Source organism: Micromonospora echinospora (genome assembly GCF_014203425.1).
GTDB classification, from domain to species: Bacteria; Actinomycetota; Actinomycetes; order Mycobacteriales; family Micromonosporaceae; genus Micromonospora; species Micromonospora echinospora_A.
In genome coordinates, this window is sequence record NZ_JACHJC010000001.1 from 4,221,999 (window position 1) to 4,277,038 (window position 55,040).

The 55,040-nt window shown below is 73.3% G+C and carries 60 protein-coding genes, 1 tRNA gene and 2 riboswitches (2 of these 63 cut by a window edge); of the genes, 21 read left to right on the forward strand and 40 right to left on the reverse strand.

Features of this window, described 5'->3' with window-relative positions; genetic code table 11:
• The 4 genes from FHU28_RS19590 to FHU28_RS19605 all read left to right on the forward strand — a co-directional run.
• Positions 1-214: the 3' end of a hypothetical protein gene (locus FHU28_RS19590; RefSeq protein ID WP_184685991.1), read on the forward strand. Its footprint begins 527 nt before the window's first position; the window shows 214 of its 741 coding nt (coding positions 528-741); its start codon lies off the left edge, out of view; the stop codon is at positions 212-214.
• 580 nt (positions 215-794) lie between these two features.
• Positions 795-1,793, forward strand: coding sequence for a tyrosine-type recombinase/integrase (locus tag FHU28_RS19595; RefSeq protein ID WP_184685992.1), 999 nt, complete (start codon positions 795-797; stop codon positions 1,791-1,793).
• A 40-nt stretch (positions 1,794-1,833) separates the two neighbouring features.
• Positions 1,834-2,859 carry a hypothetical protein gene (locus FHU28_RS19600; RefSeq protein ID WP_184685993.1) on the forward strand — a complete coding sequence of 342 codons (1,026 nt, stop codon included), beginning with the start codon at positions 1,834-1,836 and terminating at the stop codon, positions 2,857-2,859.
• Positions 2,858-2,939, forward strand: a riboswitch (ZMP/ZTP riboswitch). Its footprint overlaps the gene before it by 2 nt.
• Positions 2,940-2,952: 13 nt before the next feature.
• Positions 2,953-3,819: a bifunctional 5,10-methylenetetrahydrofolate dehydrogenase/5,10-methenyltetrahydrofolate cyclohydrolase gene (locus tag FHU28_RS19605; protein ID WP_184685994.1), complete on the forward strand. Its 867-nt coding sequence runs from the start codon at positions 2,953-2,955 to the stop codon at positions 3,817-3,819.
• Between the two features lie 3 nt (positions 3,820-3,822).
• Here FHU28_RS19605 and FHU28_RS19610 read toward each other — a convergent pair whose 3' ends face one another.
• Positions 3,823-4,602: an endonuclease/exonuclease/phosphatase family protein gene (locus FHU28_RS19610; protein ID WP_184685995.1), complete on the reverse strand. Its 780-nt coding sequence runs from the start codon at positions 4,600-4,602 to the stop codon at positions 3,823-3,825.
• Between the two features lie 174 nt (positions 4,603-4,776).
• On the opposite strand from FHU28_RS19610, the gene FHU28_RS19615 reads away from it, so the two are divergent.
• Together FHU28_RS19615 and FHU28_RS19620 are read left to right on the forward strand one after the other, a co-directional pair.
• A complete protein-coding gene (locus tag FHU28_RS19615; protein WP_073829466.1) occupies positions 4,777-5,547 on the forward strand; it encodes a sulfite exporter TauE/SafE family protein in 771 nt (256 codons plus the stop codon).
• On the forward strand, positions 5,532-6,335 hold the full coding sequence (locus FHU28_RS19620; protein WP_184685996.1) for a GNAT family N-acetyltransferase: 804 nt from the start codon (positions 5,532-5,534) through the stop codon (positions 6,333-6,335). The genes FHU28_RS19615 and FHU28_RS19620 overlap by 16 nt, the downstream gene beginning before the upstream one ends.
• On the opposite strand, the gene def is transcribed toward FHU28_RS19620, so the two are convergent.
• Positions 6,315-6,824, reverse strand: a complete 510-nt coding sequence (def, locus tag FHU28_RS19625) for a peptide deformylase (protein ID WP_184685997.1) — start codon at positions 6,822-6,824, stop codon at positions 6,315-6,317. The two genes, FHU28_RS19620 and def, sit on opposite strands and share 21 nt — an antisense overlap.
• Before the next feature lie 21 nt (positions 6,825-6,845).
• Complete coding sequence (locus tag FHU28_RS19630; RefSeq protein ID WP_184685998.1) at positions 6,846-7,343, reverse strand: MarR family winged helix-turn-helix transcriptional regulator; 498 nt, start codon at positions 7,341-7,343, stop codon at positions 6,846-6,848.
• 47 nt (positions 7,344-7,390) lie between these two features.
• Between FHU28_RS19630 and pip the strand changes: the two genes are divergently transcribed.
• Positions 7,391-8,353 carry a prolyl aminopeptidase gene (gene pip, locus FHU28_RS19635; protein ID WP_184685999.1) on the forward strand — a complete coding sequence of 321 codons (963 nt, stop codon included), beginning with the start codon at positions 7,391-7,393 and terminating at the stop codon, positions 8,351-8,353.
• Between the two features lie 26 nt (positions 8,354-8,379).
• Here pip and FHU28_RS19640 read toward each other — a convergent pair whose 3' ends face one another.
• The gene (locus FHU28_RS19640) at positions 8,380-9,573 is read right to left on the reverse strand and encodes a chorismate-binding protein (RefSeq protein ID WP_184686000.1); all 1,194 of its coding nucleotides are present in this window, start codon (positions 9,571-9,573) and stop codon (positions 8,380-8,382) included.
• Positions 9,574-9,696: 123 nt separating this feature from the next.
• Between FHU28_RS19640 and FHU28_RS19645 the strand changes: the two genes are divergently transcribed.
• Positions 9,697-9,897, forward strand: coding sequence for a DUF5999 family protein (locus FHU28_RS19645; RefSeq protein WP_013286363.1), 201 nt, complete (start codon positions 9,697-9,699; stop codon positions 9,895-9,897).
• A 94-nt stretch (positions 9,898-9,991) separates the two neighbouring features.
• Here FHU28_RS19645 and gcvP read toward each other — a convergent pair whose 3' ends face one another.
• Together gcvP and FHU28_RS19655 are read right to left on the reverse strand one after the other, a co-directional pair.
• The gene (gene gcvP, locus FHU28_RS19650) at positions 9,992-12,814 is read right to left on the reverse strand and encodes an aminomethyl-transferring glycine dehydrogenase (RefSeq protein WP_184686001.1); all 2,823 of its coding nucleotides are present in this window, start codon (positions 12,812-12,814) and stop codon (positions 9,992-9,994) included.
• A gap of 72 nt (positions 12,815-12,886) precedes the next feature.
• A riboswitch (glycine riboswitch) is annotated at positions 12,887-12,977 on the reverse strand.
• A 59-nt stretch (positions 12,978-13,036) separates the two neighbouring features.
• Entirely contained in the window at positions 13,037-13,879 is an 843-nt protein-coding gene (locus tag FHU28_RS19655) for an NAD-dependent protein deacetylase (protein ID WP_184686002.1), read from the reverse strand.
• An 89-nt stretch (positions 13,880-13,968) separates the two neighbouring features.
• On the opposite strand from FHU28_RS19655, the gene FHU28_RS19660 reads away from it, so the two are divergent.
• Positions 13,969-14,625 (forward strand): NAD(P)H-binding protein, encoded by a 657-nt coding sequence (locus FHU28_RS19660; RefSeq protein ID WP_184686003.1) that lies wholly within the window; start codon positions 13,969-13,971, stop codon positions 14,623-14,625.
• Between the two features lie 53 nt (positions 14,626-14,678).
• On the opposite strand, the gene FHU28_RS19665 is transcribed toward FHU28_RS19660, so the two are convergent.
• From FHU28_RS19665 to FHU28_RS19735, 15 genes are all read right to left on the reverse strand, one after another.
• The gene (locus FHU28_RS19665) at positions 14,679-15,359 is read right to left on the reverse strand and encodes a DivIVA domain-containing protein (RefSeq protein WP_184686004.1); all 681 of its coding nucleotides are present in this window, start codon (positions 15,357-15,359) and stop codon (positions 14,679-14,681) included.
• Between the two features lie 55 nt (positions 15,360-15,414).
• Positions 15,415-16,578, reverse strand: coding sequence for a globin domain-containing protein (locus tag FHU28_RS19670; protein ID WP_184686005.1), 1,164 nt, complete (start codon positions 16,576-16,578; stop codon positions 15,415-15,417).
• 2 nt (positions 16,579-16,580) lie between these two features.
• Entirely contained in the window at positions 16,581-16,970 is a 390-nt protein-coding gene (locus FHU28_RS19675) for a group I truncated hemoglobin (protein WP_184686006.1), read from the reverse strand.
• 435 nt (positions 16,971-17,405) lie between these two features.
• Complete coding sequence (locus tag FHU28_RS19680) at positions 17,406-17,993, reverse strand: MerR family transcriptional regulator (RefSeq protein ID WP_184686007.1); 588 nt, start codon at positions 17,991-17,993, stop codon at positions 17,406-17,408.
• A gap of 215 nt (positions 17,994-18,208) precedes the next feature.
• Entirely contained in the window at positions 18,209-18,673 is a 465-nt protein-coding gene (locus FHU28_RS19685) for a bifunctional nuclease family protein (RefSeq protein WP_043330120.1), read from the reverse strand.
• Between the two features lie 211 nt (positions 18,674-18,884).
• Positions 18,885-19,586: a transcriptional regulator FtsR gene (ftsR, locus tag FHU28_RS19690; RefSeq protein ID WP_184686008.1), complete on the reverse strand. Its 702-nt coding sequence runs from the start codon at positions 19,584-19,586 to the stop codon at positions 18,885-18,887.
• A 50-nt stretch (positions 19,587-19,636) separates the two neighbouring features.
• Positions 19,637-20,089 carry an oxoglutarate dehydrogenase inhibitor Odhl gene (odhI, locus tag FHU28_RS19695; protein WP_030503922.1) on the reverse strand — a complete coding sequence of 151 codons (453 nt, stop codon included), beginning with the start codon at positions 20,087-20,089 and terminating at the stop codon, positions 19,637-19,639.
• 216 nt (positions 20,090-20,305) lie between these two features.
• Positions 20,306-20,686, reverse strand: a complete 381-nt coding sequence (gene gcvH / locus FHU28_RS19700) for a glycine cleavage system protein GcvH (protein WP_043330119.1) — start codon at positions 20,684-20,686, stop codon at positions 20,306-20,308.
• A gap of 54 nt (positions 20,687-20,740) precedes the next feature.
• Positions 20,741-21,670, reverse strand: coding sequence for a DUF881 domain-containing protein (locus FHU28_RS19705; protein ID WP_184686009.1), 930 nt, complete (start codon positions 21,668-21,670; stop codon positions 20,741-20,743).
• Between the two features lie 10 nt (positions 21,671-21,680).
• Positions 21,681-22,013, reverse strand: a complete 333-nt coding sequence (locus tag FHU28_RS19710) for a small basic family protein (protein WP_007071104.1) — start codon at positions 22,011-22,013, stop codon at positions 21,681-21,683.
• On the reverse strand, positions 22,010-22,966 hold the full coding sequence (locus FHU28_RS19715) for a DUF881 domain-containing protein (RefSeq protein ID WP_184686010.1): 957 nt from the start codon (positions 22,964-22,966) through the stop codon (positions 22,010-22,012). The genes FHU28_RS19710 and FHU28_RS19715 overlap by 4 nt, the downstream gene beginning before the upstream one ends.
• Positions 22,963-23,601, reverse strand: a complete 639-nt coding sequence (gene clsA / locus FHU28_RS19720; protein WP_376700819.1) for a cardiolipin synthase ClsA — start codon at positions 23,599-23,601, stop codon at positions 22,963-22,965. Before clsA ends, FHU28_RS19715 begins: the two co-directional genes overlap by 4 nt.
• Before the next feature lie 306 nt (positions 23,602-23,907).
• Positions 23,908-24,378, reverse strand: coding sequence for a MarR family winged helix-turn-helix transcriptional regulator (locus tag FHU28_RS19725; protein ID WP_184686012.1), 471 nt, complete (start codon positions 24,376-24,378; stop codon positions 23,908-23,910).
• 48 nt (positions 24,379-24,426) lie between these two features.
• Positions 24,427-25,614 carry a PP2C family protein-serine/threonine phosphatase gene (locus FHU28_RS19730; RefSeq protein WP_184689722.1) on the reverse strand — a complete coding sequence of 396 codons (1,188 nt, stop codon included), beginning with the start codon at positions 25,612-25,614 and terminating at the stop codon, positions 24,427-24,429.
• 89 nt (positions 25,615-25,703) lie between these two features.
• Positions 25,704-26,450, reverse strand: coding sequence for an SAM-dependent methyltransferase (locus tag FHU28_RS19735; RefSeq protein ID WP_184686013.1), 747 nt, complete (start codon positions 26,448-26,450; stop codon positions 25,704-25,706).
• A gap of 129 nt (positions 26,451-26,579) precedes the next feature.
• Between FHU28_RS19735 and FHU28_RS19740 the strand changes: the two genes are divergently transcribed.
• The 3 genes from FHU28_RS19740 (at position 26,580) to FHU28_RS19750 (ending at position 28,168) form a co-directional block, all read left to right on the forward strand.
• Positions 26,580-27,419 carry a universal stress protein gene (locus FHU28_RS19740; protein ID WP_184686014.1) on the forward strand — a complete coding sequence of 280 codons (840 nt, stop codon included), beginning with the start codon at positions 26,580-26,582 and terminating at the stop codon, positions 27,417-27,419.
• A gap of 69 nt (positions 27,420-27,488) precedes the next feature.
• The gene (locus FHU28_RS19745) at positions 27,489-27,698 is read left to right on the forward strand and encodes a phosphatidylethanolamine-binding protein (protein WP_073829448.1); all 210 of its coding nucleotides are present in this window, start codon (positions 27,489-27,491) and stop codon (positions 27,696-27,698) included.
• Positions 27,695-28,168, forward strand: a complete 474-nt coding sequence (locus FHU28_RS19750) for a hypothetical protein (protein WP_184686015.1) — start codon at positions 27,695-27,697, stop codon at positions 28,166-28,168. The genes FHU28_RS19745 and FHU28_RS19750 overlap by 4 nt, the downstream gene beginning before the upstream one ends.
• On the opposite strand, the gene FHU28_RS19755 is transcribed toward FHU28_RS19750, so the two are convergent.
• Positions 28,165-28,365, reverse strand: a complete 201-nt coding sequence (locus FHU28_RS19755) for a hypothetical protein (RefSeq protein WP_073829446.1) — start codon at positions 28,363-28,365, stop codon at positions 28,165-28,167. The genes FHU28_RS19750 and FHU28_RS19755 overlap by 4 nt on opposite strands.
• 127 nt (positions 28,366-28,492) lie before the next feature.
• Here FHU28_RS19755 and FHU28_RS19760 point away from each other — a divergent pair, with 127 nt between their 5' ends.
• Entirely contained in the window at positions 28,493-29,149 is a 657-nt protein-coding gene (locus FHU28_RS19760; protein WP_184686016.1) for a hypothetical protein, read from the forward strand.
• Positions 29,150-29,154: 5 nt separating this feature from the next.
• Here the strand turns inward: FHU28_RS19760 and FHU28_RS19765 are convergent, their stop codons facing one another.
• The 10 genes from FHU28_RS19765 to FHU28_RS19810 all read right to left on the reverse strand — a co-directional run bounded on the left by FHU28_RS19765 (position 29,155) and on the right by FHU28_RS19810 (position 40,545).
• Complete coding sequence (locus FHU28_RS19765) at positions 29,155-29,334, reverse strand: hypothetical protein (RefSeq protein WP_184690099.1); 180 nt, start codon at positions 29,332-29,334, stop codon at positions 29,155-29,157.
• 66 nt (positions 29,335-29,400) lie between these two features.
• Positions 29,401-30,678, reverse strand: coding sequence for a hemolysin family protein (locus tag FHU28_RS19770; RefSeq protein ID WP_184686017.1), 1,278 nt, complete (start codon positions 30,676-30,678; stop codon positions 29,401-29,403).
• On the reverse strand, positions 30,678-30,875 hold the full coding sequence (locus FHU28_RS19775) for a hypothetical protein (protein WP_030503909.1): 198 nt from the start codon (positions 30,873-30,875) through the stop codon (positions 30,678-30,680). Before FHU28_RS19775 ends, FHU28_RS19770 begins: the two co-directional genes overlap by 1 nt.
• 45 nt (positions 30,876-30,920) lie before the next feature.
• Complete coding sequence (selB, locus tag FHU28_RS19780) at positions 30,921-32,684, reverse strand: selenocysteine-specific translation elongation factor (RefSeq protein WP_184686018.1); 1,764 nt, start codon at positions 32,682-32,684, stop codon at positions 30,921-30,923.
• Between the two features lie 5 nt (positions 32,685-32,689).
• Positions 32,690-33,982, reverse strand: coding sequence for an L-seryl-tRNA(Sec) selenium transferase (gene selA, locus FHU28_RS19785; protein WP_184686019.1), 1,293 nt, complete (start codon positions 33,980-33,982; stop codon positions 32,690-32,692).
• Positions 33,983-34,003: 21 nt separating this feature from the next.
• Positions 34,004-34,099: transfer RNA gene (locus FHU28_RS19790), tRNA-Sec, on the reverse strand.
• Between the two features lie 45 nt (positions 34,100-34,144).
• Positions 34,145-35,296, reverse strand: coding sequence for an NrfD/PsrC family molybdoenzyme membrane anchor subunit (gene nrfD, locus FHU28_RS19795; protein WP_184686020.1), 1,152 nt, complete (start codon positions 35,294-35,296; stop codon positions 34,145-34,147).
• A complete protein-coding gene (locus FHU28_RS19800) occupies positions 35,293-36,336 on the reverse strand; it encodes a 4Fe-4S dicluster domain-containing protein (protein WP_184686021.1) in 1,044 nt (347 codons plus the stop codon). Before FHU28_RS19800 ends, nrfD begins: the two co-directional genes overlap by 4 nt.
• Positions 36,329-39,652: a formate dehydrogenase gene (gene fdh, locus FHU28_RS19805; protein WP_184686022.1), complete on the reverse strand. Its 3,324-nt coding sequence runs from the start codon at positions 39,650-39,652 to the stop codon at positions 36,329-36,331. The genes FHU28_RS19800 and fdh overlap by 8 nt, the downstream gene beginning before the upstream one ends.
• A 302-nt stretch (positions 39,653-39,954) precedes the next feature.
• A complete protein-coding gene (locus tag FHU28_RS19810; protein WP_184686023.1) occupies positions 39,955-40,545 on the reverse strand; it encodes a hypothetical protein in 591 nt (196 codons plus the stop codon).
• Between the two features lie 940 nt (positions 40,546-41,485).
• Between FHU28_RS19810 and FHU28_RS19815 the strand changes: the two genes are divergently transcribed.
• Complete coding sequence (locus FHU28_RS19815; RefSeq protein ID WP_184686024.1) at positions 41,486-41,812, forward strand: hypothetical protein; 327 nt, start codon at positions 41,486-41,488, stop codon at positions 41,810-41,812.
• The gene (locus tag FHU28_RS19820; RefSeq protein WP_184686025.1) at positions 41,809-42,459 is read left to right on the forward strand and encodes a nucleotidyl transferase AbiEii/AbiGii toxin family protein; all 651 of its coding nucleotides are present in this window, start codon (positions 41,809-41,811) and stop codon (positions 42,457-42,459) included. Before FHU28_RS19815 ends, FHU28_RS19820 begins: the two co-directional genes overlap by 4 nt.
• A 97-nt stretch (positions 42,460-42,556) precedes the next feature.
• On the opposite strand, the gene FHU28_RS19825 is transcribed toward FHU28_RS19820, so the two are convergent.
• Positions 42,557-43,459, reverse strand: a complete 903-nt coding sequence (locus tag FHU28_RS19825; RefSeq protein WP_184686026.1) for an SDR family oxidoreductase — start codon at positions 43,457-43,459, stop codon at positions 42,557-42,559.
• A gap of 151 nt (positions 43,460-43,610) precedes the next feature.
• On the opposite strand from FHU28_RS19825, the gene FHU28_RS19830 reads away from it, so the two are divergent.
• On the forward strand, positions 43,611-45,401 hold the full coding sequence (locus FHU28_RS19830) for a bifunctional metallophosphatase/5'-nucleotidase (RefSeq protein ID WP_184686027.1): 1,791 nt from the start codon (positions 43,611-43,613) through the stop codon (positions 45,399-45,401).
• A gap of 35 nt (positions 45,402-45,436) precedes the next feature.
• On the opposite strand, the gene FHU28_RS19835 is transcribed toward FHU28_RS19830, so the two are convergent.
• Positions 45,437-45,622 carry a hypothetical protein gene (locus tag FHU28_RS19835; protein ID WP_241826394.1) on the reverse strand — a complete coding sequence of 62 codons (186 nt, stop codon included), beginning with the start codon at positions 45,620-45,622 and terminating at the stop codon, positions 45,437-45,439.
• A 100-nt stretch (positions 45,623-45,722) separates the two neighbouring features.
• On the opposite strand from FHU28_RS19835, the gene FHU28_RS19840 reads away from it, so the two are divergent.
• Positions 45,723-46,757, forward strand: a complete 1,035-nt coding sequence (locus FHU28_RS19840; RefSeq protein ID WP_184686028.1) for an NAD(P)-dependent alcohol dehydrogenase — start codon at positions 45,723-45,725, stop codon at positions 46,755-46,757.
• 15 nt (positions 46,758-46,772) lie between these two features.
• On the opposite strand, the gene FHU28_RS19845 is transcribed toward FHU28_RS19840, so the two are convergent.
• Positions 46,773-47,564 (reverse strand): DUF2785 domain-containing protein, encoded by a 792-nt coding sequence (locus FHU28_RS19845; RefSeq protein ID WP_184686029.1) that lies wholly within the window; start codon positions 47,562-47,564, stop codon positions 46,773-46,775.
• Between the two features lie 9 nt (positions 47,565-47,573).
• Complete coding sequence (locus FHU28_RS19850; protein WP_184686030.1) at positions 47,574-48,719, reverse strand: geranylgeranyl reductase family protein; 1,146 nt, start codon at positions 48,717-48,719, stop codon at positions 47,574-47,576.
• A gap of 137 nt (positions 48,720-48,856) precedes the next feature.
• On the opposite strand from FHU28_RS19850, the gene FHU28_RS19855 reads away from it, so the two are divergent.
• Together FHU28_RS19855 and FHU28_RS19860 are read left to right on the forward strand one after the other, a co-directional pair.
• Positions 48,857-49,093 carry a hypothetical protein gene (locus tag FHU28_RS19855; RefSeq protein WP_184686031.1) on the forward strand — a complete coding sequence of 79 codons (237 nt, stop codon included), beginning with the start codon at positions 48,857-48,859 and terminating at the stop codon, positions 49,091-49,093.
• 71 nt (positions 49,094-49,164) lie between these two features.
• Positions 49,165-50,619, forward strand: coding sequence for an MFS transporter (locus tag FHU28_RS19860; RefSeq protein ID WP_184686032.1), 1,455 nt, complete (start codon positions 49,165-49,167; stop codon positions 50,617-50,619).
• On the opposite strand, the gene FHU28_RS19865 is transcribed toward FHU28_RS19860, so the two are convergent.
• Positions 50,592-51,149: a helix-turn-helix domain-containing protein gene (locus FHU28_RS19865; RefSeq protein WP_184686033.1), complete on the reverse strand. Its 558-nt coding sequence runs from the start codon at positions 51,147-51,149 to the stop codon at positions 50,592-50,594. The genes FHU28_RS19860 and FHU28_RS19865 overlap by 28 nt on opposite strands.
• 71 nt (positions 51,150-51,220) lie before the next feature.
• Between FHU28_RS19865 and FHU28_RS19870 the strand changes: the two genes are divergently transcribed.
• Positions 51,221-51,562, forward strand: a complete 342-nt coding sequence (locus FHU28_RS19870) for a hypothetical protein (RefSeq protein WP_184686034.1) — start codon at positions 51,221-51,223, stop codon at positions 51,560-51,562.
• Positions 51,559-52,476 carry an alpha/beta hydrolase family protein gene (locus tag FHU28_RS19875; RefSeq protein WP_184686035.1) on the forward strand — a complete coding sequence of 306 codons (918 nt, stop codon included), beginning with the start codon at positions 51,559-51,561 and terminating at the stop codon, positions 52,474-52,476. The genes FHU28_RS19870 and FHU28_RS19875 overlap by 4 nt, the downstream gene beginning before the upstream one ends.
• 346 nt (positions 52,477-52,822) lie before the next feature.
• Here the strand turns inward: FHU28_RS19875 and FHU28_RS19880 are convergent, their stop codons facing one another.
• The 3 genes from FHU28_RS19880 to FHU28_RS19890 form a co-directional block, all read right to left on the reverse strand.
• Positions 52,823-53,563 (reverse strand): hypothetical protein, encoded by a 741-nt coding sequence (locus FHU28_RS19880; protein WP_184686036.1) that lies wholly within the window; start codon positions 53,561-53,563, stop codon positions 52,823-52,825.
• A gap of 211 nt (positions 53,564-53,774) precedes the next feature.
• Complete coding sequence (locus FHU28_RS19885) at positions 53,775-54,875, reverse strand: DUF3626 domain-containing protein (RefSeq protein WP_184686037.1); 1,101 nt, start codon at positions 54,873-54,875, stop codon at positions 53,775-53,777.
• 118 nt (positions 54,876-54,993) lie between these two features.
• On the reverse strand, positions 54,994-55,040 hold the end of the coding sequence (locus tag FHU28_RS19890; RefSeq protein ID WP_184686038.1) for an MBL fold metallo-hydrolase. Its footprint extends 583 nt past the window's final position; the window shows 47 of its 630 coding nt (coding positions 584-630); its start codon lies beyond the right edge, outside the window — the gene reads right to left on this strand; it ends in the stop codon at positions 54,994-54,996.

Genomic DNA, 55,040 nt, shown 5'->3' on the forward strand with positions numbered 1-55,040 from the left:
CCTGAGCTTGTTGTCCAGCCTGACACCGCGAGTCCAGAAGGCGATCGACTCGGGCGACGCGTCGCAGCGGCAGGCGCTCAAGGCAGAGGTGGACGCGGCACTCGCCAAGCTGTCCGAGGCGTCGGCCGGTCGTGACCAGCCACGGCTGGACGGCGTTCTGAAAGCGATGTCGGACGCCCTCGCTACGGAGGACGAAGACACGAAGCCCTCCTGAGCGCTCCCCACCGTGCTCGGTTATACATTCGATAATGTACATTATGTCAAGTCACACTCAGGCGGGGCCTCCCCGGGCATCCACGCGAGGCGACTGACCGACCTTCCGGGGCCTGGAGGTCCAATCGGTCACCCCGTCGCACCGCCGAGCGCGGCATCAAGCTCGTCATCCACCGCGCGGTCCGGCTGGTTCGGACGCACCCAGGCCGCGATGCCGCTGGCGCTTGACCGCGAGCACCGATCGCCCGGGCACCCCCGACCACTAATCCCCGCCGACACCGACCTCCGCGCCGCCCGGATCCCACCATCCGGCGATCATGAGGTTGGCGGGGACAACTTGGGCAGCATTCGCGCTCAACCTCATGATCACCGGAGCAGCGAGGGTGCCAGCCCTTTCGCCTGCCCTCCTGGTATCGACCGAGTGCCGACGGGTGTGACTACCGCCAGTTCGCCGATGTGGCCGCATCGGAGCGCCCGGGATGCCGCCACCCCGGCGAAGTGGAGTTGATCATCGCTTGATCGACTGCACCCCCTGGACTGACCTCCTGGCGGGAACGCGAGAATCATGCATAATATCCCTTATGCATGACAAACCGGACGAAACGGTAGCGACTCTGATCGAGGAGTTCCTTACTGCCCGGGCCACCCGTAAGCCCTCCCCCCACACCCTGGCCGCCTACCGGCGGGACCTGACCACAGTGGCCGAACTGGTCGCCGCCGACGGTGACACCACTCCCCTCCCCCTGGACCGGCTGGCGATCGGCACCCTCTCCCCCAGGGTGATGCGCGCGGCGTTCGCGCGGTTCGCCGCTCCCCGCGCCGCCGCGTCGGTCCATCGTGCCTGGTCGACGTGGAACAGCTTCTTCACTTTCCTGGTGGCGGAGGGCGTCGTACCGGGCAATCCGATGCCGGCGGTGGGGCGACCGCGTACGCCGCTCCCCCGGCCCAAGCCGCTCCGGGGAGAGGACACCCCGGAGGAGCTGCTGGCGGCGGTGGCGCGCGCGGAGGGCCGGCAGCGTGATCCGTGGCCGGAGCGGGACCTGGCGGTGCTGGCGCTGGCGTTGTGCGCGGGGTTGCGGCTGTCGGAGCTGCTGGCGCTGCGGGTGTCGTCGGTGACGGGGCGCGACGGCGAGCGGCGGGTGGACGTGGCGGGCAAGGGCGGGCGGCCGCGTACGGTCCCGATCGAGGACGCCGTGGACCGGGTGCTGACGGGCTATCTGGACAGCCGGCGGTACCGGTTCGGGTCGCGCAATGTGCGCCCGGACTCGCCGTTTCTGGTGGACCGTCAGGGTGAGGCGTTGCGGCGGGGCGGCCTCCAGTACCTCGTGGAGTCGTGTTACCGGCGTGCGGGCATCGGTGACCGGGTGCCGCGGGGCGCGCGGTTGCACGCGTTGCGGCACACGTTCGCGACGCGGTTGGCGGAGGACGGGGCGAGCGCGGCGGAGATCATGCGGTTGCTGGGGCATGCGTCGTTGGCGTCGTCGCAGACGTACATCGAGGTGACGGCGGGTCAGCAGCGGGCGGCGGTGGCGGCGAACCGCACCAACCGGGCGTTGTCGGGGTTGACGCCGCCGCGGTGAGGGCCGTGCGGCGGTCTGCCGTGCTGGCAGGATCGGGCGGATGCGGGTGGGTGCGGCGCGGGCGGTGGCGGTCGGGTGGGTGCGGGAGCGGATGCGCGTCGATCCGTCGATCGAGGGGGCGTTCTTCAGCGGGTCGACTGTGGGGTTGCCGGACGACGCGGTGCTGCCGGCGTGGTCGGACGTGGACGTGTTACTGGTGCGCTGGAACCCCGGCGTAAAGGTGGGCAAGTTCGTGCACCGGGGGGTGCTGCTGGAGGTCAGCACTGTCACCTGGGAGGAGTTGGGTGGCCCGGAGGACGTGCTGGGGTCGTGGGTGTTCGCGCCGATGTTCCGTACCGATGGGGTGATCGCGGATCCGTCGGGCCGGCTGGCCGCGGTGCGGGAGCGGGTGGCGGCGGGGTTCGCGGATCCGGTGTGGGTGCGGGCGCGGTGCGCGGGCGTGCGGCGGCGGATCGAGGCCGGGTTGCGGGCGGTGGCGGTCGGCGGTTCGGCGCCGGTGGCGGAGCAGGTGCTGGCGTGGGTGTTTCCGACGTCGTTGCTGGCGGTGTGGCCGGCGGTGGCGGGGTTGGCGGATCCGACGGTGCGGCGGCGGTACGTGCGGGCGGAGCGGGTGTTGTCGCGGTTCGGGTTGGCCGATCGGTATCCGGAGTTGCTGGACACGTTCGACGGCGGTGGGGTGGGCGTGGACGCGGCGCGGGTGCGGGAGCATCTGGCCGGGTTGGCGGTGGTGTTCGACGAGGTGGCGCGGTTGCCGCGGGAGGGGTTCGCGTTCGGGGCGGATCTGGGCGCGGCGGGTCGGCCGGTGGTGTTCGACGGTGCGGCTGAGCTGATTGCGGCGGGCCGGCATCGGGAGGCGATGTTCTGGGTGCTGGTGACGTACGCGCGGTGTCATGTGGTGTCGGGCGCGGTGGCGCCGGAGCGGGAGCGGGCGTTCGGGGCGGTGCTGGCGGATCTGGGGGTGGCGTCGGCGGCGGATCGGCGGCGGCGGGCGGACGCGTTGCTGGCGGCGTTGCCGGGGTGGCAGGCGGTGGTGGATGCGGTGGCGGCGGAGGCTGTGGCAGGCTGAGGGGGAACGCGACTGGCGGCACGGGGATGGGTGAACCATCGGGGAGCTCGTCGTGGGGGTCGACCGCCTGGGCCTCTGCGGGCGAGGTGTCGTATGTCTTCTGCGCGGTTGTTGCCGGGTGGCCCGGTGGCGGAGCGGGTGTTGTCGGAGGTCGCCGCGTCGGTGGTGGAGCTGCGCGCGGCGGGGGTGACGCCGGCGCTGGCGACGGTGCTGGTGGGTGACGACGACGCGAGCGCGGGCTATATCCGGATCAAGCAACGGCAGGCGGCGGAGCTGGGTTTCGTGTCGCCGCACGTGCATCTGCCGGCGTCGGCGTCGCAGGCGGATCTGCACGCGGTGCTGGCGGATTTCAACGCGGACAAGACGGTGCACGGGGTGCTGGTGCAGTACCCGATCCCGGGGCATCTGGACTACGACCGGGCGTTGGCGGAGCTGGATCCGGACAAGGACGTGGACGGGATGCATCCGGTGAACATGGGCCGGCTGGCGTTGGGGTTGCCGGGTCCGTTGCCGTGTACGCCGGCGGGGATCGAGGCGTTGCTGGCGTTTCACGGTGTGCCGGTGGCGGGCCGGGAGGTGGTGATCCTGGGCCGGGGTGCGACGTTGGGTCGGCCGTTGGCGATGTTGCTGGCGCAGAAGCGGCCGACGGCGAACGCGGCGGTGACCGTGGTGCACACGGGGGTGGCGGACTGGCCGCGGTACACGCTGCGGGCGGAGATTTTGGTGGCGGCGGCGGGGGTGCCGGGGATCGTGCGGCCGGAGCATGTGCGTCCGGGTGCGGTGGTAGTCGGTGGTGGGGTGCGGTACGAGGGGCGGCGGTTGCTGCCGGACGTGGACGAGTCGTGTGCCGAGGTGGCGGGCGCGATCACGCCGCGTGTGGGCGGGGTGGGTCCGACGACTGTGGCGATGTTGTTCCGTAACGCGGTGGAGGCGGCTCGGCGGCAGAGCGGTCTGGGTTGAGCGTCAGCCGAGGTCGACGACGAGGGGCCGGTGGTCGGAGATGGTGGCCAGCGGGGTGTGCACGGCGGTGACGGGTGGGAGCCGGTCGAGGGCGTGCCGGTCGGCGAGGATGTGGTCGAGTTGGACGCGGGGTTGCCCGGCCGGGTAGGTGGGGCGGCGGGCCAGGGGTCGCCAGCGGGTGAGCGCGGCGGCGGGTCCGGCGGGCAGGTTGAGGTCGCCGAGCAGGATCCGGGGCGCGGGCAGGGTGCGCAGGGCGCGGACGACGCGGCGTAGCTGCCAGGCGTTCCAGCCGGGGACGAAGGACAGGTGGGTGGCGGCGACGGTGAGAGGGCCGTGGGGGGTGTCGAGGACGGCGGCGAGCACGACGCGGGGTTCGTCGCGGAGCAGGATGAGGCCGCCGCCGGGGCCGGGCGCGTAGATGGGTGAGCGGACGGGGGCGGCGCGTAGCCGGGTGACCTGCCAGGAGCGGACGGGGTGGCGGCTGATCAGGCCGATGCCGTAGAGGGGTTCGCCGTGGCCGTCGTCGTCGTGGGTGAGGGGGCGGAACTGTTCGCCGGGGGTGCCGACGACGGCGGCGGCGAAGCGGTGGTGGTCGGCGTGCAGGGCGCGGGCGGCCAGGGCGGTGAGGTCGAGTTTGCCGCTGCGGCTCTGGTCGCGGTCGACTTCCTGGAGGGCGAGGACGTCGGCGTCGAGGGCGGTGACGGCGGCGGTGAGCCGGTCGGGGTCGACGAGTCCGTCGGTGAGTGATCGGCCGTGCAGCAGGTTGAAGGTGGCCAGGCGCACCTGGACACCCTACGTCGTCGTGGCAGTCTTGCCGGGTGCTGAGACTGTTGTGCTGTTCGATGCTGGTGTTCGTGGCGGTGGCTTCGGTGGGTGTGTGGTTGCGGCGTCGCCGGGGCCGGTGAGGCTGGCCACAGGTGGCCTTGTCGCTGGTGGCGGGGTGGGCAGAATGCGGCGGTGGATGCCCTGTCGTTGACGACGTTGCTGACCGCTGCCCTTGTCGCCGGGTGGGTGGACGCGGTGGTGGGTGGCGGTGGCCTGTTGTTGTTGCCGGCGTTGCTGGTGGCGGCGCCGGGTGTGCCGGTGGCGACGGCGTTGGGCACGAACAAGCTGGCGGCGATCTTCGGTACGTCGACGGCGGCGGTGACGTATGCGCGGCGGACGAAGCTGGACTGGGCGGTGGCGGGTCCGGCGGCGGGGTTGGCGGTGGTGACGGCGGGGTTGGGTGCGGCGTTGGCGGGTGCGGTGCCGGGCAGCGCGTACCGGCCGGTGGTGCTTGTGGTGCTGGTGGCGGTGGCGGTGTTCGTGCTGGCGCGGCCGTCGCTGGGTGTGGTGTCGTCGCCGCGGCGGACGCCGAGGCGGGTGGTGGTGGCGGTGGCGGTGGCCGGGTTGGGCATCGCTCTGTACGACGGGTTGATCGGGCCGGGTACGGGGACGTTCCTGGTGTTGGCGTTCACGGCGATTCTGGGTTCGGATTTCGTGCACGCGTCGGCGATGGCGAAGGTGGTCAACGCGGGGACGAATCTGGGTGCGCTTGTGGTGTTCGGGTTGACCGGGCACGTGTGGTGGGCGCTGGGTGCGGCGATGGCGGTGTGCAACGTGGTGGGGGCGGCGGTGGGCGCGCGGATGGCGTTGCGGCGGGGTGCCGGGTTCGTGCGGGTGGTGCTGCTGGTGGTGGTGCTGGCGTTGGTGGTCCGGTTGGGTTACGACCAGTGGGTGGCGGGCTGATCGCGGTGGCGGTGCGGGCGGAGCACGATCGGGCGGTTCTGGCGGGTCTGCTGGGCCGGGATCCGGTGTTGCACGCGTACCAGTTGGGTGATCTGGACGATTTCTTCTGGCCGTACACGTCGTGGTTCCGGCGTGGCGACCAGGTGGTGTTGCTGTATCACGGGGTGGAGTTGCCGACGTTGCTGGCGTTCGCGGCGCCGGATCGGGTGGCGGGGCTGGCTGGGTTGCTGGCGGAGGCGGCGCCGGTGTTGCCGGCGCGGATGTGGGCGCACCTGTCCCCCGGTCTGGAGGCGACGCTGGGCCGCTGGTTCGTGGTGTCGGAGGCGGCGGCGCATCACCGGATGGCGTTGACCGATCCGGGCCGGTTGGCGGCGGTGCCGGCGGTGGGTGAGCCGTTGGGGCCGGCGGACGCGGCGGAGCTGGCCGGGTTGTACGCGGTGGCGTATCCGGGGAACTGGTTCGACGCGCGGATGCTGGAGACGGGCCAGTACGTGGGGGTGCGCGAGCGTGGCCGGCTGGTGGCGGTGGCGGGGGTGCACGTGTTCTCGCCGCGGTGGCGGGTGGCGGCGCTGGGGAACGTGACGACGCATCCGGACGTGCGGGGTCGTGGTCTGGGCGCGGGGGTGGTGGCTGCGTTGTGTGCCCGGCTGCGCGCGTCGGTGGATCATGTGACGTTGAACGTGCGGGCGGACAACGCGGCGGCGGTGCGCCTGTACGAGCGGTTGGGGTTTTCCCGGGTGGCCGGGTTCACCGAGTGCGCGTTGACGTCAGCGGCCGCGGCTGGGTGAGTCGAACCGGCCGGCGCGGATCTCGCGCAGGGCCCGTCGGCGGGTGTCGCCGCGCAGGGTGTCGACGTAGAGGCGGCCGCGCAGGTGGTCGGTCTCGTGTTGCAGGGCACGGGCGAGGAAGCCGCTGCCGGTGATGGTGAGCGGCTCGCCGTGCTGGTCGTAGCCGTGGGCGGTGGCGTGCAGCGCGCGGGGGGTCGGGAAGTACAGGCCGGGGATGGACAGGCAGCCCTCGTCGTCGTCCTGGAGTTCGTCGGACACCTCCAGGGTTGGGTTGATCATGTGACCGCGGTGGCCGTCGGCGTCGTAGACGAACACCTGGGCGTTGACGCCGATCTGGGGTGCGGCGACGCCGGCGCGGCCGGGCGCGCCGAGCAGCGTGTCCATCAGGTCTTCGACGAGGGCGCGTAGTTCGGCGTCGAAGCTGGTGACGGGTTCGCTGGGGGTGCGCAGGACGGGGTCGCCGATGATCCGGATCGGGCGCATAGTCATGTCCGGAAGGCTATCCGTTGCTTACCGGTTTCCGGTGTCCGGTGGGGTGTCGAGCAGGCCGGTGTCGGCGATGCGGTCGCGCAGGGGGCGGCGGCGTAGCGCGTCGAGGACGGCGTACAGCTCGTCGGCGAGTGGCACCGGTAGTTCGGTGTCGAGGTGGCGCATGGCGGCGGTGGTGGCGGCCCATTCGGCTTCGACGGCGGGCAGCAGGGCGCGGGCGCGGTCGGTGAGGGTGACGATGCGGTGGCGGGCGTCGGCGCCGGGACTGAGGTCGACGAGGCCGGCGCGGCGCATCTGGGCGACGGTCTGGCTGGCGGCGGAGTGGGTGACGCCGACGCGGGTGGCGAGGTCGCGGATGGGCAGCGGCCCGTCGGCGACGAGCGCGCGCACGACTGGTGAGTAGCGGGGCCGGTAGTCGGTGAGGCCGAGCCGGTGGTGGACGGCGGCGACGTCGCCGTCGAGGACGTCCAGGACGTGGCGCAGCAGGGTGCCGAGGGCGTCGCGGTCGGGGGCGGTCACGTCCACTAATATAACAGCGCTGTTGTATCTGTCTGGGGAGGCCGCTGATGTATCCGCCGATCGAACCGTACGCGCAGGGCATGCTGGAAGCCGGCGACGGGCAGCACGTGTACTGGGAGACGTGCGGCAATCCGGACGGCCGTCCGGCGCTGGTGGTGCACGGCGGCCCCGGCTCCGGGGCGGGCGCGTCGTGGCGGCGGCTTTTCGACCCGGCCGCCTACCGGATCGTGCTGTTCGACCAGCGCGGCTGCGGGCGCAGCACTCCCCCGGCGTCGGACCCGGCCACCGACCTGTCGGTGAACACCACTGCTCATCTACTGGCCGACATGGAGCTGCTGCGCGTACACCTGGGGATCGACAGGTGGCTGCTGTGCGGCGCGTCGTGGGGGTCGTCGCTGGCGCTGGCGTACGCGCAGCACCACCCGGGTCGGGTGAGCGCGCTGGTGCTGTTCAGCGTGGTCGCCAACACCAGCCGGGAGATCGAGTGGGTGACCCGGGACATCGGGCGGGTGTTCCCGCAGGAGTGGGCGCGCTTCCGCGACGGCGTGCCCGAGGCCGACCGCGACGGTGACCTGTCCGCCGCGTACGCCCGGCTGGTCGACGACCCGGACCCGGCGGTGCGGGAGCGGGCCGCGCGCGACTGGTGCGACTGGGAGGACGTGCACGTGTCCCTGGCCGGCGGGTACGCGCCGGCTCCCCGGTTCGCCGACCCGGTGTTCCGGTACGGGTTCACCCGGCTGGTGACCCACTACTTCGCCAACCGGGGTTTCCTGCCCGACGGGCAACTGCTGCGCGACGCCGGCCGGCTCGCCGGCATCCCCGGGGTGCTGGTGCAGGGGCGGCTGGACGTCAGCGGCCCGCCGGACATCGCGTGGCTGCTGACCCGGGACTGGCCGGACGCGCGGCTGGAGATCGTGGAGTCCGGCGGTCACGGCGGCGGACACGGCATCAGCGAGCGGGTGGTGGCGGCCTTGGACGCGTTCGCCGCCACGCCCGGCCCCGCCGCCTGAGCCGCCATGGGCGGCCGGGCCGACGGTCAGGCGGCGAGCAGGGCGCGGATCGGGGCGGCCTTGGCGGCGGCCTCGGCGACCTCGGCGGCCGGGTCGCTGTCCCAGGTGATGCCGCCGCCGGCCCACAGGTGCAGCCGTCGCCCGTCCGCGGCGGCGGTGCGGATGGTCAGGCCCAGGTCGAGCCGGTCCGGCCCGACCCAGCCGAGCGCGCCCATGCCCGCGCCGCGTCCGACCGGCTCCAGCGCGGCGATGCGCGCCAGCGCGGCGCGTTTCGGGGCGCCGGTGACCGAGCCGCCGGGGCACAGCGCGCGCAGCAGGTCGGCCAGGCCGAGGCCGTCGGCGGGCGCCGCGGACACCGTGGACTCCGCCTGCCACAGGTCACACCAGCGGCGTACGGCGAACAGCTCGTCGACGCGCACCGAGCCGGTACGGGCCACCTGGGCGAGGTCGTTGCGTTCCAGGTCGACGATCATGACGTGTTCGGCGCGTTCCTTGGCCGAGGCGAGCAGGTCGCGGCGCCCGGCGGGGGTGGCCGGGCGGGTGCCCTTGATCGGGCGGGTGACCAGCCGGCCGCGCTCGACCGCGACGAGGGTCTCCGGGGAGGCGCAGCCGAGCGCCCAGCCGGGGCCGTGCAGGGTGCCGCCGTAGCGGGCGCCGGGCAGCGCGGCGAGGCGGGCCAGCGTCGGCAGCGGGTCGCCGGTGTACGCGGCGGCGGCGTGCCCGACGAGGTTGGTCTGGTAGACGTCGCCGCGGGCGATGGCGGCGCGGACCGCGTCGACGGCGGCGGCGTGCGCGGCCGGGGTCCAGCTGTCCCGCCACGGCCCGAGCCGCCATCGCGCGAGGGCCGGGCGCAAGGGCGGCGCGGGCCGGTCGGTGTGGTGGTAGACGACCACGACCAGGTCGGGCAGCGTCGGCGCGGGGCTCGGCGCGCCGGGCGACACGCCGAGCGCGTACGCGCCGGCGGCGGCGGACAGGTACAGCGCCGCGCCGCACACCGCGGCATCCGGGTCGTGGCGGCCGGGGCGGGACAGGTCGTCACGGGTGATGCCGTGCGCGGCGAGGAAGCGTTGTGCCAGGTCGGCGGGGTCGCCGCCGTCGCCGATCGACCAGTGCAGGCGGGCTGTCTCGATCAGCCGGCGGCGGCATCCGGGCGGCGCGCCGGGAACATCGACCTCCACCTGTGGGAGCGCTTCCACGACGTCCGGGCCCTTACGGGTCATCCGTTCAGCCCATTCTGGGTGAACAAGACACATCCTTGCTCGTTGCCGCTCAGTTTTCCTTGGTACTGTGCGTCACTGGTCATGTGAACCATGACACAGTGCCCCCACAGTCCGGAGAACCCGATGTGTCAGCACCAGCCCACCTGCCCCTCCGCCGACGCGACCGACCGTGAGGCCGCCCGCGTCCTTGCCTGCTTCCCTGAGCAGGGCTGGAGCCTGCTCTGCAACGGCGTCATCGTCTTCGAGGACACCGGTGAGCTGCTCCCCGACGGGCGCACCATCGCCCCGCACCGGGGTCCGGCCCGCCACGCCCTCGTCGCCTGAGCGATCACGCAGCGTCAGTGAGCGTACGCGCCGGCCCTGACCGGCCGGCGCCCCGGCCGGGGCGGCGACAGTCCACCGCCCCGGCGTCAGCCGCTCAGTCCTCGAACGCCTCCGGCGCGGGGCACGAGCAGACCAGGTTCCGGTCGCCGTACGCGCCGTCGACGCGCCGCACCGGAGGCCAGTACCGGCCCGCCCGCTCCACCCCCGCCGGGTAGGCGCCCACCGACCGCGGGTACGGGTGCGGCCACTCGTCGGCGGACACCATCGCCGCAGTGTGCGGCGCGTTGGACAGCGGGTTGTCCCCCGCCGGCCACTCCCCCGAGCCGACCTCGTCGATCTCCGCCCGGATCGCGATCATCGCGTCGCAGAAGCGGTCCAGCTCGGCCAGGTCCTCGCTCTCGGTCGGCTCCACCATCAACGTCCCGGCCACCGGGAACGACATGGTCGGCGCGTGGAAGCCGTAGTCGATCAGCCGCTTCGCCACGTCGTCCACGCTCACACCGGTGGCCTTGGTCAGCGGACGCAGGTCCAGGATGCACTCGTGCGCGACCAGGCCCTTGTTGCCGGCGTACAGCACCGGGAAGTGCGCGCGCAGCCGCGCCGCCACGTAGTTCGCCGCCAGGACCGCCACGCCGGTGGCGCGGGCCAGCCCGTCGGCGCCCATCATCCGCAGGTACGCCCACGGGATCGGCAGGATCCCCGCCGACCCGTGATTCGCCGCCGAGATCGCCGGCCGACCGTCGGCGCGCGCACCGAGCGGGTCACCGGGCAGGAACGGCGCCAGATGCGAACGCACCGCCACCGGCCCGACGCCGGGGCCGCCGCCGCCGTGCGGAATGCAGAACGTCTTGTGCAGGTTCAGGTGCGACACGTCCGCCCCGAACCGGCCCGGCTTGGCGAACCCGACCAGCGCGTTGAGGTTCGCGCCGTCGACGTACACCTGACCGCCGGCGTCGTGGACCTTCGCGCACAACTGGGCGATGCCGGTCTCGTACACGCCGTGCGTCGACGGGTACGTCACCATGATCGCGGCGAGCGCGTCCCGGTGCTTGTCGATCTTCGCGTCGAGGTCGACCAGGTCGACGTTGCCGTCGGCGTCGCAGCCGACCACCACGACCCGCATGCCGGCCATGACCGCCGACGCGGCGTTCGTGCCGTGCGCCGACGACGGAATCAGGCACACGTCGCGGTGGGCCTCGCCGCGCTCGCGGTGGTAGGCGCGGATCGCCAGCAGCCCGGCCAGCTCACCCTGCGACCCGGCGTTGGGCTGCACGCTGACCGCGTCGTAGCCGGTGACCTCGGCCAGCCAGCCCTCCAGCTGCGCGATCAGCTCCCGGTACCCGGCGGTCTGCTCGTCCGGCGCGAACGGGTGCAGGTGCGCGAACTCCGGCCAGGTGATCGGCTCCATCTCGGTGGTGGCGTTGAGCTTCATCGTGCACGACCCCAGCGGGATCATGCCGCGGTCCAGCGCGTAGTCGAAGTCGGCCAGGCGGCGCAGGTAACGCAGCATCGCCGTCTCCGAGTGGTGGCTGTGGAACACCGGGTGGGTGAGGAAGCCCGACGTGCGCGCCAGGCCGTCCGGCAGGCCTGCGTCGACGTCGCCGTCGAACCCGTCGACGCCGAACGCCGCCCACACCGCCCGCAGGTGTGCGCCGGTGGTGGTCTCGTCGCAGGAGATGCCGACCCGGTCGGCGTCGACCAGCCGCAGGTTCACGTTGCGCTCCGCCGCGGCCGCCACCACGTCGGCGGCGCGACCCGGCACGACAGCGGTGACGGTGTCGAAGAACGGCACGTCGGCCACGTCGACGCCGCCGGCGCGCAGCCCGGCCGCGAGCCGCGCCGCCGCCTCGTGGGTACGCCGGGCGATGGCCCGCAGCCCGTCCGGGCCGTGGTAGACGGCGTACATGCCGGCCATCACGGCGAGGAGCACCTGCGCGGTGCAGATGTTGCTGGTCGCCTTCTCCCGGCGGATGTGCTGCTCGCGGGTCTGCAACGCCAGCCGGTACGCCGGGTTGCCGTCGGCGTCGCGGGACACCCCGACGAGGCGGCCGGGCAGCATCCGCTCCAGACCCGAACGCACCGCCAGGTAACCGGCGTGCGGCCCACCGAAGCCCATCGGTACGCCGAACCGCTGCGTGGTGCCGGCGGCGATGTCGGCGCCGATCTCGCCCGGCGGGCGCAGCAGCGTCAACGCCAGCAGGTCCGCCGCGACTGTCACCAGCGCGCCTGCCCCGTGCGCCGCCTCGACCAGCGCCCGGTGGTCGCGGACCGCCCCGGACGCGCCCGGGTACTGCAGGTGCAGCCCGAAGAACTCCGCCGGCAGCTCGTCGCGCTCGACGTCGACCACGCGCACGTCGATGCCGAGCGGCTCGGCGCGGCTGGTGATCACCGCGACGGTCTGCGGCAGCGCGTCGGCGTCCACCACGTACACCGGGCTCTTGCTCTTGGATGCCCGGCGCGCGAGGGTCATGGCCTCGGCCGCGGCGGTGCCCTCGTCGAGCATCGACGCGTTCGCGGTGGCCAGCCCGGTCAGGTCGGTGACCATGGTCTGGAAGTTCAGCAGCGCCTCCAGCCGGCCCTGGCTGATCTCCGGCTGGTACGGCGTGTACGCGGTGTACCAGGCGGGGTTCTCCAGCACGTTGCGGCGGATCACCGCCGGGGTGTGCGTGCCGTGGTAACCCAGGCCGATCATGGACACGGCGACGGTGTTGCGGGCGGCCAGGGCGCGCAGCTCGGCGATCGCCTCCCGCTCACTCGCCGGCGCCGGCAGGTCCAGCGTGCCGTGCCAGCGGATCACCTCGGGGATCGCGGCGTCCATCAGCTCGTCGACGGAGCTGTACCCCACGGCCTCCAGCATCCGGCGCTCGTCGTCGCGGCCGGGGCCGATGTGCCGGTCGGCGAACTGCTCTGCGGTCATGCGCTGCGCTCCTTGTGGGGCGAGGTCGACGGATCGGCCTCCCCCTGAGTCGCGCTGACGCGCTCCACAGCGCCTGCCCACGTGGTCCTTTTGCCTGAGAGGTTCCGGGGAGAATCTGCCCCTTCGGCGCCGTCGGGTCGACGGTCTCTCCCACGTGGGTGGTACCGGCACCCCCAACGCTACCAGCGGCCGCGTTTCCGGCTCATGTCCCAGGGTTGTTGATCACACCGGCGCCGGGGCCGCCGCGCACCGGTCGGCCAGCGCGCTCAGGGTGGCGCCCAGCGGCGCGTCCAGGCGCAGCGTCGCGTACCCGTCGCCGCGGGTGACGCCCTGGTTGACGATCGCCACCGGGATGCCGTGACGGGCCGCGCGCAGCACGAACCGCCGCCCCGACATCACCGTCAACGACGAGCCGAGCACCAGCAACGCCCGGGCCCGCTCCACGAGCGCGAAACAGTCCGCGACCCGCGGCGCGGGCACCGTCTCGCCGAAGAACACCACATCCGGTTTCAGCATGCCGGTGCCGCAGAGGCCGCAGTCGACGATGCGGAACCCGGTCACCGCCTCGTCGGGCAGGTCCACGTCGCCGTCGGGGTTGACGTGCGCCACCTGAGCGTCGAAGCCCGGATTCGCCTCGGACAGGCGCCGGTGCAGCTCCTCGCGGCCGGTGGCGTTGCCGCAGTCCAGGCACGTCACCTCGTCGAGACGCCCGTGCAACTCGATCACCCCGGTCGCGCCGGCCGCGGTGTGCAGCCCGTCGACGTTCTGGGTGATGATCCCGCCGAGCAGTCCGGCGTCCTGCAACCGGGCCACCGCCCGGTGCCCGTCGTTCGGCGCCGCCCGCGCGATCGTCTGCCAGCCCAGATGGCTGCGAGCCCAGTACCGCCGCCGCGCCAACGGATCCCGGGTGAACACCTGGTACGTCATCGGGGTGTGCCGGCGCGCCGCGCCGCTGGGCCCCCGGTAGTCCGGGATGCCCGACTCGGTGGACAGGCCCGCGCCGCTGAGCACCACCACGTCCCCGGCGGCCACCAGCCGCGTCAACGCCTCGAACGCCTCACTCACCCGTCCATGGTCCCTCGCCGACCCCCGTACCTCCCACCCGCTCACCCGGTCGCCCGGCGGGGCGCGCCGGACCGGGCTACGTTGATCGCATGCGCGTCGTCATCGCCGGAGGACACGGAAAGATCGCCAAACTGCTGGAGCGGGAACTGGCCGGACGCGGCGACACCGCGCTCGGACTCATCCGCAACCCCGACCACGCCGCCGCGCTGCGCGCCGCCGGCGCCGAACCGGTCGTCTGCGACCTGGAACACACAGACGTCGACACCCTCGCCGCGCACCTGGCCGGCGCCGACGCCGTCGTGTTCGCCGCCGGCGCCGGACCGGGCAGCGGCGCCGCCCGCAAGGACACCGTCGACCGCGGCGCCGCGGTGCTGCTCGCCGACGCCGCCGTACGCGCCGGAGTCCGCCGCTACCTGCTGGTCTCCTCCATGGGCGTGGACGACGCGCCAACCGAAGGCACCGACGAGGTGTGGGCGGCGTACCTGCGGGCCAAGAAAGCCGCCGAGGACGACGTCACCGGCCGGGACCTCGACGTGACGGTCCTGCGGCCCGGCCGGCTCACCGACGACGAACCCGAAGGCCGCATCACGCTGGCCCGGCACGCCGGCGGCGGCGCGATCAGCCGCGCCGACGTGGCCCGCGTGCTGCTGGCCCTGCTCTACGCCCCCGGCACCGCCGGGCACACCCTCGAACTCGTCGGCGGCGACACCCCCATCGCCGACGCGATCAAAGCCGTCACCGACTGACCCACCGGACCCGCACCGCCCGGCCCGCCCGCGCGGCAGGCCGGGCGGTACGGTCACCGCTGGTGGCGAGGCAACGCCGGCTGCGGCGCGCCGCCACCAGCCGGCGGCAGCTCCCGGGAGATCCGCTCCATCGTGCGCGCCAACTGCTCACTGCCGTCGTCGAGATGCCGGGCCGCCGCCTGCATGTGGGAGATCATCATCTCGCCGAAGATCCGCAGCGCCTCCCGCGTCGCCACCGAGTCGTCGAAGCTGCCACCGGCGGCGCTGCGGTACTCCGCCACCGCCCGCTCGGCCTCCTGCTTCGCCTCCTCCGCCGCCGCCCGCATGTAGCTCTCGTACTGCGTACGGGCGTACTCGGCCACCCGGCGCGCGTAGTCGTGCGCCTGCGCGATGATCTGCTCGGCCTCCCGCTGCGCCGCCGACAGCAGGTTGACCTCCTTCGCCGCCGGCGCCGCCACCTTCTCCGCGCTCGGGATCACCCCGTGCCGGTGCAGCTCCAAATGGTCGTTGAGCCGCTCGTTCTCCGCCCGCAGGTCCCCCGCCTGCGCCGCCAGCAGATCCAGCTCGTCGGCCACCTGCAACCGGAACCGGTCCACGTCGGCCGGGTCGTACCCGCGCCGGGTGAACGCCGCCGACCCGAACTCCCACCGGCGCACCCGGTCCGCGGTCAGCCGCACCTGCACCGGACCCGACACGTGCTGCGCGTCATAGCTGCTGATCGGGCTCGCGCTCACCGGATCACCTCTGTTCGCGACTGCGGGGCTCGCAACACCGGCTCACTCCTCGCGCTCACCGGATCACCTCAGTTCCCTCGGAACCGGCCGTCCGCCAGGACGGGCCGTACCAGTGCTTGCCGAAACCCTCGTGGTGCACCTGGCCCGGCTGGTAACCGGCCGCGACCAGCGCCGCCACCGAGTCACCGACCATCTCGTCGGACCCGCACACGTACACGTGCCTCGACCGCCAGTCCCCGTCGGCCAGCACCCGGTCGGCCAGCCGCACCATCTCCCCCGGCCGCTGCGGATCCGTTCCGGCCACGTACGACACCCGCAGCCACGGATGCGTCGCCGCCAACTTGTCGATCGCCTCGCTGTCGTAGAACTCCGTCCGCGACCGGGCCCCCACATACAGATCGACCCGCCGGCCCGAACCCTCCGCCGCGACCTGCTCCACCAGCGCCTTCACCGGCGCCCAGCCGGTGCCCGCGGCCAACAGCAGCAGATCCGACGACCCCGCCTGCCACAGCGTCAACCGGTCACCCACCGGCGACGCCAGATGGATCCGGTCACCGGCCGCGCACCCGTACACCAGACGCGAGGACACCACACCACCCGGCGCGGCCCGCACATGCAGCTCCACCGTGCCGTCCGGACGCGGCGCGTTCGCCGGCGAGTAGTACCGCCACGACCGCACCGCCGGATGCGACACCCCGATCGACTGCCCCGGCGCGAACGGCAGCAGATACTGCGGGCGGACCGTCAGCACCGCCACGTCGAACGTGCGCTGCTCATGCGACAGCACCTCAGCCACCCACCACGGCGGCGAATGCGACTCTGCCGCCTGCGCGCCGTCGGTCATCACCTGGGCCACCAGGCCGTACGCCGCGGTCCAGTCGGCGGCCAGCTCCTCGGTCCACGCCTCGCCGCAGAAATGCCGCAACGTCGCCAGCAGCGCCTCGCCCACCGCCGGATAGTGCTCGGCGCGCACCGCGAACTTCCGGTGATCCGCGCCCAGGTCCCGCAGGAACCCGACCAGCCGGTCCACCTGGTCCACGTGGGACACCACGTGCCCCAGCGCCGCCACCAGACGATCCCGCTGCCCGGCCATGTTCGTCGGGAACATCTGCCGGGTCTCCGGATGCGCCAGGAACAGCGTCGAATAGAAGTAGAGCGGCACCTGGTCGCCGTGCGCGGCGACCAGGGACCAACTCTGCTTCAGCCGTGCCGCGTCCACGCTCAGGCATCCCCCGCCGACACGACCTGATCGCGCACCTGACCCAGCACGACCTGCACGTCGGAGATCACGTCGGCCGGCACGCCCAGCTCCACGAGCGTCGCCGTCAAGTGCTCACCGACCTTCGCGTAGTGCTCACCCGGAATGTTCAGCGGCTGGTGCGCCTCGGCCAGCCCACGGCCGGCGTACTCGTTCGGCCCACCCAGCACCACCGTCAGCATCAACGCCAGGTGCCGCCGCTGCTCCACCATGTCCACCTCGGTGAAGTAGCCCGCGAGATCCGGATCGGCCAGCACCTTGTCGTAGAACAACTCCACAGCGGCCTTCACCGCCGCCGCGCCGCCGATGCGCTCGTAGTGGGAGATCGGGGTGGTCTCGCTCGTCACCGTCATGCTCGGTCCTTCCACCAGGGGTCCGCGGGCAGCGCCGCGTCAGGGGCTTGCCGTCCGGCGCGGCGTCACGCAGCGTTCCACCGTGACGCCGACACGCCGACGACCGGAACGGACGATAGCGCGCCCGCCACCAGGCTTGACGCCGCCCCTGTCTTAATCCCGAGAACCGTCAACTACGGACAGTCAACAACCGCGGCGAATCCGATGAACACACCGCAGCCAGCTCAACACCCCTGGTGAACCCGCGACGCGTACGGTCCCTTTCGGACATCGCGCACCGACCCGCCGCGACCTGCGGATACACCGACCGGGCCGCGCCCACCCAGCGGACCGGACCCGCCCGGCCACCACACAGCACACCCCGTCACCAAAACACGAATCGCGCCGCACCCTTTTCGGGCGCGGCGCGATCTCGTCAACGAGACGCGACGCAGGTCACCCGGCTCGGCGCCGCGCCCGGCGCGCCGCCAGCTCGTCACCCACCGCATCCGACTCCGGCTCCGCTACCGGCGCAACCGGCTCCTGCCCACCCACCGGCTCCCCCGGCAGATGCGACAACGAACCCTGGATCTCCTTGAACGCCCCGCCGATCGCGATGCCGAACACGCCCTGGCCGCCCTGCAACAGGTCGACGACCTCCTCCGGCGACCGGCACTCGTACACAGTCGTCCCGTCGGAGATCAACGTGATGCCCGCCAGATCATCCACCCCACGCGACCGCAACGCCTCGATCGCCTTGCGGATGTTCTGCAACGACACCCCGGCGTCCAACAGCCGCTTCACGACCTTCAACACCACCAGGTCGCGGAACGAGTACAACCTCGACGTCCCCGAACCCGAAGCGTCCCGCACACTCGGCACCACGAGCGCCGTACGCGCCCAGTAGTCCAACTGCCGGTAACTGATGCCCACCGCCGAACACGCGGTCACACCCCGATAGCCGACCTCACCGTCACCGACCGACTCAGGCCCCACACCCGCCTGCTGCTCCGCACCCGGACCAGGATCCCGCGGCTCGTGCATCCGGACCAACCTCCCCGCGCCCGTGGCGGTGCCGCGCCGACTCCCCGTCACGAGCACCCCTCGACACGGCAACCCTATCGCCGCCGCCCGTCCTTCACCCGCAGGAGACACCGCGACACGCCGCGCGACCGCCCCGCAACACCACACACGGCGGCCAGCCGTCACCCACAGTGACAACCGCCGCCGCCGACCCCGGCCACCCGGCCGGGAACACCTCAACCCGCGAAGTCCTCCGGACGCACCTGGTCCAGGAACTCCCGGAACTTCTCCACCTCGTCCTCCTGCTCGTCCGGGATCACGATCCCCGCCTCGCCGAGGACCTGTTCCGCACAACGAATCGGAGCGCCGACCCGCAACGCCAACGCGATCGAGTCACTCGGCCGCGCCGACACCCGCACCCCGTCACCCAGCAGCAGATCCGCGTAGAACACGTTGTCCTTCAACTCGGTGATCTCCACCGCCCGCAACGGCGCCTGCAACGCCGCCAGCACATCCCGCAGAAGATCATGCGTCAACGGCCGGGCCGGCTTGACCCCCTGCTGCTCGTAAGCGATCGCCGTCGCCTCGACCGCGCCGATCCAGATCGGCAGATAGCGGTCCCCTTCGACCTCCCGCAGCAGGACGATCGGCTGGTTGCTGGGCAACTCCACCCGAACTCCGACCACGCTCAGCTCGCGCACCGCCGCCTCCGTGTCGTCGTCACCATGCACCGCGCCCTTCCCTGCACGGTACACGGACCAGGACACGGGGGTCCCACACGCTACGTGCACCACGCCTCGCCGGAGGGGCTTACCCCGGCAAGCCTACGACACGCTCCTCCGGCCAGATCTTTCCGCGCCACCCACGACGAAGGGCCGGGCGTCCACGACACCCGGCCCTTCACCGACGACCTCACCGGCCCAACGTCGACCGCAGCCCCACCCGCACCAACGCCGCGTGCAACCGCTGCGACAACGCCACCAGCTCCCGCGCCGTCTCCGCCGCACGAGCCCGCGCCGCCGGATCACTCTGCCGCGCCAACGGCGCCACCAACTGCGCGAACAGACCGGCCTCACGATCCGCCGCCGACCGGTACGCCCGCAGGTGCCGAGGCTCCAACCCGTACGCCGCCAGACCCGCCACCGCACTCGCGATGATCAACGCGTCCGCGTCGTACCACCCCGGCGGATCCGACACCAGCACGCCCAGCCGCTCCAACTCCGCAAGCGTCGACTCGTCCACGCCACTACGAGCGATCAGCCCCGCCCGGTCCAGCCGCACCTCCGACGACTCGACCGAATCCACCGGCTCCCGGCCCGGCACCTCACCACCCGGACCCACAGCCACCAGATTCGGCCGCCCCCGCCCCGGCGACGGACCAGACCCGTCCCACTGGGCCAACTGCTCCCGGATCACCCGCAACGGCAGATACTGATCCCGCTGCGCGGTCAACACGAACCGCAGCCGCGCCACATCGTCCCAGCCGTACTTCCGATAACCCGCCGGCGTCCGCTGCGGCTCCACCAGGCCCTCGGCCTCCAGGAACCGCAACTTCGAGATCGTGACGTCCGGAAACTCCGGCCGCAACTGCGCCAGCACCTCGCCGATACTCATCAGCGCAGGCGCCCGCCCAGCCCCGGACGGCGTCGAAGCCGCAGGCTCGTTCACCCCCGGCCGGCCTCACCCTCCGGGCGCGGACCGGCGATGAACACCACCCGGAACTTGCCGATCTGCACCTCGTCACCGTTGCTCAACGTCGCCGCCTCGACCCGCTCACGATTCACGTACGTGCCGTTCAGGCTGCCCACATCCCGCACCGTGAAAGTCCCACCGTCCCGGTGGAACTCCGCGTGCCGACGCGACACCGTCACGTCGTCGAGGAAGATGTCACTGTCCGGGTGCCGCCCACTCGTCGTCACGTCGTGATCCAACAGGAACCGGGCGCCCGCGTTCGGACCCCGGCGAACCACCAGCAACGCCATACCCGGCGGCAAAGAACCGGACATCCGGCTCGGCACCACATCGGTGTCCGGCCCTTCCAGCACTTCGTCGAGCGAACCGAGATTGAGCGTCGAAGTGACGTCGAGCGGGGGGAACTCGTCGTCTGGGCGCGTCATGGGACCACCTCACGGATCTGTTCGGTCGGCGTCAGGAAATGGCGGGACTGGCCGCCGGGCAACACCACACCCGGCGGCTGGCTCCCCGTGCCCGGGAAGGCGCATTCCGCAACGCTCAAACTATTGGTTCTCGGTCGACTGGGCGAGCCTAGCCAGCGCCGAAATGCAGGGCAACCGGACGCGCGGAACCTCGCCGCCGCCCGGAACAGCACGAACTCAGCTCTCGGTGAGCTCGCGGTACGCATCAGCGGTCAACAACCCCTCGACCGCCGCCGGATCATCCGGAGTGATCTCCACCAACCACCCCGCACCGTACGGATCCGTGTTGATCACCTCAGGGGTGTCGGCCAACGCCTCGTTGCGCGCCGCCACCGTGCCGCTCAGCGGCGCGTAGATCTCCGACACACTCTTCGTCGACTCGATCTCGCCCAGCGACTCGCCCGCCGCCACCACCGAACCGGAGTCCGGCAGCTGCACGAACACGATGTCGCCCAGAGCGTCCTGCGCGAAGTGCGTGATACCGACGCGGACGACACCACCGTCACCACCGACCACCCACTCGTGCTCGGCGGTGTACCGCAGATCCTCAGGAATCACCAACTGCGTCCTTCGTCATCGGTGCACCGGAGAAACCGGCGCGGCCGCGACCGGTCAGGAAACCGGCCGGGCGTGGTCCAGCTTGATCGGCGCGTGCAGCTGCGAAACCTCCACAACCTCACGATCCTCGGAGGTCACGTTACCGCCGCCGTCCCGCACCGATGCGACCACCCCGCCAGGAATGTTCAACGCCGTACGCATCGTCGCCGGATCCCCGATCACCATGATCGTAAACGGACCCGTCAGCCGCCGCCCGTCCACCACCAGAGCACCGTCGGCACCGTCCACGAAATACGTCGATGCGATGATCCGCGCCGCCGAACCATCAGCGCCCTGGATCTGCATCGCCTCCGCGCCCGCACCCCGCAGCTCCTGCACCGCGTCCAGGATCCGCGTCGACGACACCGCCTTCGCCGGCCCCGAGAACCGCACCTCCAGCCCCGGACCCACAGCCGGCAACGTACCCGCCAGGATGCCCAGCTCGTCCGCCCGCCGCGTCGCCTCCTCCAACGCCGCCTGCCGGCCCTGCTCACCCGAGCGCAACTGCCGCTGGCTCTCCTCCAACGCCTCGATGTCCTGACGCAGCCGCCGCTCCCGCGAATCCAGATCCGACGAGATCCGCACCAGGTCCTCCTCCCGCGTCGCCGCGAGCGTCGGATCCGTCGACGTCGTCTTCAACTGCACCACGAGCGTGAAACCCAGCAACGCCAGCAGCACCGCGATCATCAGACCCGCCGAGGAGAACCGCCGCGCCCGCGACGGCTGCGCCACCGCACCCGGCTCCGGCTCGGACTCCGGCACCGCCTCCCGCTCCGCGGGATCCTCGTCCGGCGCCGGCTCCGGCTCCACCGGCGCCAACGGGCTCAACTCATCCGGATCGGGCGCGTCCGGGCGCGGATCCGGCTCACCCGCCGGACCCGACGGCCGCTCCGGCTCCACCGGACGCGGCCACCCCGTCCCCGTCTCCCTGTGTTCCTCACTCATCGCCACAAACCTACGCCCGGAACAGGTGCCGACGGATCGCCGCCACATTTCCGAAGATGCGCACCCCGAGCACGACCACCACACCCGTGGACAACTGACCACCCACGCCCAACTGGTCACCCAGGTACACGATCAGCCCCGCCACCAGCACGTTCGAGATGAACGACACCACGAACTGCTTGTCGTCGAAGATCCGGTCCAGCTTCGCCCGCACCCCACCGAACACCGCGTCCAACGCGGCCACCACCGCGATCGGCAGATACGGCTGCAACGCCGCCGGCACCGTGGGGTCCAGATACACCCCGAGCACCACACCGGCGAGCAACGCCAGCACCGCGATCATCGGCCACCTCCCGAAGGGCTGGAAGAACCACCCGGGCCGGACGACCCGGGACTCGACGAACCGGCCGCCCTCGAACCCGACGGACGCGGACTCGGACTGACCGAAGGCTCGGCGTAGCGTAGCCGCGGCTGCGGCGCCGCCGGCAAGGTGAGGTCGTCGGCCCGCTTCACCCCGAACGACAGCCCTGTCGTCCGCGCCACCTCACGCATGAGCGCCGCCGCCCGGCTCTCGTTGAACCGGTCCCGCATCGACCGCGGCCCGATCGCCTGCACCTCGTACGGACCCGTCACCGGCCGGTAGTCCACCAGGATCGCCTCACCCGCCGACCGGATCGTCGACGTCGCGGTCAACCGCTGCCCGTTCACCGCCACCGCCTCGGCGCCCGCCGCCCACAACGCGTTCGCGACCTTCTGCAGATCCGAGTACAGCACCCGGGACGGACCAGCGTCCCCGCTGGTCACCCCGTCCTGATCCGACGTCGCGTCGGCCAGCCGCACCACCACGCCGTCACCACGCACCCGCGCCAGACCGGTGCCCGCCTCCAGCGTGCGCAACCGGGACGCCTGCGAACCGCTCAGCGCCGCGTCCCGCTGCCGGCCGACCTCCTCGCGCAACTGCTCCGCCCGCTCGGTCAACCGGTCGGTCTCCGCCTCACGCCCCTTGATCTCGGCGATCAGCCCCGCCCGCGCCGTCGCCCGGCTCGGCTCCTCCGCCATCGTCTCCCGGTACGCCACCGCGAACAGGAACCCGATCACCGCCAGGACCAGCAGACTCACCGGGCGGCCCAGCACCTGCCGCACCCGCGACACCGGACCCGCCGCCCGCCGTGCCGCCGCGTCCCCGTACCCCGGGTCCAGCGGATTGCGGAACAGCTCGGTCAGGAAGTCCGGCGCGTACACCCGGCTCGACGGGTCGCGCTCCTTCTCCCCCTCCCCCGACGTCGGCCTGGTCATGCCGCCGCCTCCGCGCGCCGCGCCCGCATCCGCCGCACGAGCCGGCTCGCCTGCACCACGTACATCGCGCCGGCGACCCAGTAGAGGACCAGACCCCACCAGGCGAGGCCCCAGCCGATCGCGCCGGCGGCGGTGCCGATGCCCGGCGCGGCGTCGGCCAGCAGCAGGATCGGGAACGCCGCCAGCAGCAGGAAGGTGGCGGTCTTGCCCACGTAGTGCACCGGCGGCGGACCGTAGCCGTAGCGGCGCAGCACCCCGAGGGAGACCAGCAGCAGCAGCTCACGGGCCAGCAGCGCCCCGGTGAACTGCCAGGGCACCACCTCGCGCGCGGTGAAGGCGAGCAGCGTGGCCAGGATGTAGAGGCGGTCGGCCAGCGGGTCGAGCAGTTCGCCGAGCCGGCTCACCTGCCCCAGCCGGCGGGCGATCCAGCCGTCCACCCAGTCGCTGGTGCCGCCCACGGCGAGCACCACGATGGCCGCGACGTCGGCCTCGACCACGAGGAACAGGTACAGGAAGATCGGCACGCCGACGAGCCGGACAAAGCTGATCAGGTTGGGCAGCGTGAGGACGCGGTCTCCCACGACCGTGGCATCCCCGGAATCCGGGTGCTCCGCTGGAGCCGGCCGACGCGACACCGAACCCTCCCTTCGCAGCACCGTCCGGCAGCCGGACGAGCGGCCGCTGGAGGGACGTGCGCGTAGCCGGCCGGTCAGGCGCCGGCGCCCTCTGTGATCCCGGGCTGGGACCTCCCCCGACGCGGCCGGTGATCACCGGCCGCTCAGTTGCGCTGCCACTATATCGGGCTCCCCCGTTGCGGCCGGTGGCCGCGCTGCGTCGTTGCTCAGCGGTGTCACGGTGGGGAGCGTCACAACCGCTTGGGCATCCTAGGACACTAGCTGACCATCACCTCCGACGACGATGGCCGCGATGGAAGGGCGGGATCAGGCGGTGCGGGCGGCGGAGTCGGAGCCCGCCTGGGGCGCGGCGGCCGTGGCGGCCTGGCTGAACGCCACGAGCGCCAGCAGCAGCTCGTGCTGCGCGCGACTGGGCATCCGGTCGAGCACCGTCTGGACCGCGAGGTGCCGGCGCTCCTGCAGGTCGCGCAGCAACGTCTCCGCCGCGGCGGTCGGGATCAGCCGCACCTCTCGCCTGTCGCGCGGGTCGGCCACCCGGCGCAGCAGGCCGACGGCCTCCAGGCGGTCACAGAGCCGGCTCGCCGACGACGGGACCACGTCCAGCAGCTCGGCCAGCCGGTTCACGTTGGTGTCCGGATGGGACACGATCAGCGACAGCACCCGCAGCTGCGTCGGTGAGACGCTGACGGTGTGCCGTGAGGTCGCGGAGTCGAGCACACCGATGAGCGCCTCCGCAGCCGACTCGATGGCCGCGGCAAGATTCGGAGGTCGCTCCACCCGCTGTCCCCTGCGATCGTCCCGCTCGTGTTCGCTCCGCCGCCCCGATCACTGCCCCGTGACGTCGTCGGACCGGCCGGAACCGCGCCAGTCCAGGCAGACGACGACCGCGTCGTCACGGAGATCCGCGTCGGCGTGGTACGCATGCAGTTCGCGCATCACCGTACCAACTGCCTCGGTCGCCGGCTGCAGCCGAGTGGCCCGCATCGCGCGCGCCATGGCCCGGGCGCCGTACGGCTCCTGGCCGTCGGGCTCCGCCGCGTACACCCCGTCGCTGACCACGAAGAGACGGTCGCCCGGCTCCAGAGTGAACTCCTGCACGTCGTACCGGGTCTCGGCGAACATGCCCAGCGGCAGTTGCTGCTCCAGCGCGATCGGGGTGACCCGCCCCCCGCGCAGCCGCAGCAGTTGCGGGGAACCGGCGTCCACCGCCCGCACCACGCCCCGGCGGCTGTCCAGCTCCAGCAGCAACGTGGCCACGTGCCGGCCGCCCCGGTGCTGGTAGTAGATGGTGTCCGAGGCCAGCTCCGCCTGCTCGACCAGACTGCCGCCGGAACGCCTGGCGTTGCGCATGGCGTTCACAGTCATCGACGTGAGCAGCGATGCGGCCAGCCCGCTGCCGGTGCCGTTGAGCACGGTGAGGGTGAGACGTTCGCGGTCCACCGACCAGTCGAAGTGGTCACCGCCCACCGTGTACGCCGGTTCGAGCTGCCCGGCCAGCAACGCGTCGCCGTGCCGCACGCTGCGTCCGGGCAACAGGTCCCACTGCATCTCCGCGGCCATGCTCAGCCGTTCCCGCCGCCGGGCGCGGCGGTACCGGTCGGTCTCCCGGTCGGCCGCGCGGATGGCCACGGCCAGCTCCCCGGCGGCGTCCCGGGCTGCCTCCACTGTGGCCGCGTCCGGGTCGCCGGGCAGCTCGACCATCAGCACGCCGAGCCGCTCCCCCCACACCGACAGCGGCAGGTAGGCCCGGCAGCGGCCGTCGTCGATGATGTCCAGGACCGGCTCCTGGCTGCTGAAGCAGCGTTGCGCCACGGTGTGTGCCGGCAGCGGGCCGCCGTCGGGCAGGTCCGGGTCGAGCACCGGCCAGAGGCCGCTGGCGCGGTAGTCGGCGACGAACACCTCCGCCCGCGCGGCCCCGAGCGTCTGGCGCAGCACCGCGTCCGCGGTCTCCACCAGCTGGTCGGGTGGCGCCGTGCGCAGGGCACGTGACACCGATCCGGACGCCTCCGGCATGCTCATCCTCCGATGACGACTATTGCTACAGGGCAAACATCATACGAAGGGCCTCTGACAGCCGAACGGGCCGCCTCGACCGGCGCGGCTCAGTCCGCCGGTCGCAGCGCCAGCGCGCCGTAGAACGCGTCCGGCACCTGCTCCGGCTCGCCCTCAAGCCGCCACCGGGCCACCGGCACGACGCCGTCGTCAGTGGGACGCCAGCGGCCCAACAGCGGCGCGAACCGGTCGGGCGCGCGCATCCGGAACGCCGGGCCCATCATGGCCAGCGCCTGCGGGTGCCCGGCCAGCTCCTCGCTGTCGAAGTCGATCGCCAGCCGGCTGCCCGGCGCGACCGCCTGGTAAAGCTCGTCCAGCGTACGGGCGAGCGTGTCGTCGTCCAGGAACGCGGCCAGCCCGAGGAAGACCACTCCGACCGGCCGTCTCCCCCACCCCGGCACGAAACGATGCAGCTGCGCCCGGTCGACGGTCCCGGTGTCCGTGGCGTCACCGTAGCCGTAGCCGGCGCGGTCACTGCCGGCGAGCAGGCGCTGGCCGAGCCGGACCGTCTCCGGGTCGACGTCGGTGTAGAGGACCGTCGCCTCCGGCGCGACCTCGTGCACGTTGCCGCAGGTGGGCACGCCCGCGCCGAAGACCAGGAAGCCGTCCACGCCCTCGTCGGCCATGGCCCGCACGGACCGGCCCAGGAAGCCGCGCAGCGAGCGGAAGATCGCCGCGCAGGGCCCGTACGCCGCTTCGAACGCGGCGGCTGCGGCGACGTCGACCGGACGGTGGTGCCGGCCACCGAGCCAGTAGTCGATCATGCGGGCGGTGCTCGGTCCGTCCGGCTGATCCATCGACGGGCCTCCCTCCCGTGGGCGCTGCACGCCAGCGTACCGACCGGGCGACCGGCGCGGTATCGCCCCGGGCCGGTCCCGCCGGCCGCGATACTGGCCGCGGGAGCGTCGGCCACGAGGAGGTACCGGGTGAACTCCGCTGACGGCGCGGCCGTGGTGGTCGGGGTGGACGGCTCCGAGCCGGCGACACGAGCCGTGCTCCTGGCCGCCCGGGAGGCTGTCCGCCGCAACCGGCCCCTGCGGGTGGTCCACGGATTCATCTGGCCGCTGCTGGGCGTGCCGGTGGCCGCTCCGGCCGGGGCGCCGCCGCATGCCGGCCTGCGCCACCAGGCCGAGCAACTGGTCGCCGACGCGGTAAACGCGGCCCAGGCGCAGGAGTCCGGGCTGCGCATCACCGGCGAGATCATCGACGGGGAGGCAGCCGCCGTGCTGATCGGCGAGTCCCCCACCGCCGCCCTGATCGTGCTCGGCGACCGGGGACTCGGCGGGTTCGCCTCGCTGGTGATCGGCTCGGTCGCGCTGCAGGTCACCGCGTACGCCGAGTGCCCGGTGCTGGTCGCCCGGGGCACGGCCCGCGACACCGGCCCGGTGGTGGCCGGCGTGGACGGCTCCGCGCTGTCCCGCGCCGCCGTCGAGTTCGCCGCCGAGGCGGCGTCCTGCCGTGGCGCCCCGCTGCGCGTCGTGTACGCCCGCCCGGGCGGCCGGGCGGCGCAGGCCGGCGAGGAGGAACGGCTGCTCGCCGAGTCGGTCGCCGGCATCGCCGAACGCTGGCCGGACGTGCCGATCACCCGGGAGGCGGTGCACGCCCGCCCGGTCGCGGCGCTGACCGAGGCGTCCCGGGACGCCCAACTGGTCGTGGTGGGCCGGCAGGGCCGCGGCGAGCTGAGCGGCTTGCTGCTCGGCTCGGTGAGCCAGGGCATCCTGCACCGCTCCGCGTGCCCGGTTGCGGTCGTCCGCACCCCGGGCTGAGCGCACGGTTGGTCCCGGCCCGGGCGGGTAGACGGGTTCGTCAGCCGACAGCGACCCGAGGAGGCAGTGATGCCAGGACCACGTCCGGGAAGCAACGCGTACGACAAGCAACGGGCACGGCTGCGCGACCTCGTCGAGCAGTCCGGGCGCGCCACGGACAAGGAGGCCAACCAGGTCGCCAACCGGATCCTGCAGGACGACCGCGGGCAACGCGGCGTCGTCCGGGGCGAACGCGCCTACGGACCCAAGGGCAACCGGGAACCGGGTGACCCGAAGTGAGGGTGGCATCCGCTGTCGACGGCGCCATCGCGGGCGCCGTCGGCAGCGCCGTCCTGAACGCGGTCTCCTACCTCGACATGGCGGTACGGGCGCGGCCGGCCAGCAGCACCCCGGAGTCGGTGGCCGGGCGGCTGGCCGACGTCACGCACGTCGACCTGGGCCAGGACCAGCAGGCGGCGAACCGCCGCTCCGGTCTGGGCCCGTTTCTCGGATACGCCACCGGCATCGCCGCGGGGGCCGCGTTCGGCCTGCTCGCCGCGCGACGGCGGATCCCGTTGCCGCTGGCCACTGTGCTGCTCGGCGGCGGCGTGATGGCCACCTCCGACGGCTCGATGACAGTGCTCGGCGTGACCGACCCGCGTACCTGGCGGCGCAGCGACTGGGTCTCCGACCTGATCCCGCACCTGGCGTACGGGCTGTCGGCCGCAGCCACCTGGAGGCGACTGCGGCCGACGTCGGCTCGCGGTTAGCTCTCGTCGTCGGCAACCGGCTCACCGGCCGGGCCGTACGGCGACACCTGCCCCTTGGGGACGGGCCGGCCCGCGTCGGCGTTCGACGTGCCCCGGCCTCGCGAACGGCTGCCCGCCTGGGTGGCCGTCTTGCGGCTGTCCTGGCTGGTGGCGCCGAGGTCGTTCCGGCGCAGTTCCTCCTGCTGCGGCTTGACCACGGGTCTCTCCTTCCCGGTGGAGCGCACGGCCGTCGACCGCGCGCCCGAGCCGCGTACCCGTCACCGCCGGGCACATTCCGGATCGGCCCGCAGGTCTGGCCGGGGCCGGGACGGGTAAGCCGGACGGATGCCAGACGATCGCAACGTCGCGCGCGCCCTGCTGGACCGGCAGTCCCGGACGTACGCGGAGGAGGCCGGGATCGCGCTCGCCGACCGGCCCGGCCCGCTCTACCAGTTGCTGGTGCTCACCACGCTGCTGAGCACCCGGATCCGGGCGTCGGTGGCGGTGGCCGCGGCCCGGGAGCTGTTCGCCGCCGGCTACCGCACGCCGCAGGCGATGGAGGCGGCGACCTGGCAGGACCGGGTCGACGCGCTGGGCCGGGGTCACTACCGGCGTTACGACGAGCGGACCGCGACCATGCTCGGCACCGGCGCCCGGCTCTGCCTCGACCGCTGGCACGGCGACCTGCGCCGGCTGCACCAGGAAGCCGGCGCCGACCGGGCCGCGCTGCGCCGGTTGCTCACCGAGTTCCCCGGCATCGGCCCCACCGGGGCGGACATCTTCCTGCGCGAGGCGCAGTCGGTGTGGCCGGACGTGCGCCCGTACGCCGACCGGCGCACGCTGGCCGGGGCGAAGCGGCTGGGTCTGCCGGCGAGCCCCGGCGACCTGGTCGGGCTGGTCGGCGAGGCGGACTTCGGGCGGCTGGCGTCGGCGCTGGTGCGGGTGGCGCTGGGCGAGGAGTCGGCGGGCGAGGTGAGCCGCAGCGCCGCGACGGCCCGCTGAGAGCGCTACTTGACCGGCCCGGGCCTGGTCAGGTGCCAGGCCAGCAACGAGGCGAGCAGCGCCAGCAGCACCACACCGCCGGAGATGCCCTCCTCGCCGCTGCCACGGCTTCCCGAGAAGCCGAAGTAGATCACGGCCAGCCCGGCCAGCACGGTGATGAACGTACGCAGTCCTCGGTCCTTCACGCCCGCACCGTACGACCGGCGGCGGCGCCCGGGGCGCGGATCGGGCGGCCGTCCCCCGTCCGGGTGTCAGTCGGGCGCGTGGCCGACCGCCGGGCCGCGTAGCCGCACCCGCCGGATCGCCCGTCCCGCCACCTCGAGCACCTCCACGGTGAGGCCGGGCAGCCGCACCCGCTCCCCCGGGCCCTCGGGCAGCCGGCCCAGCCCGGCCAGCACCAGCCCCGCCACCGTGGTGTACTCCCGCGACAGCGGGAACGTGACCCGTACGCCCACGTCGGGCAGGTCGTGCAGCGGGAAGTCGCCCGGCAGCAGCAGCGCGCCGTCCGGTTCCCGCTCGGCCCGGCGCACGTCCCGGTCGGTCTCGTCGTACAGCTCACCGACGACCTCCTCGAGCAGGTCCTCCATGGTGACCAGGCCGTCCACGCCGCCGTACTCGTCCACCACGAGGGCGAGCTGTTCGTGGCGCTGGCGCAGGTGCCGCATCGCGTCGGCCACCGGCAGCGTGCCGGGCAGCAGCACCGGCGGGCGGGCCCGGGCGCCGACCGGCGCGCCGCCGGCGTCCACCAGGTCGCGGATGTGCACCACGCCGCGTACGTCGTCGAGCCCGCCGGGACCGATCACCGGCGCCCGGGACCGGCCCTCGCCCGCCAGCAGCCGCATCGCCTCGGCCGCCGGCAGGTCCACCGGCAGCGTGGTCACGTCCCGGCGGGCGACAAGCACCTCGCGCAGCGTACGGCCGGCGATGTCGAACGCCCCGGCGAGGATCTCCCGCTGCTGGGCCGAGAGGCCACGCTGGCTGACCAGCATCTCCCGCAGCTCCTCCTCGGTCACCTCCTGCCGGTTGGCGCGCGGGTCGCCGCCGGCGAGCCGGACCAGCAGGTCGGTGGAACGGCCGAGCAGCCACACCGCGGGCCGCGACAGCCGCGCCAGCAGGTCCAGCGGTCCGGCGCTGAGCAGCGCCCACCGCTCCGCCGTCTGCATGGCCAGCCGCTTGGGCGCCAGCTCTCCCACCACGAGCGTGAGGAACGTCAGCAGCAGCGTCACCAGGAACACGGCCACCGGGCGGGCGGCCCCGCCGAGGAACCCCAGCGGTCCGACGAGCGGCTCGGCGAGCGTCACCGCAGCGGCGGCCGAGGCGAGGAATCCGGCGAGCGTGATGCCGAGCTGGATGGTGGCCAGGTAGCGGTTCGGTTCGCGGGTGAGGCGGCTGAGTCTCGCCCCGGCCCGCCCGGAGCGCGCCAGCCGGCGCAACTGCCCCTCCCGCAGGCTCACCAGCGCCATCTCGCTGCCGGACAGCGCGGCGTTGACCAGGACCAGGACGGCCACCAGCGCGATCTGCCCGCCCATCAGTCCGTCTCCAGGTCGTCCAGGGAGATCGCGTGGGTCATCAGCCAGCGGGCCAGCGCGGCCATCCCGAACAGCCACAGCGGCGCCGACTCGGTGGGGCCGTTCGTGGCGTAGATGGCGAATCGCAGGTCCGGGGCGCGGTACGCCTCGATCCGCCACTTGTGGTTCTTGTCCCGCCAGACCGCGGAAGGGTCCATGGCGTCACGGTAGGTGACCGGAGCGGGCCGTCGACGCCTGTTGACTCAGCCCGGCGGGCGGACCACCTCGCGGGCGTCGTCGGGCAGCCGCCGGGTGGCTCCGCGCCGGTCCAGCAGCTCCAGCAGCGGCACCGCCACCCGCCGGGTGGTGCCGAGCGCCTGCCGGGCGGCGCTGAGCGTGAACGGCTGCGGCAGCCCGGCCAGGACGCGCACCGCGTCGTCCGGGGCGCCGGGCAGCAGCACCACGTTCTCGGCCAGCTTCAGCAGCGCGCCGGCCCGGACCGCGGCGCCGATCTCGCGGGGGCCGAGCCCGAGGTCGGCCAGGTGGTGCGCCTCGGGCGCCTGGAACGGCCGGTCGCCGTACTCGGCCCGGACCCGGTCCACCGCCCGGGCCACCGGGTCGGGCAGCGTGTGCTGCGGCGCGGCGGTGATCAGGCCGTCGCGTAGCCGCAGCGGCGGGCGCAGCAACGCGGTCACCAGGGCGCGCTCGGGCAGGTCGAGCCGGTGGCGCAGCACGTCGACCGGTACGCCCGCGGCGAGCGGGTGCTCGGCGGCGTACCGGGTCACCTCCTCGGTGAGGCGCCGGCCCAGGTCACGCCAGTGCTCCGGGTCGGCCAGCCACTGCCCGGCCACCGGCGTCGCGGTCGGCGGCACGCCCATCCGGGTCAGGTCCCCGGCCCGGATCAGCCGCCGCCGGCGCAGTTCCCCGGCCAGGTCCGGTCGCCCGTCGAGACCGGCCAGCACGGCCGCGCGGGCCACCGCCGCGCCCCGCTGGCGCAGTGGCGGCGGATCCACGTCGAGCACCGTGACGCCGCCGCAGACGTGGTGCCGGCCGGGGTCGCGCAGCAGCGCCCGGTCCCCGATCAGCAGCGGCAGCGGCCGGGCCAGGCGCAGCCGGACCGTGTCCGGGCCCAGCGGCCGGACCCGGGCGGGCACCGCCGCCGAGCCGGCGTGCAGCGTGAGAGTGGCCGGCAGGTCGGCGGCCGGGTCGCCGGACAGCCGCACGTCGAGCAGGTCGATACGCCCGAACCGGCCGGGCGTGAGCAGCGCGTCGCCGCGCCCGACCTGGTCCCGGGGCAGGCCGCGCAGGTTCACCGCGACCCGGGCCACCGCGTCGACGGCGGTGTGCGCGGCGCCGAGAGAGTGCAGTCCGCGTACCCGCACCGCCTCGCCGGTGTCCGCCAGCTCCAGCTCGTCGCCGACGCGCAGCCGGCCGCCGCCGAGCGTGCCGGTGACCACGGTGCCGCTGCCGCGTACCGTGAACGCGCGATCCACCCAGAGCCGCACCGGCGCGTCGAGGGCCGGCTCGGGCAGCCGGGCGACCAGGCGATCAAGCGCGGCGCGCAGCTCGGGCAGCCCGGCGCCGGTGACCGCGGAGACGGGCACCGCCTCCACCTCGCCCAGCGACGTCGCGGCGATCTCCGCGCGGGCCCGCGCCGTGGCCGGACCGGGATCGGCCAGGTCCGCGCGGGTGACCGCCAGCAGCCCGTACGACACACCCAGCGCGTGCAGCGCGGCCAGGTGCTCGGCGGACTGCGGCATCCAGCCCTCGTCGGCGGCCACCACGATCAGCGCCGCCGGGACCGGGCCGACACCGGCGAGCATGTTCGGCACGAACCGCTCGTGCCCGGGCACGTCGACGAAGGCGATGGTGCCGCCGGAGGGCAGCGGAGTCCAGGCGAAGCCGAGGTCGATGGTCATGCCGCGGCGGCGTTCCTCCGCCCACCGGTCCGGTTCCATCCCGGTCAGCGCCCGCACCAGCGTGGACTTGCCGTGGTCGACGTGCCCGGCGGTCGCCACCACCCACATGCCGGTCAGTCCCCCACGCTCAGCACGGCCGCGCGGACCCGGTCGTCGGCGACCTCCGGCACGGCGCGCAGGTCCAGCAGGAGCCGGCCGTGCAGCACCCGGCCGAGGATCGCCGGCCGGCCGGTGCGCAGCGGCTCGGCGTACCGCTCGGGCAGGCTCAGCGCCCACGAGTCCAGCTCCACGCCGGGCGCGCCGCCGCCGCCGACCACCGCCGCGCTGGGCACCACCTCGGCCTTACAGCCGTCCTCGCCGAGCCGGTCACGCAGCCGCTCCACCCGGGCGCGCAGCCGGACCGGGTCGGCGTGCAGCGCGTCCCGGGTGGGCGTGGTCGGCGCGTACAGGGTGGCGGCGAGCGCGGCGAGGGTGAGCTTGTCGACCCGCAACGCCCGCGCGAGGGGGTGCCGGCGCAGCCGGTGCACCAGGTCGGCGTCGCCGAGCAGCAGGCCGGCCTGCGGGCCGCCGAGCAGCTTGTCGCCGCTGGCGGTGACCAGGTGCGCGCCCCCGCGCAGCGTGGTGGCGGCGTCCGGCTCGGCGGGCAGCAGCGGGTCCGGCGCGAGCAGCCCCGACCCGATGTCGACCACCACCGGTACGCCGAGCGTGGCCAGCTCGGCGACCGGCACCGCCGACGTGAAGCCGGTGACCACGAAGTTCGACGGGTGCACCTTGAGTACGAAACCGGTGTACTCGCCGATCACGGCTTCGTAGTCGGCGCGGGTGGTGCGGTTGGTGGTGCCCACCTCGCGCAGCCGGGCGCCGGTGCTGGCCAGCAGGTCGGGCAGGCGGAACCCGTCGCCGATCTCGACCAGCTCGCCGCGGCTGACCACGATCTCCCGACCGGCGGCGAGCGCCGTAGCGGCCAGCGCCAGCGCGGCGGCGCCGTTGTTCACCACGTGCACCGCCCCGGCGTCGGGCACGGCGGCGGCGAGCGCGTCGAGCGCCTCCCGGCCGCGCCGGGCCCGCCGGCCGGTGCGCAGGTCCAGCTCCACGTCGGTGTTCCCGGCGGCGGCGACCAGCGCGTCCACCGCGGACGGGGCGAGCGGGGCGCGGCCCAGGTTGGTGTGCAGCACGACGCCGGTGGCGTTGAGCACGGCGCGTGGCGTACGGCTGGGCAGGTCGGCGAGCGCCGCGTCGCGTACCTGTTCGGGGGTCAGCTCGCCGCGGCGGGCGCGGTCCTGCGCGCGGACGACGGCGGCCTTGACCAGGTCGCGGCCCAGCGTTACGGCGGCGGCGGCCAGCGCGGGATCGGCGAGCAGCGCGTCGGTGCGCGGCACCCGCCGTCGCGGGTCGACCTCACGCATCGTGCTCTCCCGGGAACGGTTTGGCGGAGACGGACGGGAATCGAACCCGCCTGGCCCGGGTCCCGGACCACACCGGTTTTGAAGACCGGGAGGGGCACCAGCCGCCTGAACGCCTCCACGCAGCAGTCAACCACAGCGGGCGGGAGGCCGCCCGGGAAGGTGTCAGTCCTGGTCGGCGGCCCGCCGGTCGGCGCGTTCGCGCTGCGGCACCACGGTGTAGCGCGGGTCGCGCGCGGAGGCGACGCCGCCGTGGAAGATCCCGAACCGGGTGCACACGGATGCGGCGATCAGCGCGGCGCCGGACAGCGCGGACAGGACCCGGCTGCGGCGGCCGACCAGCGCGCCCGCCACCCCGGCGGCGGTCAGCGCCCGCCCGGCTTGCAGCAGCTTGCCGGGCGTGCCCTGCGTGTAGGGCTCGCTGAGCAGCCCGAGCCGGTTCTCCACCCGGTGCGAGCCCCACAGCTCCATCGCCGCGCCCGCGACCGCGAGACGCCGCGCCGGGCCCGCCTGCCCGGGCGGCGCGGCGATCAACCCGACGCCGGCGCCGCTGGCCAGCGCGCTGCCCGCGAAGATGGCCGGCAGTTCCGGGTACGCCTCGTGCCACGACGGCACCGCCGTGTCCGCCAGCAGCACCCCGGTGTACGTGGCAAGCGCCGGCGCGGTGACGGCGGCGGCCATCCCGGCGGCGTGCCCGACCGGAGGCAGCAGCCGGCGGCCGAGGCCGAGCAGCCCGCGCTCGGGCAGCAGCGGGGCGGCCTCGGCGATCGCGGCGATCCCGGCGGCCGGGCCGAACACGCTGAGGATCCAGGTGCCCACCGACATCGGCGAGGTCACCTTCGCCACCCGCAGCATGTGGTGGAAGCGCGACGGCCGGCCCAGGTCGTTGACCAGGAAGTAGGTGCTCGCGCCGACCCCGGCCAGCGCGGCGATCCGGCCGGCGCGGCGCAGCGCCGGGCGGCCGGTGAGCTGCCCGCCGGCGGCCAGCAGCGACGATCCGGCGGCCAGCCCGCCGGTGAACAGGTACGCGGCGATGTCCCACCGCCACACCGGCGGCTTGAGGACGGGGCGGCCGTAGTAGGAGGTGAACTCGGCCGGCGGCACGTTGAGCTGCTCGCCGCCGCCCTTGCCGCCCTGGCGTCGGCGCGGGGCCGCGCCGCGGGGCGGGTGCGGGGCCAGGCCGGCGTCGCGGGAGCCGGCGTCGGTGCGTCCCACGCCGGGACCGGCGGCGGTGGCCCGGCTGCCGTTCTCCCGCTCGGTGGACAGGCGCTCGCGGAAGCGGCGGAACAGGTCACCGACCGGGCGGTCCGGGCTCACGACGATCCTCCGACGAACGCGGCGACGGCAGCCGCCGCCATGGCCAGCGCGGCGAACCCGGCCCGCTTCCACATCTTCGGCAGGTCCCGGGTGGTGACCACCGGGTCCGGCGGCAGCCCGTACACCTCCGGCTCGTCCAGCAGCAGGAAGAACGCGCCATCGCCGCCCACGCCGTCGGTCGGGTCGTGGCCGTACAGACGCGCCTCCGGCACACCCCGCTCGTGTAGCGCGGCGACCCGCGTGGCAGCGCGTTCCCGCAGCTCGTCGAGCGGGCCGTACTGGATGGACTCGGTCGGGCATGCCTGCGCGCAGGCGGGCGTCATGCCCGCGCCCATCCGGTCGTAGCACAGCGTGCACTTCCACGCCCGGCCGTCACCCTTGCGCTGGTCGATCACGCCGTACGGGCAGGCGGAGATGCAGTAGCCGCAGCCGTTGCAGATGTCCTCCTGCACCACCACCGTGCCGAACTCGGTGCGGAACAGCGAGCCGGTCGGGCACACGTCCAGGCAGGCCGCGTGGGTGCAGTGCTTGCACACGTCGGACATCATCAGCCAGCGGAAGTCGGAGCGGGTCTCCGCGCCGCTGTCCCGCCCGGGCGGCTGCGCGCCGGGCATGCCGAGGAAATCCGGACCGGCCGCCATCCGCGCCGCCGCTTCCGGCTGCCCCGGCGGCAGACCGGGATTCGTGCCGGTGTCGAGGGCTGTGACGGCACCGGCCGCCGCGGACGCGGGGCTCGTCGCCGGGCCCGTCGGGTCACCCGCGAACGGCGGCGTGCGGTGCCCGGCCGGGCGGGGCTGCTCGATGAACGCGACGTGCCGCCACGAGTTCGCGGTCAGCGCGCCGGTGTTGTCGTACGACATGCCGAGCAGGTCGAACCCCGAGTCGGGGACGCCGTTCCACTCCTTGCAGGCGACCTCGCACGCCTTGCAGCCGATGCAGACGCTGGTGTCGGTGAAGAAGCCCATCCGGGGCGGCGCCGACACCCAGCCCGCGTCGGGGGCCGGGTCCAGCGGTCCGTACAGGCTGTTGGCGTCAGGCATCCGGCTCCCCGTCCTGGTGCGCGGCGGGCGACCGCTCGTCGGTGCTGCCGGCGGCGTCGTCCCCGCCGGCCGCGTCGGTGGTCACCAAGGGGACCTTCCGGTCCGGCGTCATCCCGGCCCGCCGCTGGTAGTCGCCGACCAGGTCCAGCAGCGCCGGACCGGTGGGACGCCGGCCGGGCCGGACGTCGCAGGTGCCGACCTTGCTCTCCTGGATGAGCACGTTCGGGTCCAGGGTGATGCCGAACAGGTCGTTCGCCGAGTCGCCGGTGACCAGACCCTCGCTGCCGAAGTGGTAGGGCAGCCACACCTGGTGGATGATCCGCCCGTCCACCCGCAGCGGGGTGAGCCGGTCGGTGACGAGCACCCGCGCCTCGATCGCCGCGCGGCCGCTGATCAGATGCGCCCAGCCCAGGTGCGCCAGCCCGACCTCGCCGGCCAGTTCCGGGGACACCTCGACGAACATCTCCGGTTGCAGCTCCGCCAGGCGCGGCACGGTACGGCTCATCCCGCCGGCGGTGTGGTGCTCGGTAAGACGGCTGACGGTGAACACGTACGGGAAGACCTCGCTGTGCGGCTCCGGCGGGCTCGGGTTCATCCGGTTGACCGGGTGCTCGTAGATCTTGCGGGTCGGGTTGGCCTGCTGACCGTAGAGCGGGTTGCGCATCGGCGACTCGGCCGGCTCGTAGTGCGCCGGCAGCGGCCCGTCCAGGACGCCGGTCGGCGCGTACAGCCACGCCTTGCCGTCGCCCTGCATGACGAACGCGTCGTCACCGGCGAGCCCGGCCGGCCCGGAGGCGCCCTCCGGCGGCCGGTACGACGGCGGTTTCGTCTTCTCGAAGTCCGGCACGTCGTACCCGGTCCACTCGCCGGCGTCCGGGTCCCACCAGACGTACTTCTTGCGCTCGCTCCACGGCCGGCCCTCCGGGTCGGCGGAGGCGCGGTTGTAGAGCGTGCGGCGGTTCGCCGGCCAGGCCCAGCCCCACTCGGCGGCCACCCAGTCCTGCTCGTGGCGGGACCGGCGGCGGGCCGCCTGGTTCACGCCGTCGGCGTAGACGCCGGAGTAGATCCAGCAGCCGACGGCTGTGGAGCCGTCGTCGCGGGCCTCGACGAAGGCGTTCAGCAGGCGGCCGGTGGCCACCTCGTACCCGTTGATCTCCTTCAGCACCGCCTCGGCGCTCGGCTCGGCGTGCGGACCGTGCGTCGGGTAGTCCCAGGCCAGGTCCAGCAGCGCCCGGTCGCGACGCTCGGTGGAGACGGCCAGCTTCTCCCGCAGCACGCGGCCCAGGTGGTAGAAGAACCACAGCTCGGAGCGGGCGTCGCCCGGCGGGTCGACAGCCTTCTCCCGCCACTGCAACAGCCGCTGCGTCTGGGTGAACGTGCCCTCCTTCTCCACGTGCGAGGCCGCCGGCAGGAAGAACACCTCGGTACGGCACTCCTCCGGCACGATCTCGCCGGTGGCGATCTCCGGGCTGTTCTTCCAGAACGTGGCGCTCTCGATCATGAACAGGTCGCGGACGACCAGCCAGTCGAGGTTGGCCATGCCGAGGCGCTGGGCCCGGCCGTGCGCCGAGCCGACCGCCGGGTTCTGGCCGAGCAGGAAGTAGCCCTTCACCCTGCCGTCGATCATGTTCAGCACCTGCTGGTACGTCCCGTGGTCGCCGGTCATCCGGGGCATGTACCCGTAGCAGAAGTCGTTCTCCGGCGTCGCCGCGTCACCCCAGTACGCCTTGAGCAGGCTCGTCGCGAAGGCACGCGAGTTGCCCCAGAAGCCCTTCTGGCCCGGGCGCCGGATGCTGTCCACCCACTCGTCGAACGTCGGGTGGTCGGCGTGGTGCGGCATCGGCAGGTAGCCGGGCAACAGGTTGAACAGCGTCGGGATGTCGGTGGAGCCCTGGATGCTGGCGTGGCCGCGCAGCGCCAGGATGCCACCGCCCGGGCGGCCCATGTTGCCCAGCAGCGTCTGGATGATCGAGCCGGTGCGGATGTACTGCACGCCCACGCTGTGCTGGGTCCAGCCGACGGAGTAGACGAGCGCGCCGGTGCGCTCCCGCCCCGAATTCTCCGTCCAGGCGCGGGCCAGCTCCAGGAACTTCTCCTCCGGGATGCCGCACACCCGGGCCACCATCTCCGGGGTGTAGCGGGAGAAGTGCCGCTTGAGGATCTGGTAGACGCAGCGCGGATGCTGCAACGTCTCGTCCCGCGGCGCCTGCGTCGGCACCGGCTCGCCGTGCGACTCGTGCTCCAGCCCGGAGGCCGAGTCGCGCTCCTTGCCGGTGCCCCGGATCCTGGCGCTGCCCTCCTGCCCCTCGTACTGCCAGCTGGCGTGGTCGTAGGAGCCGGTGTCCGGGTTGTAGCCGGAGAACAGGCCGTCCAGGTCCTCGGTGTCGGCGAACTGCTCGCTGACGATGTTGGCCGCGTTCGTGTACGCCAGCACGTACTCCCGGAAGTCGAGCTCGTTGTCCAGGATGTAGCGCACCACGCCGCCGAGCAGCGCGATGTCCGTGCCCGCCCGGATCGGCAGGTACGTGTCGGCGAGCGCGCTGGTGCGCGTGAACCGCGGGTCGACGTGGAAGACCTTCGCGCCGCGCTTCTTCGCCTCCATCACCCACTGGAAGCCCACCGGGTGGGCCTCGGCCATGTTCGAGCCCTGGATGATGATGACGTCAGCGTTGACGAGGTCCTGCTGGAAGTCCGTGGCGCCGCCGCGACCGAAGCTGGTCCCCAGACCGGGGACGGTGGCGGAGTGTCAAATGCGGGCCTGGTTCTCGATCTGGAGTGCCCCCATCGCGGTGAACAACTTCTTGATGAGGTAGTTCTCCTCGTTGTCCAGCGTCGCGCCGCCGAGGCTGGAGATGCCGAGCGTCCGGTTCAGCGGACGACCCTCGTCGTCGACGTCCTCCCAGGTCTCCGCGCGGGCGGCGAGGATCCGGTCGGCGATCATGTCGAGCGCGACGTCGAGGTCCAGGTCCTCCCACTCGGTCGCGTACGGCCGGCGGTAGCGGACCTTCGTCTGGCGCAGCGGGCTGGTCACCAGGCTCTTGCTGGCCGAGCCCTTCGGGCAGAGGCGGCCGCGCGAGATCGGGCTGTCCGGGTCGCCCTCGATCTGGGTGACCTTGCCGTCGGCGTGGAAGACGCGCTGCCCGCAGCCGACCGCGCAGTACGGACAGACCGAGCGGGCCATGCCGTCGGCGGTCTCGGTGCGGGGGGCCAGCTCGGCGGAGCGCGCCGACTGGGCGGCGGCGCCACGACCGAGCGGATCGGTGCCGGTGAGTTGCCGGTAGACCGGCCACCCCTGGATGAAGGTCTTCAGACCCACCCGGGCACCTCCTCTGCGTCGAGAACGGCTCTCACCTCTCGCTTCTCACCCTAGGCCAGGGGCCGGAGGCGTGCGAGTCGAGCCCACAGACAGAGCCGCCCCGACCGAATGGCCGGGGCGGCTCTGGGCGTCGGTGTGCATGTCGCCTCTCGGCGAGTGGCGCGACGCGGCTCCAGCCGAACGGTATTCCGCGAAGGCATTATTGGTGAGGCCCGGGGACACTGAACACACCGACGCTCTGCACAACGGTACCGGGGTCACGGTTCTTCCGCTCGTTCGTCGTGACCCCGGTCACCGCCGGGTCAGCTGTTCCAGTGCTCGGCGACGAGGTCGGCGGCCTGCTGCTCCCACTGGGCGTAGTGGTCCGGGTAGGCCGAGACCTGCACGGTCTGGGCGGCCTTGGTCAGCGGCATGTCCTGCCAGCCGTCGACCTGCTTCAGACCCTTCAGGAACGCCGTCGTGGAGTATTCGGGGTCGGTGATCTGCTCGACCGTGCCCCACCCGCTGGAGGGGCGCTGCTGGAACAGGCCCTGCGAGTCGTGGTCGTTACGGTCACCGAGGTGGCCGAGGTTCTCCAGCTTCGACTCCTGCAACGCCGTGGCGATGGACACGACGGCGGCGCGCTCGTCCATGCCGGCCTTCTTGGTGGCGGCGATGATCGCCTTGACGTTGGCGGTCTGCTCGTCGGTGAGGTCGATGTGGGACTGGTTGCCCTGCACGCCGTGCGGGATCAGCGCGGCGGTGTCGAGCTTGCCGGCCGTCTGCGTGGTGGTGACGGCGGCGTCCCGCGCGGTGGGGGTGCTGTCGGTGTGGTTGAGCGGACCGGCGGCCAGACCACCAGCAACGGTCAGACCGGCGATACCGAGGATGCTCTTGCGCAGAATCGTGTTCATGGGGGCTCCATTCGGGGGTCGACGCACACCCACGGGGGATGGGATGCGCGGGCACCGTCAGGCGCTCAAGAAAGTCTTCGGGGATTTCCGGCTCGCTGCTCGTGGTGCGGGGGCCGGAGGCATGTGCAACGACCGCCGCCCCGCGTTCATTCCGGGGGCCTGTCACCCGCCCCGCGGGGGTGCGGGGGGATGCTGCTGCGGTCGTTCACCAGGTATAACGCCCCGGCCCCGCCCACGATTCCGCCACCAGGGTGTCCCCGACCACCCCGAAACCAGACACCCCGCCCACCCGCCGCCCGGCCCACCCCGACCGTGGCCCGAAAGCGTCGATCATGAGGTTGACGGCAGTTGGTGTCCGGTTTGTCGCCGCCAACTTCATGATCAGATTGAGAGTGCGGGCCGTCGAGGACAGGCCCCTACCGCAAGCAGTCCCCCGAGCCCGGCCTTGCCGGTGTCGGTGGGCGGTTCGCGAGAGATCTTGGTACGGAACGGCCCTCATAAGGGCGGAAACGCACCAAGATCTCTATCGCCAGCGGCGCAACGGCGCTTGATGTCCGGTTTGTCGGCGTCAACCTCGCGATCGGCGGGGAGGCCGGGCCGCGCGGGGCGGATGCCGACGCGAGCAGGCCCCGAGCGGGCCTCACGGGTCCCGGCGCACCCACCAGGCCGGGAGATCTTGGAAGGAATGGGCCCTCATGGGGCCCGCATCTTCCAAGATCTCCGACGAGCGCCGCGCGCTCGAAGTGAACAAGGCGAGCAAGTGGCGAGGACGCACCGGTCGATCATGAAGTTGGCGGCAGCGCGTGACCTGTTTTGTCCGGTCCAACTTCATGATCAACGGGGTGGGGCGGGGTGGCGGGACGAGGGTGGGGGACGCTGAAGGGGTGCTGCGGCGGGACGGAACGGCGGAAATGCGCGGGGCAGGGGTTACCCTGATGCCATGTCGGCCACCGCGCACGCGTACCTCGCCCGCCCCGGGCGACCCGCCGTGGTGGCGCGCACCCTGGACGAGCTGACCGGGCCCACCACCGGCATCGTCGAGCTGCCGGTACGCCTCATGTGGAGCAGCGAACGCGCGTTCGACCTGGCCGACCCGGACGAGCTGCTCTGGATGTACGAGAACGTGCTGCGCGAGACCTCCCGGGTGGAGGACCTGCGCGAGCTGATCCACGGAGGCACGTTGCGCCGGTTGTGGCCGCTGCTCAACCTGCCCCGGGGCGTACGCCTGGCCTGGGAGGGCCGGCACCGGAGCCTGCGCCCGGCGTGACCCACCCGCACGACTTCTACCGGGAGGTGGCCCGGGTGGCCCTGGCCGCCGCCGGCCCGCACCGCTTCGTGCTCGGCGGCGGCGTCGCCTGGGCCGCGCACGGCCTGGTGACCCGGCCCACCGAGGACGTCGACCTGTTCGCCGACGTGGAGGGCGCCGCCGCGGCGGCGGCCGACGGGGTACGCGCGGCGCTGGAGCGGGCCGGCTACCGGGTGGCCGAGGCGGACCCGGGCGGGCTGGGCGAGGTGTTCGACGGCTTCGACAGGGACCTGCGGGACTTCGTGGTGAGCCGGGACGGCCGGCAGATCCGGCTCAGCCTGGCCCACCTGGACCGGCACCGCAGCCCGGTGGTGATGGACTTCGGCCCGGTCATGGACGTGCGGGACCTGATCGCCAACAAGACCGCCGCGCTGGTCAACCGGCGGGAGGTACGCGACTACATCGACGTGTCCGCCGCGTTGGACCGGTACGCGGTGGCGGAGCTGCTGGAGCTGGCCCGGCAGGTGGACCCGGCGCTGGACGACGAGGACGTGCGCGCCGCGGGCCGCTACCTCGACGGGCTGGCCGACCGCCGGTTCACCCGGTACGGCCTGGACGCGCAGCGCATCGCCGAGGTGCGCCGCCGGATGGCCGTCTGGCCCCGCTGAGCAGCGAACCAGACGGCCGCGCCGGGACCGGACGGCCACGGCGGGACGAGCAGGCGAGGGCGGGACCAGCCGGCCGAGGCGCGACCGGACGGGCGGCTCACTTCGTCGGGCGGCCGCCGGTGACGCCGAGGATCTCGCCGGTGACGTAGCTCGACTCCTGCGAGGCGAAGTAGACGTACGCGGGCGCCAGCTCGGCCGGCTGACCGGGACGGCCAAGCGGCGTGTCGGTGCCGAACTGCTCGACCTTCTCCTCCGGCATGGTGGCCGGGATCAGCGGCGTCCAGATCGGACCGGGCGCGACCGCGTTGACCCGGATGCCCCGGTCGGCGAGGTTCTGTGCGAGCGCCTTGGTGAAGTTGGCGATGGCCGCCTTGGTGGTGGCGTAGTCGAGCAGCTGCGGCGACGGGTCGAACGCCTGGATCGACGACGTGTTGATGATCGTCGAGCCTTCCTTCATGTGCGGCACGGCGAACTTGCAGAGCCAGAACATGGCGTACACGTTGGTCTTGAAGACCCGGTCGAACTGCTCGGTGGTGATGTCGAGCAGGCCGTTGTCCTGCGACATCTGGTACGCCGCGTTGTTCACCAGGATGTCGACGCCACCGAGGTCGCGCAGCGCCCGGTCGACCAGGGCGCGGCAGTTGTCCTCCTCGCGCAGGTCGCACTGGACCGCGACGCCGGTGCGTCCGGCCTGCTCGATCAGGCTGACCGTCTCCCGCGCGTCCTTCTCCTCCTCGTCGCCGAGGTAGGTGATCAGGACGTCGGCGCCCTCGCGGGCGTAGGCGAGCGCCACCGCCCGGCCGATGCCGGAGTCGCCGCCGGTGATGATGGCGCGCTTGCCGGTGAGCCGGTCGCTGCCCCGGTACGACTCCTCACCGTGATCGGGCTTCGGGCCCATCTCCTGCTCGTTGCCGGGCGGCGTCTGCTGCTGCGCCGGCTGTCCCTCGCGCTGTCCGTACTGCTCGGCCGGGTGCTGCTGGGTGAACTGGTCCTCGCTCATGTCTGCGCCCCTACCCCGGTGACCGGAGGGAAAACAGCGGTCAGGAGCGGGAAGCGAAACAAAACGGGCCGGTGTGGCGGAGGCGACATCCGGTGGTTATGGTGCGCAACGGCGCCCACGAGGCGCGAACCCCCCATTGGAAAGGCACCTCATGACTTCCTCCTCCGGCGCCTCCCGGCGCCAGGTGCTGGCCGTCGCGGCCGCCGCCGCGACCGCTCCCCTGCTGGCCGCAGCGCCCGCCGAGGCGAAGCCGAAGCAGCCGAAGACCTGGGACCTGACGATCCTCGGCACGTCCGACACCCACGGCAACGTCTACAACTGGGACTACTACTCCGACGCCGAGTTCGACGACAGCAGGCACAACGACGTCGGCGTCGCGAAGCTCGCCACCCTGGTCAACCAGATCCGCGCCGAACGCAAGGGCAAGGCCACGCTGGTCCTGGACGCCGGCGACACGATCCAGGGCACGCCGCTGGCGACGTACTACGCCAAGCAGGAGCCGATCACCAGCACCGGTGAGACGCACCCGATGGCCCGCGCCATGAATATCCTCAGGTACGACGCGGTGACGCTCGGCAACCACGAGTTCAACTACGGCCTGCCGCTGCTGGCGACCTGGATCGAGCAGCTCGGCTTCCCGGCGCTGGCCGCGAACGCGCTGAACGCGAAGACCGGCAAGCCGGCGTTCCTCCCGTACGTGATCAAGGAGGTCAAGCTCGGCGGGCACGGCGCGCCGAAGCTGCGCGTGGGCATCCTCGGCCTGACCAACCCCGGCGTGGCCATCTGGGACAAGGGCAACGTCGAGGGTCGCCTGGTCTTCGCCGACATGGTCGCCACCGCCGCGAAGTGGGTGCCGGAGATGCGCCGCCGCGGCGCCGACCTGGTCGTCATCTCCGCCCACGGCGGCGACAGCGGCACCTCCAGCTACGGCCCGGAGCTGCCGAACGAGAACCCGACCGCGCTGATCGCCGAGCAGGTCCCCGGCATCGACGCGATCCTGTTCGGCCACGCGCACAGCGACGTGCCGGAGAAGTTCGTCACCAACCTCACCACCGGCGAGCGGGTCCTCACCTCGGAGCCGTCGAAGTGGGGCCAGCGGCTGACCCGGATGGACTTCACGCTCACCCGGGAGAAGGGCCGCTGGACGGTGACCGCCAAGTCGGCCACCACGCTGAACACCAACACCGTGGTCGAGGACCCGGCGGTCCTCGCGGCGGTGCGTGGCCAGCACGCCAAGACCGTCGAGTACGTCAACCGGGTCGTCGCCCAGTCCAGCGTGACGCTGTCCGCCGCCGAGTCCCGGTACAAGGACACGCCGATCCTGGACTTCATCAACCACGTCCAGACCGAGGTGGTCACCGAGGCCCTCGCGGGCGGCGAGTACGCGGGCCTGCCGGTGCTGTCCATCGCCGCGCCGTTCAGCCGTACCGCGGTGTTCCCGCAGGGCGACGTGCGCATCCGCGACGTGGCGGGCCTCTACGTGTACGACAACACGCTGGAGGCGGTCGTGCTGACCGGCGCCGAGGTGAAGGCGTACCTGGAGTACTCGGCGAAGTACTTCCGGACCGTCCCGGCCGGCACACCCGTCGACGTGGAGACCATCAGCGACCCGGCGGTGCCGGACTACAACTACGACGTGTTCTCCGGCGTCGACTACGACATCGACATCGCCAAGCCGGTCGGCCAGCGGATCACCCGCCTGGTGCTGGCCGGCACCGAGACCCCGGTGGCGGCGGACGCCCGGTTCGTGGTGGCGGTGAACAACTACCGGCGCAGTGGCGGCGGCAACTTCCCGGGCATCGTGAAGACCCAGGTCTACAACGCCCAGCAGGAGATCCGCCAGCTGCTCATCGACTGGGCGCAGGCCAAGGGCGTCATCGACCCGGCCGACTTCTTCGTCCCCAACTGGAAGCTGGTCCGCGAGGGCGTGCCGGTCTTCTGACCGTGCGGCGGGGTCCGGGCGCGCGCCCGGGCCCGTCAGCCGCCCGCGCGCAGGTGCCACTCCGACTCCCCGCCGACCGGGTCCGGCCGGTCCGGCGGGGTCTCGGTCTCCACGGACCCCGCCAGGTCCTCCGGGCGTACCCGGGCCGGCAGCTCGCCGAAGCGGACGTGCCGCAGGAACGCGTACTCCTCGTCGGTGAACGACTCGGCCGGTTCACTCATGACCGCATTGTGCGCCCACCCGTCCCGCCGGCGCATCAACCGCGACGGCAGGGGTATGCCGCCGCGACGACCGTCGGCGACGAGGTGGAGGCGACACGACATGCGCGCAGTACGGATGACCGCACCCGGGGTGCTGGAGCACACGGAGGTGCCCACGCCCGAGGCCGGCCCCGGCGAGGTGCTGCTGCGCGTCGGCGCGGTCGGCGCCTGTCACTCCGACCTGCACATCCTCGACGCGCCGGCCGGGGTGTTCCCGATCCCGATGACGCTCGGCCACGAGGTCGCCGGCACCGTTGACACGGTGGGCGCGGGAGTGGACGGCTGGTCGCCCGGCGACCGGGCCGCGGTCTACGGGATCATCGGCTGCGGCCGGTGCCGGGCCTGCCTGCGGGGCGACGAGAACCGGTGCCGGGTCACCCCGGTGGGCGGCGTCGGGCTCAGCCGTGACGGCGGGCTCGCCGAGTACGTGGTGGTGCCCGCGTCCCGACTGCTGCCGGTCGGCGACATGGACCTGACCCAGGCCGCGCCGCTCACCGACGCCGGGCTTACCCCGTACCACGCGGTGGAGCTGGCCCGGCCCCGGCTGCGGCCCGGCACCACCTGCGTGGTGATCGGCATCGGCGGGCTGGGGCACATGGGGGTGCAGATCCTGCTCGCCACCACCGCCGTGCGGATCGTCGCGGTGGACACCAGCCCCGCGGCGCTGGACCTGGCCAGCCGGCTCGGCGCCCACCACGTCGTGCAGGCCGGCCCGGACGCGGTGGAGAAGATCCGTGAGCTGGTCGGGCCGCCGCCGGACGGCGCGGACGTGGTGCTCGACTTCGTCGGCGCGCAGGCGACGCTCGACACCGGCCGGCAGGTCGTCGCCACCGGCGGTCAGTTGCTGCTGGTCGGCCTGGCCGGCGGTACGCTGCCGGTCCGGCCGGTCGCCGACGAGCCGCCGCCGGTGCCGATGGAGACCGGTGTGGTGGTGCCGTTCTGGGGCACCCGGGCCGAACTGCACGAGGTGATCGCGCTGGCCCGTGACGGCCGGCTGCACGCCGACGTGCAGACGTTCCCGCTCGCGGAGGCGCCGCAGGCGTACGAGGCGCTGCGCCGGGGCGACGTGCACGGGCGGGCGGTCATCGTCCCCTGACCGGGCCGGGCGCGCTCAGCCGTGCTGGAAGACCGGGGCGAGCACCTCGGCCAGGCGTGCCTTGACCGCGTCGCGGTGCGGCTGCGGCAGCGCTGGCGCGTCCCGGCTCAGCCCGATGCCGGTGTCCAGCAGCACGTACAGCGCCCGCAACGTCCGCATGCTGTTCGAGGCGTGGGCCGGGGTGGTGCCCCGGGGCAGGGCGGCGTAGCCGGCCGCTACCGGTTCCAGCCAGGCGAGCGCGTCGGCGCGCGACAGGCCGGGCCGGGCCAGCACCAGCGCGACGGCGCGGGCCAGCCGGTCGTCCTCCTGCTCGGCGAAGAGGTGGTCGGTCGGCGCGACGAGACGCGCCGCGGCCAGGTCGAGCATGCTCGCCGGGTCGACCGACGGGTGGCGGCCGAACGTGGCCAGCAGGTCGGCGCCGTGGGCCACCGCGTGCAGCCAGCCGAGCTTCGCGTCGTGCCCGCGCAGGTCGGTCTCGGCCGGGTACCAGGCGCGGAACGCGGCCGGCCAGGCCGGGTCGAGGTCACCCCGGCTGACGATCATGTCCAGTACCAGCGGCGCGAACGTGCGGGCCTGGATCTCCGGGTCGGTGAAACGCTCGGCCATCAGCGCGCCCAGCCTCGCCCGGCGGGCGGCGTCGATGACGTCCCGGGCGATCCAGGTGCGCAGTACCACGTAGGGCGCGCCGTCCCGGACCACCGGGTCGGGGTCGCGCAGCGCGGCGGCGAGTTCGGCGACGAGGTCGTCCAGGTCGCGGCCGTCCGGCACCGCGTAGTCGCGTTCGCAGACGAGATCCCAGTCGGTCACCGCGCCAGGTTAACCGGCCGTGGCGCGCGCCCTCGCGGGCAGCCGGTCGAGCAGCGCCAGCCCGGCCCGTACCGGCCGCCGGTCGAGCATCTCGGCGAAGCTGGCCCGGCCCTGGCAGAACCGGACGAACATCCGCCAGCCGGGCGGGCTGGCGAGCATCGCGTGGAACACGTCGGGCCGCCGCTCGAACGTCTCCAGCAGCCGGTGCCCGGCGCGCATCTCCGGCGTCAGCCGCCGGTCGACCTCCCGGGCGTACGCGTCGAGGTCGCCGCCAGCCACCGCCTCCCCGGCGAGCCGCCCGGAGCGCAGCGCGTAGCTGATCCCCTCCCGGCTCCACGGCTCCAGCAGTCCGGCCGCGTCCCCGGCGACCAGCACCCGCCCGTGCCGCAGCGGGGAGTCGTCGGCGCGGCAGCGGGTGAGGTGACCGGAGTCGTGCTCCGGCGTCACCCCGGACAGTCCGAGCCGGTCGGTGAAGTCGCGCAGGTAGGCGCGCGTGCGGTCGCCGTCGCCCCGGGCCGAGATGACCCCCACGGTGAGCCGGTCGCCTTTCGGGAAGACCCACGCGTACGAGCCGGGCAGCGGCCCCCAGTCGAGCAGCACCCGGCCACGCCAGCGCTCCCGTTCGGCGGCCGCCACCGGCAGTTCCAGTTCCAGCCCCAGGTCGACCTGGCGGAAACGCACCCCGGCGTGCCGCGCCGTCACGCCGGAGGAGCCGTCCGCACCGACCACGGCACGGGCGCGCACCACCTCGCCGTCGGCCAGGCGCAGGCGTACCTCGTCGGGGTCCTGCTCGATCGCGCGGACCGCGACCCCCTCGCGGACCCGGGCGCCGGCGGCGACGGCGGCGGCGCGCAGCCGGTCGTCGAACTCTTCCCGGCGGATCATCGTGACCAGCGGCGACGGGTGGCGGCGGGTGAACGCGCGTCGCCCGTCCCGGGTGAACGTGATCCGGTCGACCCGGTCGTGGGCGGGCACCTCGACGCGGTCGGTGAGCTCGGCCAGCGAGGTGCCGATCAGGCCGCCGCCGCAGGTCTTGTAGCGGGGGTGGGTGGCCCGTTCGACCACGAGCGTGCGGACGCCGGAGCGGGCCGCGGCGTGCGCGGCGGAGAGTCCGGCGGGCCCGCCGCCGACCACGACGAGATCCCAGATGATCACTGGTGCAGCCTAGGGCACCGCCGTGCCGCGCTGCCCGGTACGACAGTCGTTCGGGTGGGCATCATCGCCGCCGGCCCGGGTAACCGCCGGTTGCCGGCCGTCCGCCGGTCGGAGGGTCCACGCCGAGGAGGGAAGCGATGCCTCAGGTCCAGCTGTCCGCGGTCGAGGAACGGGTCTACCAGGCGGTGTCCGCGCTGGAGGCGCAGGGACACGTCCCCTACCCGGACCTGATCGCCCAGGAGACCGGGATGACCGAGGAGGAACTGCGCGAGCCGCTGCACTCGCTCACCGAGCGAGGGCTGCTGCACCGCGAGGACTCCCCGATGTCCGGACTGGACTTCGGGCCGCGGTGGTGCGCGCGACAGATGGCGTGATCGGGTCGTTTGCCCCACCGGGCGCCGGGTAGCGGTCGCACATACTTGATCGACGGTCTGTGGGGGGCACGATGAGCGAGTGCCGGTCGTCGACGCCGGGGCCGGACACCGGCTCCGACGACCGGCGCCGCTGGCGCGCGCTGAGCGTCGGCCTGATCGCGGCGTTCATGACGCTGCTGGACGTCAGCATCGTCAACGTCGCGGTGCCGTCGATCGACCGGGCGCTGCACGTCACGCCGAGCGATCTGCAGTGGGTGCTGTCCGGGTACGCGCTGACGTTCGGCCTGGTGCTGGTGCCGGCCGGGCGGTTCGGCGACGCGCGCGGGCGGCGTACCGCGTTCGTGGTCGGGGTGGGCCTGTTCACGCTCACCAGCGCGCTGGCCGGGCTGGCCCGCTCCCCGGAGTGGCTGGTCGTGGCCCGGCTCGTCCAGGGTGCCGCCGCCGGTGTGGTGAACCCTCAGGTCAGCGGCATGATCCAGGAGTTGTTCCGGGGCGCGGACCGGGGTCGCGCGTTCGGGCTGCTGGGCGCCACCATCGGCATCTCCACGGCGGTCGGCCCGCTGCTCGGCGGGCTGCTCATCGCGGTCGGTGGCGCCGAGCACGGCTGGCGGTGGGTGTTCTTCGTGAACATCCCGGTCGGGATCGTGGCGATGCTGCTCGGCTGGCGGCTGATCCCGTCGCGGCCGGCCGGGCACGCCGACCGGCACCGCCTCGATCCGCTCGGCGTGCTGCTGCTCGGCGCCGGCGTCACGGTGATCCTGCTGCCGCTGGTGCAGCGGGAGCAGTGGCAGGGCCCGGGCAAGTGGCTGCTGATCCCCGTCGGCCTGCTGCTGCTGGCCGGGTTCGCGCTCTGGGAACACCGGTACGCCCGGCGCGCCCAGCCCCTGTTCGACCTGCGGCTGTTCACGATGCGCTCGTACACGCTGGGCGCGCTGATCGGCCTGATCTACTTCGCCGGGTTCACCGCGATCTTCTTCATCTTCACGCTCTACCTGCAGATGGGGCTCGGCTACAGCGCGCTCGTGGCCGGTCTGGCGATCACCCCGTTCGCGCTCGGTTCGGCGCTCGCCTCCGCGCTCGGCGGCCGGGTGGTCACCCGGTACGGCCGTCCGCTCGTGGCGATCGGGCTGCTGGGCGTGGTGGTCGGACTGATCGCGACCGACCTGGTGCTGGCCGGCGGGCCGCACGAGAACGTGCCGCTGCGGACCGCGCTGCCCTTGCTCGTAGCCGGGCTGGGCAGCGGCCTGGTGATCGCGCCGAACCAGACGCTCACGCTGTCCGAGGTGCCGGTGCCGATGGCCGGCAGCGGCGCCGGCATGCTCCAGACCGGCCAGCGCATCGGCTCGGCCGCCGGCATCGCCGCGGTGGGCGCGCTGTTCTTCTCGACGCTCGCCGACGACCGTGGGGACTGGGGTACGGCGTTCCGCCACTCGCTGCTGCTCGCCGCCGGGATCGTCGTGCTGGCGCTGGGCGCCGCCGTGGCGGACATCGCGCTCGGTCACCGGCGCTCGGCGGGCCGCTCCTGATCGGCGCCGGGCAGCAGGACCGTGGTGACCAGCCGCCGGGTGCGGCCGGGTCCGGGGCCGAGGGCCGCGTACTCGGCGAACAGCGCACGGAACCGGGTGACGAACTCGGCGGTCTCGGCGTCGGTGGTGTGGAACGCGTTCTGCCGGTAGCCGGCGACGTCGCGGGCCAGGTCGCCCCCGCCGCTGTCGAGGTAGCTGTCGAAGTCGGCGAGCAGGCCCGCGACGAAGGTGAGGAACGCCTGGCGGTGCCGCTGCGGGCTCATGGCCCGGGCCTCGTCCGGGTCGACCGAGGCGGCCGCCTCGGTGAGCCGGTAGCTGCGCTCGACCGCGCCGCGGGCCCGCCGCTCCCCCACCGTGTGCAGCACGCCGTGGTCGGCGAGCGTGGCGACCTGCCGGTAGAGCGTGGCTGGCGGGACGTCGTGCAGTTCGGCGCGCAGGTCGGCGGTGGTGAGCGTGCGGCCGCCCAGGAACGCCTGGACGATGCGCAGCCGGACCGGGTGCATCAGCAGCTCCACGGTGTCGAGTGCCACAGTGGCTCCCCTTTTTGTTATCGCCTCCGGTAATGTTCTCACTGACGATAACAGAAGCGAGGAGTTCGCCCATGGCCACCATCGACCTCACCCCCGACCGCGTCGACGTCCGGCTCACCACCGCGGAGAAGATCTGGGCCCTGCGCGGCGACCTGTCGTTCCCCCGTGCCGCCGTCAGCGGCGCCGTCGTCGTGCCCGACGGGGCGCGCGCCACCCGCGGCATCCGGGCCCCCGGCCTCGGCATCCCCCGCACGCGCAACGTCGGCACCTGGCGCGGCAGGGCCGGCAAGGAGTTCGTCAGCGTCCGCGGCGGCCAGCCGGCCGTCCGCATCACCCTCACCGGCCAGGCGTACGACTCCCTGCTCATCGGCGCCGACGACGCCGACGCGCTGGCCGCAGCGGTGCTGCGGTGACGATCGACCGCCCGCTCGCCGTGGACTCGGCCGGGCAGCGGCTGTCCGGCACGCTCACGCTGCCCGACGGCGCCGGACCGCACCCGCTGGCGCTGCTGCTGCCCGGCTCCGGACCGATCAACCGCGACGGCGACCACCGCCGCCTGCCGCTGGGCATCCAGCGGCACCTGGCCGCAGCGCTCACCGGGGCCGGTTTCGCGGTCGCCCGGTACGACCGGCAGGGCGTCGGCGAGAGCACCGGCGAGTTCATGCGTACCGGCTTCCACGACAACGTCGACGACGCGGCCGCCGTGCTCGCCGCGCTGCGCGACGACCCGGCATTGGACGCCGGGCGGATGTTCCTGATCGGGCACAGCGAGGGGGCGCTCACCGCGATCGCGCTCGCCGCGCGCGGCGTACCGATGGCCGGTCTGGTCCTGCTCTCCGCGCCCGGCCGCACCGGCGCCGAGGTGCTGCGCTGGCAGGCGGGACGGCTGCTGCCCACCCTGCCCGCGCCGGTACGTCTGGTGCTCCGGCTCACCCGCACCGACCTGGTGGCGAAGGTGGCCCGCAACCACGAGAAGATCCTCGCCACCGACAAGGACGTGGCGTGGGTCGGCGGGCAGCGGCTCAACGCCCGCTGGTTCCGGGAGTTCCTGCGCTACGACCCCCGGCCGGACCTGGCCCGCGTCGACGCCCCGATCCTCGCGCTCACCGGCGACAAGGACCTCCAGACCGATCCGGCCGACCTGCCGGTCGTCGCCGCCCACGCGGGCGGGCCGACGCAGACCCGGGTGCTGCCGGACGTCACCCACGTGCTGCGCCGCCAGCCCGGCCCACCGTCGCTGCGGGCGTACCGGGACGAGGCGAAGCAGCCGCTGGACCCGTCGGTGGTCGAACCGGTGCTGTCGTGGCTCGCCGCGCACAACGGCTGAGGGCACACGAAAGGCCGGCACCCGGATCGGGTGCCGGCCTTTCGTCAGGTCTTACTTGTTCCAGTGCTCGGCGACGATCTCGGCGGCCTGCTTCCCCCACTGCGCGTACGCGTCGGGGTAGGCGCTGACCTGCACGGTCTGCGCGGCCTCGGTCAGCGGCATGTCCTGCCAGCCGTCGACCTGGCCCGCCCACAGGTCCGCCCTCCCCCGTCGATCTTGGAGTTGCGGCGCCCAGGATGTCCGTTATCCGAGGTCTGCGAGGTGCCACAACTCCAAGATCGACGAGATCCGCCCACGCGAGAACGGCCGGCCCCGGAGGGGCCGGCCGTTCTCCAGGGATGTCGGGTCACCAGACCTGCTGGACGATGTCCGCCGCCTGCTCCTCCCACTGCGCGTACGCGTACGGGTAGGCGGACACCTGGACCGTCTGCGCGGCGGCGGTCAGCGGCAGCTCCTGCCAGCCGCCGACGTTCTTCAGCGCGCCGAAGAACGCCTTGCTGGAGTACTCCGGGTCGGTGATCTGCTCGGACGTGCCCCAACCGGACGACGGGCGCTGCTGGAACAGGCCCTCGGAGTCGTGGTCGTTGTACGCGCCGAGGTGACCCAGGTTGTACAGCTTCGACTCCTGCAGGGACGTGGCGACGCCGATCACGGCGCCCCGCTCCCCCACGCCCGTCTCCTTGGCCGCCTCGACGATGGCCTTGGCGTTGTCGAACTGCGCGTCGTCGAGCGGGATGCGCGACTGCGCGCCCTCGACGCCGTGCGGCACGAGCTTCTCCTTGGCCGGGCGGCCGGCCCTGGTCGGCACCTTGTCACTGCCGGTGGTCTGGCCGGGCTTGACCGCCTCGGTGGCGGTCTTCTTGCCGGTGGCCAGGTCGATGGCGGCCTTGGCGCCGGCGTGCGGGCCGCTGGTCACGGGCGCGGCCACGGCGGTGGGGCCGACGGCCAGGCCGCCCAGGACGGCCACACCCGCCACGCTCAGCACGGCACGGCGGTTCTTGGCGACGGCGACGGTCTTCGCGACGGCGGTCTTCGCCACGGCGGTCTTCGCGATGGCGGGGAGCCATCGAGTGAAGTGTTGCTTCACGATGGTTGCCCTTTCGATCGTTACGACGCGCTCCGGGATGAGCGCCCCTCGGGGGACTACCGCCGGGTAGGTGTTTCGGTTCCGACGGTATGGGGGACACAACGAGCCCGCAGTGTCGGTCATTCCGGAAATGCCGGGCAGTGCCGAGGCTGCGGTCCATGTCACCCGCGATTCCGGGCAGCAGGGTCGTGCCTGCGGCAGAGCGGGACGATCAGGCCGGAACGCCGAACCGGACCAGCACGTGCCAGAGCTGCTTGAGGTGCTGGAGCGTGACCTCGGCCGGTCCCCGGTCGGCCCAGCGCTGCGGCTCGCGTACCACCGACGCGGCTGCGCGGCCGATCAGTTCGGCGTGCAGCGGCTGCCCCGGGCGGGCGAACTCGGCGTGCACGCGCACGGCGAGCGGGGGGATGTCCGGCCCGCGGAACTCGGCGTCCACCCCGTCGACCGGCAGCACGAAGCCCGGGTGGTAGTACAGCGTCAGCCCGTGCCGTCCGGCGATCCCGGCCAGGCGCCGTCCCACGTCCGTGTCCCGGAACGACGGGTCGACGACGAGCGCCTCGACGTCGCGAGCGAGGTTGATCTCGCCGTGCACCTGCGCCTCGATGTAGTCGTCCAGCGCGCGGCCGACCCGCCCGGACTCCTGTTCCCGGCGGCCCAGCAGCGTCCGCAGCAGCGCGCCGGTGTCCATGCCGGGCGCGCCCAGGGCGACGCCGGTACCGGCGGTCGCGGTCAGCAGCGCCGCGAACACCGGCTCGAAGACGTCGACGGTGCCGAACTCGGTGGGCCCGATGTGGCTGTCACCGAAGCTGAACGTCGCCCGGGCCAGCGCCTCCGGGCGCAGCCGCAGGTGGCAGGAGCCGAACCGGGGGCACGCGCCGTCGGCGTGGTCGAGCAGGTTCAGGCCGCCGTACTTCGGGCGCTCCGCCGGGAGCACGCCGGGACGCTGGTACGCGCCGCCGAACATCGCCTGCTCCCACACGTCCCGGTCGCCACCCGGGTACGCGGTCAGACCGCCGTTGGAGACGCCGGTCTCGAACTGGCTGCGGTAGACGCCCTCCTCCTCGAGCGCCTCGACGACGGTACGGCCGCCCCGCAGCACCCGGTCGGGGTGGAAGTTCAGCGTCAGCCGCCCGTACCCGGTGATCGCGGCGACGACCTCCTCGTACCGGTAGGTGGCGCCGGAGGCGGCGAGGTGCCCGGCGATGACGGCGAGCGCCGCCGGGCGGTCGCGCAGTGCGACGTCGCAGACGTGACGCAGCGCGGCGGACTGGGCGTCGGTGAGGGTGGCGACGGGCACGGGCCCGAGTATCACCGGACGCGACGTCGCGCGGCCACACGGTTTCCGTGCCCGTCCGGAGCGGACGGGCACGGAAACGCCGCGCGGGCCCGGACCGGACTGCTCCGGCCGGGCCCGCGCGGGCGGGAGGTCCTCAGTGGCCTCGGGCGATCCACTCGTCCAGGTGCGGCGCCTCGGCGC

Bases quoted from the DNA above. Each gene is read 5' to 3' on its own strand.
- FHU28_RS19595 (WP_184685992.1), top strand. From the start codon at position 795: ATGCATGACAAACCGGACGAAACGGTAGCGACTCTGATCGAGGAGTTC.
- FHU28_RS19600 (WP_184685993.1), top strand. From the start codon at position 1,834: ATGCGGGTGGGTGCGGCGCGGGCGGTGGCGGTCGGGTGGGTGCGGGAG.
- FHU28_RS19605 (WP_184685994.1), top strand. From the start codon at position 2,953: ATGTCTTCTGCGCGGTTGTTGCCGGGTGGCCCGGTGGCGGAGCGGGTG.
- def (WP_184685997.1), bottom strand. From the start codon at position 6,824: ATGACTATGCGCCCGATCCGGATCATCGGCGACCCCGTCCTGCGCACC.
- pip (WP_184685999.1), top strand. From the start codon at position 7,391: ATGTATCCGCCGATCGAACCGTACGCGCAGGGCATGCTGGAAGCCGGC.
- FHU28_RS19640 (WP_184686000.1), bottom strand. From the start codon at position 9,573: ATGACCCGTAAGGGCCCGGACGTCGTGGAAGCGCTCCCACAGGTGGAG.
- FHU28_RS19645 (WP_013286363.1), top strand. From the start codon at position 9,697: ATGTGTCAGCACCAGCCCACCTGCCCCTCCGCCGACGCGACCGACCGT.
- gcvP (WP_184686001.1), bottom strand. From the start codon at position 12,814: ATGACCGCAGAGCAGTTCGCCGACCGGCACATCGGCCCCGGCCGCGAC.
- FHU28_RS19660 (WP_184686003.1), top strand. From the start codon at position 13,969: ATGCGCGTCGTCATCGCCGGAGGACACGGAAAGATCGCCAAACTGCTG.
- FHU28_RS19675 (WP_184686006.1), bottom strand. From the start codon at position 16,970: ATGACGGTGACGAGCGAGACCACCCCGATCTCCCACTACGAGCGCATC.
- FHU28_RS19680 (WP_184686007.1), bottom strand. From the start codon at position 17,993: ATGCACGAGCCGCGGGATCCTGGTCCGGGTGCGGAGCAGCAGGCGGGT.
- ftsR (WP_184686008.1), bottom strand. From the start codon at position 19,586: ATGAGTATCGGCGAGGTGCTGGCGCAGTTGCGGCCGGAGTTTCCGGAC.
- odhI (WP_030503922.1), bottom strand. From the start codon at position 20,089: ATGACGCGCCCAGACGACGAGTTCCCCCCGCTCGACGTCACTTCGACG.
- FHU28_RS19705 (WP_184686009.1), bottom strand. From the start codon at position 21,670: ATGAGTGAGGAACACAGGGAGACGGGGACGGGGTGGCCGCGTCCGGTG.
- FHU28_RS19710 (WP_007071104.1), bottom strand. From the start codon at position 22,013: ATGATCGCGGTGCTGGCGTTGCTCGCCGGTGTGGTGCTCGGGGTGTAT.
- FHU28_RS19715 (WP_184686010.1), bottom strand. From the start codon at position 22,966: ATGACCAGGCCGACGTCGGGGGAGGGGGAGAAGGAGCGCGACCCGTCG.
- FHU28_RS19730 (WP_184689722.1), bottom strand. From the start codon at position 25,614: ATGCCGGAGGCGTCCGGATCGGTGTCACGTGCCCTGCGCACGGCGCCA.
- FHU28_RS19735 (WP_184686013.1), bottom strand. From the start codon at position 26,450: ATGGATCAGCCGGACGGACCGAGCACCGCCCGCATGATCGACTACTGG.
- FHU28_RS19745 (WP_073829448.1), top strand. From the start codon at position 27,489: ATGCCAGGACCACGTCCGGGAAGCAACGCGTACGACAAGCAACGGGCA.
- FHU28_RS19760 (WP_184686016.1), top strand. From the start codon at position 28,493: ATGCCAGACGATCGCAACGTCGCGCGCGCCCTGCTGGACCGGCAGTCC.
- FHU28_RS19770 (WP_184686017.1), bottom strand. From the start codon at position 30,678: ATGGGCGGGCAGATCGCGCTGGTGGCCGTCCTGGTCCTGGTCAACGCC.
- FHU28_RS19775 (WP_030503909.1), bottom strand. From the start codon at position 30,875: ATGGACCCTTCCGCGGTCTGGCGGGACAAGAACCACAAGTGGCGGATC.
- selB (WP_184686018.1), bottom strand. From the start codon at position 32,684: ATGTGGGTGGTGGCGACCGCCGGGCACGTCGACCACGGCAAGTCCACG.
- selA (WP_184686019.1), bottom strand. From the start codon at position 33,982: ATGCGTGAGGTCGACCCGCGACGGCGGGTGCCGCGCACCGACGCGCTG.
- FHU28_RS19800 (WP_184686021.1), bottom strand. From the start codon at position 36,336: ATGCCTGACGCCAACAGCCTGTACGGACCGCTGGACCCGGCCCCCGAC.
- FHU28_RS19810 (WP_184686023.1), bottom strand. From the start codon at position 40,545: ATGAACACGATTCTGCGCAAGAGCATCCTCGGTATCGCCGGTCTGACC.
- FHU28_RS19815 (WP_184686024.1), top strand. From the start codon at position 41,486: ATGTCGGCCACCGCGCACGCGTACCTCGCCCGCCCCGGGCGACCCGCC.
- FHU28_RS19825 (WP_184686026.1), bottom strand. From the start codon at position 43,459: ATGAGCGAGGACCAGTTCACCCAGCAGCACCCGGCCGAGCAGTACGGA.
- FHU28_RS19830 (WP_184686027.1), top strand. From the start codon at position 43,611: ATGACTTCCTCCTCCGGCGCCTCCCGGCGCCAGGTGCTGGCCGTCGCG.
- FHU28_RS19835 (WP_241826394.1), bottom strand. From the start codon at position 45,622: ATGAGTGAACCGGCCGAGTCGTTCACCGACGAGGAGTACGCGTTCCTG.
- FHU28_RS19840 (WP_184686028.1), top strand. From the start codon at position 45,723: ATGCGCGCAGTACGGATGACCGCACCCGGGGTGCTGGAGCACACGGAG.
- FHU28_RS19855 (WP_184686031.1), top strand. From the start codon at position 48,857: ATGCCTCAGGTCCAGCTGTCCGCGGTCGAGGAACGGGTCTACCAGGCG.
- FHU28_RS19860 (WP_184686032.1), top strand. From the start codon at position 49,165: ATGAGCGAGTGCCGGTCGTCGACGCCGGGGCCGGACACCGGCTCCGAC.
- FHU28_RS19870 (WP_184686034.1), top strand. From the start codon at position 51,221: ATGGCCACCATCGACCTCACCCCCGACCGCGTCGACGTCCGGCTCACC.